The 55,380-nt window shown below is 65.9% G+C and carries 47 protein-coding genes and 2 pseudogenes; 29 read left to right on the top strand and 20 right to left on the bottom strand.

Annotation, left to right across the window (positions count from 1 at the left end):
- Window positions 1-416: citrate/2-methylcitrate synthase (locus AC1RWI_RS24040; protein WP_492869224.1), on the bottom strand; the 416-nt coding region annotated here is incomplete at its 3' end.
- A gap of 73 nt (window positions 417-489) precedes the next feature.
- The gene (prpB, locus tag AC1RWI_RS24035) at window positions 490-1,398 is read right to left on the bottom strand and encodes a methylisocitrate lyase (protein ID WP_043351920.1); all 909 of its coding nucleotides are present in this window, start codon (window positions 1,396-1,398) and stop codon (window positions 490-492) included.
- A gap of 287 nt (window positions 1,399-1,685) precedes the next feature.
- Between prpB and prpR the strand changes: the two genes are divergently transcribed.
- Window positions 1,686-3,719, top strand: coding sequence for a propionate catabolism operon regulatory protein PrpR (gene prpR / locus AC1RWI_RS24030; RefSeq protein ID WP_492869222.1), 2,034 nt, complete (start codon window positions 1,686-1,688; stop codon window positions 3,717-3,719).
- A gap of 5 nt (window positions 3,720-3,724) precedes the next feature.
- On the opposite strand, the gene AC1RWI_RS24025 is transcribed toward prpR, so the two are convergent.
- The 10 genes from AC1RWI_RS24025 to AC1RWI_RS23980 form a co-directional block, all read right to left on the bottom strand.
- On the bottom strand, window positions 3,725-4,735 hold the full coding sequence (locus AC1RWI_RS24025; protein WP_043346704.1) for a cysteine synthase A: 1,011 nt from the start codon (window positions 4,733-4,735) through the stop codon (window positions 3,725-3,727).
- Window positions 4,736-4,905: 170 nt separating this feature from the next.
- Complete coding sequence (locus AC1RWI_RS24020; RefSeq protein ID WP_492869219.1) at window positions 4,906-5,229, bottom strand: putative quinol monooxygenase; 324 nt, start codon at window positions 5,227-5,229, stop codon at window positions 4,906-4,908.
- Between the two features lie 140 nt (window positions 5,230-5,369).
- Window positions 5,370-6,833 (bottom strand): N-acyl-D-amino-acid deacylase family protein, encoded by a 1,464-nt coding sequence (locus AC1RWI_RS24015; RefSeq protein ID WP_492869217.1) that lies wholly within the window; start codon window positions 6,831-6,833, stop codon window positions 5,370-5,372.
- Window positions 6,834-6,889: 56 nt separating this feature from the next.
- Window positions 6,890-7,882: an ABC transporter ATP-binding protein gene (locus AC1RWI_RS24010; RefSeq protein WP_043346697.1), complete on the bottom strand. Its 993-nt coding sequence runs from the start codon at window positions 7,880-7,882 to the stop codon at window positions 6,890-6,892.
- Entirely contained in the window at window positions 7,879-8,922 is a 1,044-nt protein-coding gene (locus AC1RWI_RS24005) for an ABC transporter ATP-binding protein (RefSeq protein WP_043346694.1), read from the bottom strand. Before AC1RWI_RS24005 ends, AC1RWI_RS24010 begins: the two co-directional genes overlap by 4 nt.
- 14 nt (window positions 8,923-8,936) lie before the next feature.
- Complete coding sequence (locus AC1RWI_RS24000; protein WP_043346691.1) at window positions 8,937-9,839, bottom strand: ABC transporter permease; 903 nt, start codon at window positions 9,837-9,839, stop codon at window positions 8,937-8,939.
- A gap of 41 nt (window positions 9,840-9,880) precedes the next feature.
- Complete coding sequence (locus AC1RWI_RS23995) at window positions 9,881-10,816, bottom strand: ABC transporter permease (protein WP_043346689.1); 936 nt, start codon at window positions 10,814-10,816, stop codon at window positions 9,881-9,883.
- 54 nt (window positions 10,817-10,870) lie between these two features.
- Entirely contained in the window at window positions 10,871-12,454 is a 1,584-nt protein-coding gene (locus AC1RWI_RS23990; protein WP_492869214.1) for an ABC transporter substrate-binding protein, read from the bottom strand.
- Window positions 12,455-12,521: 67 nt separating this feature from the next.
- Complete coding sequence (locus tag AC1RWI_RS23985; protein WP_492869212.1) at window positions 12,522-13,976, bottom strand: M81 family metallopeptidase; 1,455 nt, start codon at window positions 13,974-13,976, stop codon at window positions 12,522-12,524.
- An 83-nt stretch (window positions 13,977-14,059) separates the two neighbouring features.
- Window positions 14,060-15,226, bottom strand: coding sequence for an NAD(P)/FAD-dependent oxidoreductase (locus tag AC1RWI_RS23980; protein ID WP_492869210.1), 1,167 nt, complete (start codon window positions 15,224-15,226; stop codon window positions 14,060-14,062).
- Window positions 15,227-15,408: 182 nt separating this feature from the next.
- Between AC1RWI_RS23980 and AC1RWI_RS23975 the strand changes: the two genes are divergently transcribed.
- Window positions 15,409-16,110 (top strand): helix-turn-helix domain-containing protein, encoded by a 702-nt coding sequence (locus AC1RWI_RS23975; protein ID WP_492869208.1) that lies wholly within the window; start codon window positions 15,409-15,411, stop codon window positions 16,108-16,110.
- A gap of 150 nt (window positions 16,111-16,260) precedes the next feature.
- On the top strand, window positions 16,261-17,472 hold the full coding sequence (locus tag AC1RWI_RS23970) for a cyclic di-GMP phosphodiesterase (RefSeq protein WP_492869206.1): 1,212 nt from the start codon (window positions 16,261-16,263) through the stop codon (window positions 17,470-17,472).
- Window positions 17,473-17,505: 33 nt separating this feature from the next.
- Here AC1RWI_RS23970 and AC1RWI_RS23965 read toward each other — a convergent pair whose 3' ends face one another.
- Window positions 17,506-19,164 carry an acyl-CoA dehydrogenase family protein gene (locus AC1RWI_RS23965; RefSeq protein WP_052494600.1) on the bottom strand — a complete coding sequence of 553 codons (1,659 nt, stop codon included), beginning with the start codon at window positions 19,162-19,164 and terminating at the stop codon, window positions 17,506-17,508.
- Window positions 19,165-19,272: 108 nt separating this feature from the next.
- Here AC1RWI_RS23965 and AC1RWI_RS23960 point away from each other — a divergent pair, with 108 nt between their 5' ends.
- A complete protein-coding gene (locus AC1RWI_RS23960; protein WP_043346680.1) occupies window positions 19,273-19,920 on the top strand; it encodes a TetR/AcrR family transcriptional regulator in 648 nt (215 codons plus the stop codon).
- A 62-nt stretch (window positions 19,921-19,982) separates the two neighbouring features.
- On the opposite strand, the gene AC1RWI_RS23955 is transcribed toward AC1RWI_RS23960, so the two are convergent.
- From AC1RWI_RS23955 to AC1RWI_RS23935, 5 genes and pseudogenes are all read right to left on the bottom strand, one after another.
- Window positions 19,983-20,777 (bottom strand): peptidylprolyl isomerase, encoded by a 795-nt coding sequence (locus tag AC1RWI_RS23955; RefSeq protein WP_043346678.1) that lies wholly within the window; start codon window positions 20,775-20,777, stop codon window positions 19,983-19,985.
- A gap of 4 nt (window positions 20,778-20,781) precedes the next feature.
- Window positions 20,782-20,988, bottom strand: a pseudogene (locus tag AC1RWI_RS23950) (BolA family protein); the annotation flags it as partial.
- Window positions 20,989-21,037: 49 nt separating this feature from the next.
- Window positions 21,038-21,577 (bottom strand): septation protein A, encoded by a 540-nt coding sequence (locus AC1RWI_RS23945; RefSeq protein WP_043346674.1) that lies wholly within the window; start codon window positions 21,575-21,577, stop codon window positions 21,038-21,040.
- A 70-nt stretch (window positions 21,578-21,647) separates the two neighbouring features.
- A complete protein-coding gene (msrB, locus tag AC1RWI_RS23940; RefSeq protein ID WP_043346672.1) occupies window positions 21,648-22,094 on the bottom strand; it encodes a peptide-methionine (R)-S-oxide reductase MsrB in 447 nt (148 codons plus the stop codon).
- A gap of 137 nt (window positions 22,095-22,231) precedes the next feature.
- Window positions 22,232-23,872, bottom strand: coding sequence for a protein adenylyltransferase SelO (locus AC1RWI_RS23935; protein WP_492869227.1), 1,641 nt, complete (start codon window positions 23,870-23,872; stop codon window positions 22,232-22,234).
- A 316-nt stretch (window positions 23,873-24,188) separates the two neighbouring features.
- On the opposite strand from AC1RWI_RS23935, the gene AC1RWI_RS23930 reads away from it, so the two are divergent.
- The 6 genes from AC1RWI_RS23930 to AC1RWI_RS23905 all read left to right on the top strand — a co-directional run bounded on the left by AC1RWI_RS23930 (window position 24,189) and on the right by AC1RWI_RS23905 (window position 31,137).
- Entirely contained in the window at window positions 24,189-25,814 is a 1,626-nt protein-coding gene (locus AC1RWI_RS23930; RefSeq protein ID WP_492869202.1) for a 3-(methylthio)propionyl-CoA ligase, read from the top strand.
- A 148-nt stretch (window positions 25,815-25,962) separates the two neighbouring features.
- Window positions 25,963-27,201 (top strand): branched-chain amino acid ABC transporter substrate-binding protein, encoded by a 1,239-nt coding sequence (locus tag AC1RWI_RS23925; RefSeq protein ID WP_492869200.1) that lies wholly within the window; start codon window positions 25,963-25,965, stop codon window positions 27,199-27,201.
- A gap of 181 nt (window positions 27,202-27,382) precedes the next feature.
- Window positions 27,383-28,330, top strand: a complete 948-nt coding sequence (locus AC1RWI_RS23920) for a branched-chain amino acid ABC transporter permease (RefSeq protein WP_043346663.1) — start codon at window positions 27,383-27,385, stop codon at window positions 28,328-28,330.
- Between the two features lie 10 nt (window positions 28,331-28,340).
- Window positions 28,341-29,654, top strand: coding sequence for a branched-chain amino acid ABC transporter permease (locus tag AC1RWI_RS23915; RefSeq protein ID WP_043351905.1), 1,314 nt, complete (start codon window positions 28,341-28,343; stop codon window positions 29,652-29,654).
- Complete coding sequence (locus AC1RWI_RS23910) at window positions 29,651-30,424, top strand: ABC transporter ATP-binding protein (RefSeq protein ID WP_043346660.1); 774 nt, start codon at window positions 29,651-29,653, stop codon at window positions 30,422-30,424. Before AC1RWI_RS23915 ends, AC1RWI_RS23910 begins: the two co-directional genes overlap by 4 nt.
- Window positions 30,424-31,137, top strand: a complete 714-nt coding sequence (locus tag AC1RWI_RS23905) for an ABC transporter ATP-binding protein (protein ID WP_043346656.1) — start codon at window positions 30,424-30,426, stop codon at window positions 31,135-31,137. Before AC1RWI_RS23910 ends, AC1RWI_RS23905 begins: the two co-directional genes overlap by 1 nt.
- Before the next feature lie 74 nt (window positions 31,138-31,211).
- Here AC1RWI_RS23905 and AC1RWI_RS23900 read toward each other — a convergent pair whose 3' ends face one another.
- Window positions 31,212-32,585: an esterase-like activity of phytase family protein gene (locus tag AC1RWI_RS23900; protein ID WP_043346653.1), complete on the bottom strand. Its 1,374-nt coding sequence runs from the start codon at window positions 32,583-32,585 to the stop codon at window positions 31,212-31,214.
- A 231-nt stretch (window positions 32,586-32,816) separates the two neighbouring features.
- Between AC1RWI_RS23900 and AC1RWI_RS23895 the strand changes: the two genes are divergently transcribed.
- From AC1RWI_RS23895 to AC1RWI_RS23880, 4 genes are all read left to right on the top strand, one after another.
- The gene (locus AC1RWI_RS23895; protein WP_492869197.1) at window positions 32,817-33,458 is read left to right on the top strand and encodes a helix-turn-helix transcriptional regulator; all 642 of its coding nucleotides are present in this window, start codon (window positions 32,817-32,819) and stop codon (window positions 33,456-33,458) included.
- Entirely contained in the window at window positions 33,448-34,419 is a 972-nt protein-coding gene (locus AC1RWI_RS23890) for an ornithine cyclodeaminase family protein (RefSeq protein WP_492869195.1), read from the top strand. Before AC1RWI_RS23895 ends, AC1RWI_RS23890 begins: the two co-directional genes overlap by 11 nt.
- Before the next feature lie 28 nt (window positions 34,420-34,447).
- Window positions 34,448-35,410 carry a threo-3-hydroxy-L-aspartate ammonia-lyase gene (locus tag AC1RWI_RS23885; RefSeq protein ID WP_043346642.1) on the top strand — a complete coding sequence of 321 codons (963 nt, stop codon included), beginning with the start codon at window positions 34,448-34,450 and terminating at the stop codon, window positions 35,408-35,410.
- Window positions 35,411-35,808: 398 nt separating this feature from the next.
- Window positions 35,809-37,134: a dicarboxylate/amino acid:cation symporter gene (locus AC1RWI_RS23880; RefSeq protein WP_144409891.1), complete on the top strand. Its 1,326-nt coding sequence runs from the start codon at window positions 35,809-35,811 to the stop codon at window positions 37,132-37,134.
- Between the two features lie 178 nt (window positions 37,135-37,312).
- Here the strand turns inward: AC1RWI_RS23880 and AC1RWI_RS23875 are convergent, their stop codons facing one another.
- On the bottom strand, window positions 37,313-38,848 hold the full coding sequence (locus AC1RWI_RS23875; RefSeq protein WP_492869193.1) for an amino acid permease: 1,536 nt from the start codon (window positions 38,846-38,848) through the stop codon (window positions 37,313-37,315).
- A gap of 493 nt (window positions 38,849-39,341) precedes the next feature.
- Here AC1RWI_RS23875 and AC1RWI_RS23870 point away from each other — a divergent pair, with 493 nt between their 5' ends.
- The 15 genes and pseudogenes from AC1RWI_RS23870 to AC1RWI_RS23800 form a co-directional block, all read left to right on the top strand.
- On the top strand, window positions 39,342-41,423 hold the full coding sequence (locus AC1RWI_RS23870; protein ID WP_043346634.1) for a 3-hydroxyacyl-CoA dehydrogenase NAD-binding domain-containing protein: 2,082 nt from the start codon (window positions 39,342-39,344) through the stop codon (window positions 41,421-41,423).
- A 91-nt stretch (window positions 41,424-41,514) separates the two neighbouring features.
- Complete coding sequence (gene pncA, locus AC1RWI_RS23865) at window positions 41,515-42,150, top strand: bifunctional nicotinamidase/pyrazinamidase (protein WP_043346630.1); 636 nt, start codon at window positions 41,515-41,517, stop codon at window positions 42,148-42,150.
- A gap of 128 nt (window positions 42,151-42,278) precedes the next feature.
- Window positions 42,279-43,457 carry an acetyl-CoA C-acyltransferase gene (locus tag AC1RWI_RS23860; RefSeq protein ID WP_043346629.1) on the top strand — a complete coding sequence of 393 codons (1,179 nt, stop codon included), beginning with the start codon at window positions 42,279-42,281 and terminating at the stop codon, window positions 43,455-43,457.
- A 35-nt stretch (window positions 43,458-43,492) separates the two neighbouring features.
- Window positions 43,493-43,633, top strand: a pseudogene (locus AC1RWI_RS23855) (phenylacetic acid degradation protein); the annotation flags it as partial.
- 218 nt (window positions 43,634-43,851) lie between these two features.
- On the top strand, window positions 43,852-45,702 hold the full coding sequence (locus AC1RWI_RS23850) for an acyl-CoA dehydrogenase (RefSeq protein WP_043346627.1): 1,851 nt from the start codon (window positions 43,852-43,854) through the stop codon (window positions 45,700-45,702).
- Window positions 45,703-45,772: 70 nt separating this feature from the next.
- Window positions 45,773-46,555 carry an SDR family oxidoreductase gene (locus AC1RWI_RS23845; protein WP_043346625.1) on the top strand — a complete coding sequence of 261 codons (783 nt, stop codon included), beginning with the start codon at window positions 45,773-45,775 and terminating at the stop codon, window positions 46,553-46,555.
- 91 nt (window positions 46,556-46,646) lie between these two features.
- Window positions 46,647-47,090: a PaaI family thioesterase gene (locus AC1RWI_RS23840; protein ID WP_043346623.1), complete on the top strand. Its 444-nt coding sequence runs from the start codon at window positions 46,647-46,649 to the stop codon at window positions 47,088-47,090.
- A 96-nt stretch (window positions 47,091-47,186) separates the two neighbouring features.
- Window positions 47,187-48,563, top strand: coding sequence for a serine hydrolase domain-containing protein (locus tag AC1RWI_RS23835; RefSeq protein ID WP_492869189.1), 1,377 nt, complete (start codon window positions 47,187-47,189; stop codon window positions 48,561-48,563).
- Window positions 48,564-48,670: 107 nt separating this feature from the next.
- The gene (locus AC1RWI_RS23830) at window positions 48,671-49,681 is read left to right on the top strand and encodes an NADP-dependent oxidoreductase (RefSeq protein ID WP_043346621.1); all 1,011 of its coding nucleotides are present in this window, start codon (window positions 48,671-48,673) and stop codon (window positions 49,679-49,681) included.
- 65 nt (window positions 49,682-49,746) lie between these two features.
- Entirely contained in the window at window positions 49,747-50,601 is an 855-nt protein-coding gene (locus AC1RWI_RS23825) for a class II aldolase/adducin family protein (RefSeq protein ID WP_492869187.1), read from the top strand.
- A 4-nt stretch (window positions 50,602-50,605) separates the two neighbouring features.
- Complete coding sequence (locus AC1RWI_RS23820; protein ID WP_492869185.1) at window positions 50,606-51,427, top strand: SDR family oxidoreductase; 822 nt, start codon at window positions 50,606-50,608, stop codon at window positions 51,425-51,427.
- A 206-nt stretch (window positions 51,428-51,633) separates the two neighbouring features.
- Complete coding sequence (locus AC1RWI_RS23815) at window positions 51,634-52,569, top strand: glutathione S-transferase family protein (RefSeq protein ID WP_043346612.1); 936 nt, start codon at window positions 51,634-51,636, stop codon at window positions 52,567-52,569.
- A 54-nt stretch (window positions 52,570-52,623) separates the two neighbouring features.
- A complete protein-coding gene (locus tag AC1RWI_RS23810) occupies window positions 52,624-53,526 on the top strand; it encodes an SDR family oxidoreductase (protein WP_043346611.1) in 903 nt (300 codons plus the stop codon).
- Between the two features lie 92 nt (window positions 53,527-53,618).
- Window positions 53,619-54,539 carry an alpha/beta fold hydrolase gene (locus AC1RWI_RS23805; protein ID WP_492869183.1) on the top strand — a complete coding sequence of 307 codons (921 nt, stop codon included), beginning with the start codon at window positions 53,619-53,621 and terminating at the stop codon, window positions 54,537-54,539.
- A 141-nt stretch (window positions 54,540-54,680) separates the two neighbouring features.
- On the top strand, window positions 54,681-55,380 hold a 700-nt coding region (locus AC1RWI_RS23800), incomplete at its 3' end, for an aspartate/glutamate racemase family protein (RefSeq protein WP_492869181.1).

Raw genomic sequence — 55,380 nt, 5'->3', positions numbered from 1 at the left:
AGGCTGGCCATCAGGCGGTCGGCGATGTCGCGCGCACCTGGGGTGTTGTGGTCGTCCTTTTCCGGCAGCACGGTGCCGAGCACGGACACGCCGGTGCGCATCACGTCCATCGGGTGGGCGCTGGCGGGCACCCATTCGAGGGCGGCCTTGACGTTGGCGGGCAGGCCGCGCAGGGCCTTGAGCTTGGCCTTGTAGGCAGCCAGTTCGGCGCGGGTGGGGAGCTTGCCGTGCACCAGCAGGTGGGCGATTTCCTCGAATTCGCAGGTCTCGGCGATGTCGAGGATGTCGTAGCCGCGGTAGTGCAGGTCGTTGCCGGTACGGCCGACCGTGCACAGCGCGGTGTTGCCGGCGGTCACGCCCGACAGGGCGACGGATTTCTTCGGCTTCGGGGCGACTAGCGGTTGCGCTTCGGACATGGGGGAGTCTCCTTGGGGTTGCTGTGCTCGTGTGCTCGTGTGCACGTGTGCTGTTCGGGTGCTGCTGGTGGGCTTACTTGGCCTTGCCCTGGGCAAACAGGGCGTCCAGTTTTTGCTCATAGGCGTGATAGCCGATGCTTTCGTACAGCTCGGCGCGCGTCTGCATGGTATCGACCACGTTCTGCTGCGTGCCGTCGCGGCGGATTGCAGCGTACACGTTTTCGGCGGCCTTGTTCATGGCACGGAAGGCCGACAGCGGGTAGAGGACCATCGACACGCCGGCACCGCCCAGTTCCTCGGTGGTGAACAGCGGCGTAGCGCCAAATTCGGTGATGTTCGCCAGCACCGGCACCTTCACGGCGTCAACGAACTTGCGGTACATGGCCAGGTCGGTCATGGCCTCCGGGAAGATGGCGTCGGCGCCGGCTTCCACGCAGGCCACGGCCCGCTCGATGGCCTTGTCCAGGCCTTCCACGGCCAGTGCGTCGGTGCGGGCCATGATGACGAAGTTCTCGTCGGTACGGGCATCGACGGCCGCCTTGATGCGGTCGGCCATTTCTCCCTGCGAGACGATTTCCTTGCCCGGGCGGTGGCCGCAGCGCTTGGCGCCGACCTGGTCTTCGATATGCATTGCGCCCGCGCCGAACTTGATCAGCGACCTGGTGGTGCGCGCCACGTTGAAGGCGGAGGCGCCAAAGCCGGTGTCCACGTCGACCAGCAGCGGCACATCACACACGTCGGTGATGCGGCGCACGTCGGTCAGCACGTCGTCCAGGTTGGAGATGCCCAGGTCCGGCAGGCCGAGTGAGCCCGCGGCCACGCCGCCGCCAGACAGGTAGATGGCGCGGTAGCCCGCACGCTTGGCCAGCAGGGCATGGTTGGCATTGATCGTGCCGACGACCTGCAGGGGATGCTCATCGGCCAGGGCCTGGCGGAAACGGGCGCCGGCGGAGCGGGCGAGGTCGGAAGTGGAGAAGGTCATGATCATCGCTTTAGGAGTGGACGGCTGATAAGCGCAAGGGGTGTGCCAGCCTGTTTTTGGCTGCGCATCGCGCCTCACGCAGGAGCGCGGGCGTAGGGCGGCACCCTTGCCAGGCCTGGGCTGGCGGCGATTCCCGAGGCTTCGCGGCCGGCCCCTGCGTTGCGTCGCTGACGCGTGATGAATTTCAAAATTGAAAGAATTGCTTTTCAATATTGAAATGCAATCCGTGGGGGCGCACAATCTCAAGATTAGCGCCATCCGGCGTATCTGCAGCGTTTTCCATCTCCATGCAATCCGGCATCCTCTCGCCCATTCCCCCCACCGGCGGCACCACGCCGGCCCGCCCGCGGATCTGGGCGATCGGCATTAGCCGCCTGTCCCGGGCCTTTGCCGACCTGATCCCGGCCTACGCCGCGCAGGCCGAGTTCCGCATCTTGGGCAAAGGCTACGCGGCGGCTGCCAGCGCCGTCGCCCGCGAAGCGCGCGAGGGCAGGCTCGATGCCGTGGTGGCGGGCGGCTCCAATGGCGCCTACCTGCGCCAGCACGTCGATGTGCCAGTGGTGCTGGTCAAGGTGACCGGCTTCGATGTGATGAGCGCGCTGGCGACGGCGCGGCGCATCTCGCCGAAGGTGGCGCTGGTGACGCACGCCGCCACCTATCCGGAGGTGGATGAGTTCGTGCGGTCTTTTTCGCTGTCCATCCCAGCTTACACGTACCTGACCGAGGACGATGCCGCGGCCCGCGTGAAGGCCCTCAAGCAGGAGGGCGTCAAAGTGGTGGTGGGGCCGGGCATGGTGACCGACCTGGCGGACAAGATCGGCCTGATCGGCGTGTTCCTGTACTCAGGCAATTCGGTGCGGGGTGCGCTGGAGGATGTGATTGAAGCGGCTCGCTTGCGCCGCATCGAGTCCGGCCGGCGCGACTACGTCAACACCATCCTGGCTCACCTGAATGAAGGCGTGGCCGCAGTCGACGCGGACGGGCGCATCCAGACTTACAACCCGGCCATGGAGCGTTTTCTCGGCACGGCGCCGGCCGCTGCGCTGGGCCGCAAGCTGCAAGCGCTGGCCCCCGCGCTCTCGCTCGATGGCGTGATGCAAAGCGGCAGCAAGGAGCTCGAAGCCATCCACAAGCTTGGCGACAAGATGGTGGTGGTCAACCGCATCCCCATCGTCACCGAGAGCGGCGCCACCGGCGCGGTGCTGACGCTGCAGGATGCCAATGCCATCCATCGGGTCGACCGCAACCTGCGCTCGCGCAGCCGCGCGAGGCCGGCTGGCGTGCGCTACAGCCTGGACGACCTCGCTGGTGCTTCCCCGGCCATGCATCACCTGCGCGAACTGGCGCGGCGCTATGCGGCGGTGGATTCCACCGTGCTGGTGGGCGGCGAAAGCGGCACCGGCAAGGAGGTGCTGGCCCAGGGCATGCACGACGCCAGCCCGCGCCGCGTATTCCCGTTCGTGGCGGTCAATTGCGCGGCGTTCCCCGAGACTCTGCTGGAAAGCGAGCTGTTCGGCTACGAAGAGGGCGCCTTTACCGGCGCACGCCGCGGCGGCAAGGCGGGCTTGTTCGAGTCCGCCCACAATGGCACGCTGTTCCTGGACGAGGTGGGCGATATGCCGCCCGCGCTGCAGACCCGCTTGCTGCGTGTGCTGCAGGAAAAACAGGTGCTGCCGATCGGCGGCCTGGATGCCGTGCCGGTCAATGTGCGGGTGATTGCCGCCACGCACCGCAACCTGGGCGAACTGGTCCGGCAGGGCAGCTTCCGCCAGGATCTCTACTACCGCCTCAATATCCTGCGCATCGAGATGCCGCCGCTGCGCGAGCGCGCCGGCGACCTGCCCGAGCTGGCGGAACTGCTGTACCGCCGTGCCCAGGAACGCCTGGGGCAGCCGGCGCCACAGCCGCTGCCGCAAGCGGTGCGGGCGAGGCTGGCGGGCTATGCCTGGCCGGGCAATATCCGCGAGCTGGAAAACGTGACCGAACGCATTGCCGTGCTGGTGGCGGGGCGCAAGCTGGCGCCCCGGGATTTGCTCGATGAATTGCAGGCGGCGGCGCCGGAGTTGTTTGACCCGGAGCCGCAAGGTGATCCTGCGCCGCTGGCTGGCGGCTTGCGCGGCGCGGTGGCCAAGGGTAGTGCGGGTGGTACGGGAGGTGACGATCCGACTGAGGCGGGCTCGCTCGCAGGCGTGGCACGCACCAGTCAGGCCGAGCATATCCGGCGCGTGCTGGCGCAATGCGGGGGCAACCGTGCCGCAGCCTGTCATCAGTTGGGCATCAGCGCCACGACCCTGTGGCGGCGCCTGAAAGAGGCGCCGTAGCCATGTCACGGCTGCGCCACGTGCCGTGACACGACGGGCTGCGGTGTCAGCCCCTTGGCCGCCAGCCAGTCCGCATTGAACAGGCGCCCGGCATACAGGTCGCCGCGGTCGCACAGCAGGGTGACGATGGTGTGGCCCGGCCCCATCTCACGGGCCAGCCAGGCCGCCGCCGCCACATTGATGCCGGACGAGCCGCCCACCCATAAGCCTTCCTCGCGCAGCAGCCGGTAAACCATGTCGACGCAAGCCTGGTCGTCGATCCGGACCGCATCGTCGATCGGGGTGTCCGCCAGGTTGGCGGTGACGCGGCTGGAGCCGATCCCCTCGGTGATGGAGTTGCCCTTGGCCTTGACCTCGTGGTGCTTGACGAAGTGATACAGCCCGCTGCCGTGCGGATCGGCCAGCACGATGCGCACGGGCGGGTTGCGCTCCTTCTCCTTCAGGAAACGCGCGACGCCGGCCAGCGTGCCACCGGTGCCGGTGGCACAGACAAAGGCATCGATCTTGCCGGCGGTGTCGTGCCAGATTTCCGGACCGGTGGTTTCGTAATGCGCCTGCCGATTGGCCAGGTTGTCGAACTGGTTCGCCCAGATGGCGTTTTCCGTCTCCTGGGCCAGGCGCCCGGCCACCTTCTGGTAGTTGTTGGGGTCGGCGTAGGGCGCCGCTGGCACCGGGCGCACCTCGGCGCCGAGCAGCCGCAGGCGGTCCATCTTTTCCGGGGACTGGGTGTCGGGGATCACCACGATGCAGCGGTAGCCGCGCGCGGCGCACAGATGCGCCAGGCCGATGCCGGTATTGCCGGCGGTGCCTTCCACCACGGTCCCGCCGGGCTTGAGCGCGCCGCGCCGCTCGGCGTCGCGGATGATGTAGAGCGCCGCCCGATCCTTGACCGAGCCGCCCGGATTCAGGAACTCAGCCTTGCCGAGGATTTCGCAACCGGTCTCCTCGCTCAGGCCTGCCAGCCGGATCAGCGGTGTATGGCCGATGGTGCCGACGAAACCATCCTTGACGTCCATGATGCACTCCGCGCGTTGCGCTCCGGATGGATCGGAGCGTCACTCAGAGTGATAGATCGGCGTTGGGGGAATGACAAGGCGTGCCGGGAAACCCGCATGGCGCACGGGTTCGGCTTGGGCTGGAAAAGCGGGTTTTGCGCGACGTTGGGATAGCGGCACCAGGGTGGCCGTCAGGCAGCGTTCAGCCACCGGAAATTGATGTCGCCCTCAAGAAATTCCTGCCGGGTGGCGTGAAAGTCACGCACATACTCGCTGTTGAGGTGCGATTCCAGCGCATGCCTGGAATTCCACTCCATATAGAGCACAAACACCTCGGCATCCTCGGCGTCTTCTCCCACGTGGTAGCGCAGGCAGCCGGGTTCCAAGGCGCCGCGCAGGCGCAGCGCGGTCAGCTTGGCAACCAGGACCTCACGGCGGTGAGCCTTGGCGCGCGCAATTCCGACAAGCGTGTACGTTGTGGACATGGTGTGAACGGCAAGCGTGTGGCGCGCCATTGTAGCCGTGCGGCGGGGCCCTGGGCTGAATGTCCGAGGGCATTGGCCGGATAATTTAGACGGGTTGACAAGTCCCCGCCCGGGCGATAGCGGTGCGGCCAGCGGTCCCGGCAGGGGCCGGCTGGCAATCCATCGCCCCGCTAGTCCTGCCGTGCCTGCCGTGTGATGACCTGCCCGTTGCGCGCCCCGCTATGCGCGCCGTGCTGCCAGGTAATGGCGCCGTTGACGATCACGGCGCCGATGCCTTCGGCCGGGCGGGTGGGGGTTTCGTAGCTGGCGGCGTCGCGCACGTTCTCGGCATTGAAGACGACGATATCGGCATGGTGGCCCACCTCCAGCGTGCCGCGCTGATGCAGGCCGAAGTTGCGTGCCGTCAGCCCGGTCATCTTCCAGACCGCCGTTTCGAGCGGGAACAGCCCGATCTCGCGGCAGTAGTGGCCGAGTACGCGTGGGAAGGTGCCCCACAGGCGCGGATGCGGGCTTGCGCCAACGGGAATGCCGTCGGAGCCGATCATGGTGTCGTCGAAGGCGAGGATGCGCTGGACGTCGTTTTCGTCCATCAGGAAGTAGACCGCGCTGCCGGGCTGCAGGCGGCGCGCCGCCTCGTCCTTGGCCACGCCCCATTCCCTGGCGATGTCGTCGAGGTCGCGGCCCGCGCATTCGGGGTGCGGCTGGCTGGCGGAGATCAGCACCCGGCCTTCGAGCATGCCGCGGTCGGTGCGGATCATGGTGGAGCCGGCGGTGTATGGGTAGCAGTCGAGCGAGACGCACTGGTGCTTCATGGTTTCACGGATGAAGGGCAGCGTGACCCGGCTCCTGCCGAAGTTCGCCGTGTTCTGCACCTTGTGGTGCGACACCACCACCGGCACGCCGAGCTCGCGGCCAATGCGGAAGGTTTCTTCCAGCGACTGCATGACATGGTCGGACTCGTCGCGCATATGCGTCACGTACAGCGCCTTGCGCGCGCTGAGCGGCCGGCAGACCTCGATGATTTCCTCGGTCGTCGCCTTGGCGGCGGGCGGGTAGAAGGTGCCGGTCGACAGGCCGATCGCGCCGGCTTGCATGGCTTGCTCGACCAGTGCCCGCATGGCGGTAATCTCTTCGGCATTGGCGGGCCGGTCGAGCGCCGGCATGGTGACCGCGCGCAAGGTCGAATGCCCGACCATCGCCGCCACGTTGACCGAGCTTGGCGTGGCGCGCAGCGCATCGAGGTAAGCCGCGAAGGTGGTGAAGCGGCCCTCGGCCGGCGAGTCGATCAGGCTTAGCGGCATGGGCAGGTCCATGTCCGCGCGCAACGGGGCGGCGCTGATGCCGCAGTTGCCGGCGATCACGGTCGTGACGCCCTGCGAGATCTTGAAGGGCATGGTGGCCTGCGACAGCACGGCCTGGTCGTCATGCGTGTGCGCGTCGATGAAGCCGGGAGCGACGATCTGGCCCGACGCGTCCAGCGTCCGGTCAGCCGTGTGCCCGGTTAGGTTGCCGATCGCCGCGATGCGGCCCCCGCGCACGCCGATATCGGCGCTGAAGCGGGGGGCCTTGCTGCCGTCGATCACGGTGCCGCCAGCGATCAGCAGGTCGTAGTGCGTGGAATCAGGATTGGACATCGGGTTCCTTTTTTGGGTCTGCAGCGAGTCGGTCAGCGGGTCAGCGAGTCGGCGGGTCAGCGGAAGTGGCAGGCGACCTGATGCCCGCCGCCGGCGGAGGGCCGTTCGGTGAGGGCGGGCGCCTGTTCCTTGCATATGGCTTGCGCCAGCGGGCAGCGTGTGTGAAAGCGGCAGCCCGGCGGCGGGTTGGCCGGGCTCGGCGGGTCGCCTTGCAGCAGCAGGCGCCGGGCCGGCGTGCGCGGATTGGGCACTGGCACCGCGGACAGCAGGATCTCCGTGTACGGGTGGCGCGGCGCGCTGAACAGCGTGTCGCGGTCGGCCAGCTCCACGATCTGGCCGAGGTACATCACAGCGACCCGGTGGCTGATATGGCGCACCACCGCCAGGTCGTGCGCAACGAACAGGTAGGCGATGCCGAGTTCGGCCTGCAGGTCCATCAGCAGGTTGACCACCTGCGCCTGCACCGAGACGTCGAGCGCCGACACCGGCTCGTCGCAGACGATCAGCTTGGGGTTGAGCGCGAGCGCGCGCGCGATGCCCAGCCGCTGCCGCTGGCCGCCCGAGAATTCGTGCGGGAATTTCCTGGCCGCCTCCGGGCGCAGCCCGACCTTGGCAAACAGCCACTGCACGCGTTCGCTGCGCTCGGTGCGCGAGCGCATGCCGAAATTGCGCAGCGGCTCGCTGACGATCTCGCCCGCCGTCAGGCGCGGGCTTAGCGAAGCGTAGGGGTCCTGGAAGATGATCTGCAGATCCCGCCGGCGCAGGCGCATGGCGTTTGCCGACAGGCCCAGCAGCTCCTCGCCATCGAGTTGCACCGAGCCGGAGGTGGGCTCGACCAGGCGCAGCACCGACTTGGCGGTGGTGGTCTTGCCGCAGCCGGATTCGCCAACCAGCGAGAGCGTCTCGCCGCGCTCGACGGTGAAGGACACGCCGTCCACCGCCTGGATGGGCGGCTTGCGCGGCGCCAGCCAGCGCTGCGGCGCGATGTAGTGCTTCTTGAGCCGGTCGACCTTGAGCAGGGGAGAGGGCGGGACAGTGGGGGTGCTCATGCGATGGCTTCCTGGGCTGGCTGGTTGCATTCGATGCGGCCTTCCTCGACCGCGAAGCAGGCCACCGCATGGTCTGCGCCGTGGCGCGTGAGTTGCGGGATTTCGCGCGCGCAGCGCGTGTCGGCATGCGGGCAGCGCGCCGCGAACGCGCAGCCGCGGCGCGCTTGCTGCGGCGATGGCACTAGCCCGGGGATTTCGGCCAGGCGCTGGCTGCTGGTGTTCATCGAAGGCATCGAGGCCATCAGCGCGCGGGTGTAGGGGTGCAGCGGGCGGTCGAACAGATCGATGACGCTGGCTTCCTCGACCTTGCGCCCGGCGTACATCACGATCACGCGGTCGCAGCACTCCGCCACCACGCCGAGGTCGTGCGTGATCATCACTACCCCCATGCCTAGTTCTTTCTGCAAGCGGCGGATCAGGTCCAGGATCTGGGCCTGGATGGTGACGTCGAGCGCGGTGGTGGGCTCGTCGGCGATCAGCACCTCCGGGTTGCAGGCCAGCGCCAGTGCGATCATCACGCGCTGGCGCATGCCGCCGGAGAGCTGGTGCGGGTATTCGTTGACGCGGCGCTCGGGCTCGGGGATCTGCACCAGCCGCAGCATTTCCGCTGCGCGCTTCAGCGCATCGGCACGGCTTGCGCCTTGGTGCAGCTGCACCGTCTCGGCAATCTGGCGGCCGATCGTGAGCACCGGGTTCAGCGAGGTCATCGGCTCCTGGAAGATCATCGAGACACGGTTGCCGCGGATACGGCGCATCTCGCGCTCGCTGAGTTGCAGCAGGTCGATGCCGCGCAGCCGCACGGCGCCGCGCATGCGTGCCGGCGGCGTGGGCAGTAGCCGCATGATCGACAGCGCGGTCACGCTCTTGCCGCAGCCGGACTCGCCGACCACGCCAAGCGTCTGGCCGGCGCGCACGGTGTACGAGACGCCGTTGACCGAGCGGGCCGGGCCGGTGAGCGTGTCGAAATGGGTGTGCAGGTCGTCCACCTCGAGCAACGGCTCCCCGGTGGGCAGGGCAACGCGGGACATTGTCGTCGTCATTGGTGAGCCCCCTTTCAGAGTTGCCGCGCCAGGCGCGGATCGAGCGCGTCTCGCAAGCCGTCGCCCAGCAGGTTGATCGCCAGCACCGTCGCGGCCAGCAGGATGCCGGGGTAAAGGATGATATGGAACGCCACCGCCACGAAGTTGCGGCCCTCGGCCATCATGTTGCCCCAGCTCGGTGTCTGCCCGGGCACGCCGACGCCGAGGAAGGACAGGGCCGCTTCCGTCAGCACGGCGGCGGCGGCCACGAAGGTGGCCTGCACGATCAGCGGCGCCACCATGTTGGGCACCACATGGCGCGCCAGGATCACCGGCAGGCGGGTGCCCACCGCATGCGCGGCTTCGACGTAGAGTTGCTCGCGCAGCGTGAGCGCCAGCGAGCGCACCAGCCGCACCACGCGCGGGACCTCGGGGATGGTGATGGCGACGATCACGGCCGTGAGGCTGGCCTGCGTGACCGCCATCAGCGCGATTGCCAGCAAGATGCCCGGGATGGCCATCAAGCCGTCCATCACGCGCATCACGAAGGAATCGGCCCAGCGCACGAAGCCCGCGGCGAGGCCAAGCAGCACGCCGAAACCGGTTGCCAGCAGGCCGACCGAGCCGCCGACGACCATCGAGACGCGCCCGCCCCAGACCGCGCGGCTGAACACATCGCGGCCCAGCGCGTCGGTGCCGAACCAGTGCTCGGCCGAGGGCGGCTGCATGCGCGCCAGCGGATCGATATCCTGGGGATCGAAGGTGGCGATCCAGGGCGCGCCGATGGAGAGCGCGGCAATCGCGACCAGCAACAGCGCGCCGACGATCAGCGTGGGGTGCTTGCGCGCCCAGTGCCAGCGCGGCAGCACGAACGGGGTGTCCTGAGGCACCGCCGCGCTGGGGGCAGCGCCATCGGTCACAGGCAGGGAGGTGGACATGGTGACAGGTCTCGCGGCAAGGATGGGGTTGGTACCGGATGTCAGTACTTGATGCGCGGATCAAACAGGCGGTAGCTCAGGTCGATCATCAGGTTGATCAGCACGTAGACGCCGGCCGAGATCAACAGCACGCTCTGGATCACCGGGTAATCGTGGCGCTGCACCGAGTCGACCACCAGGCGGCCGACGCCGGGAATCGCGAACACGGTCTCGGTGACGACCACGCCGCCGATCAGCAGCGCGATGCCCATGCCGATGGTGGTGGCGATCGGGATTGCCGCGTTGCGCAGCGCATGGCCCAGCACCGGCAGCACGCCCAGGCCTTTGGCGCGCGCGGTGCGGATGTAGTCCTCGTGCAGCACCTCAAGCACGGTGGCGCGCGTCATGCGCGTCACCAGCGCGATATAGACCAGCGCCAGGTTGACGCAGGGCAGGACCAGGCTGCGCAGCCATTCGCCGATGCCGTCGGCCAGGCGCGCATAGCCCTGCACCGGAAACCACGGCAGCTGGATGGCGAAGGCATAGACCAGCAGGTAGCCCACCAGGAACACCGGCAGGGAAAACGCCAGCACCGCGAACAACATCACCAGCCGGTCGATCCAGCTGCCGGCGCGGTAGGCCGCAAGCGTGCCCAGCGGCACCGCGACCAGCAAGGTCAGCAGCATGGTCAGCGCGGCAATGCAGGCCGTGGGTTCCAGCCGCTGCGCCAGCAACCGGGCCACCGGCACCTGGGTGAAGATCGAGGTGCCGAGGTCGCCGGTGGCGAGCCGGCCGAGCCACAGCACGAACTGCCGCCACAGCGGCAGGTCCAGGCCCAGCGCGCCACGCAGTCTGGTGATGTCGTCGACCGTGGCAAGGTCGCCCGCGATCAGTGCGGCCGGGTCGCCCGGCGACAAGTGGATCAGCAGGAACACCACGATGGCGACCACCGCCATCACGGGTAGCGTCGCGGCCAGGCGTCGGAGCAGGTAGCCCATCGTCGTGTCTCCTCGGTGGGTCGTTCTTCGTTTTTTGTTCGTCGTTCGTCGTTTTTACTTGTCGAGCATCCAGACCGTGGGCATGCCAGCCCACAGCTTGTCGACGCCCTTGAGGCTGGCGCGTGCCGCGAAGGCCGCCGAGTACTGGCCGGCATTCACATAGGGCACGGCCTCATAGGCGCGCTTCTGGAAGGCATCGAGCAATTCCTTGCGCTTGGCCGGCACGGTCTCGCGGATCCAGGCGGTGCGTAGCGCATCGAGCGGCTTGTCGCAGGGCCAGCCGGGCAGGCTGTTGCCGCAGGCGGCGCTGAGGTAGGCGTTGGTGATCGGCGAATTCGAATCGAACTCGCCCGCCACGGTCACGTACATGCTCCAGCCACCGGCCTCGGGCGCATCGCGCTTGGCGCGGCGCGCACCGATGGATGCCCAGTCCATGTTCTGCATGTCCACGTTCATGCCCATGCTGCGCAAGGTCTGCGCCGCCATCAGGGCCTCGGCGTTGAGCTGGGGCACGTCGGTCGGCACCAGCACCACCACCTTCTCGCCCTTGTAGCCGGCCGCGCCGAGCAACTGCTTGGCGCGCGCCAGGTCGGCCTTGCGATACGGCTCGGCGCCGGCCGTCGTATCGTTGGGGCCGCCGCAGATGAAGTAGGTGGCGCAGTAGTTCATGCGCATGTCGAGTGGATACCCCATGGCCGCGGTGAAGCGCTCCTGGCTTACCGCCTGCAGGAAGGCCTGGCGGACCTTCGGGTTATTGAAGGGCGGATGGAGCTGGTTCATCACCAGCACGCCCTGGTAGGCGCCGCCCGAGCCGATCTTGACGCTGGTGTCGGCACGCAGCGGGGCGATGTAGTCCGGCGGCACCTGCTCGACCAGGTCGACCTCGCCGCGCTTGAGCGCCGCGATGGCGCTGTTGGCATCCGGCAGGTAGAGCCATTCCACGCGGTCGAACTGGCTCTTCTTGCTGCCGGCGAGGCCGCTCGCCGGTTCGCTGCGCGCCACGTAGTTCGGGTTGCGCACGAAGACCGCCTTGTTGCCCGGTACCCATTCGTCGCGCTTGAAGACGAAGGGGCCGGAGCCCATCACCTCGGGCAGCGGCGCGGTGGCGGGCATCCTGGCCAGGCGCTCCGGCAGGATCACCGGCGGGAAGCCCGATGGCTTGGCCAACGCATCGAGCACCATGCCAAAGGGCTCCTTGAGCGTGAGCGTGAAACTGCGCGCGTCGAGCGCCTTCCATTCGGCGCCGGCGTCGCCCATGGCGCGGCCCAGGCTGTCGCGCGCGCCCCAGCGCTGCAGCGATGCGACGGCGTCGGCCGCGGTGACCGCGCTGCCATCCGAGAACTTGAGGCCGGGGCGCAGGGTGAAGCTCCACTGCTTGCCGTCCTTGGCACTGCTGTACTTTTCCACCATCTGCGGTTGCGGCTTGCCGCTCGCGTCCTGCGCGAACAGCGTGTCGTAGACCATGTAGCCGAAGTTGCGCGTGATGTAGGCGGTGGTGAAAGTCGGGTCGAGGATCTTCAGGTCGGCATGGGCTACGACCTTGAGCGTCTTGGTCTGCGCCAGCACGGGAAGGCTGGCGCTGGCCAGGGCGAGCGCGCTCGCCGCGAGGGCGGTGCGCAGGGTGGGATTCGGTTTCATGGGCGTGTCTCCTTTCTTGTTGTTGTCGTTGTTATCGTTGTTGCCGTTGCGAACCGGCGCGCGGTGCTCAGGCCGCCGCTGCGTCAAGCGGCCACTTGGGCCGGCGCACCTTGCGGTAGGGCAGGGTCGTGAGGTCGAGCGTCACGGCGCCGGGGGCGCCTACGTAGATCACGTGCCTGGCCACCGTCGAGAACGAGGCGTAAAAATGTTGCGAGGACTTGACCACGATGATCTTCTTGCGCGCGAGGTCGCAGCCCAGTTGCGTGAACAGATCCGTGCCCATCGCCTGGTTGCGCAGGGTAATCAGCACGATGTCGATGCCGTTGGCTTCCACCAGCGCGCAATCGCCCATCTGCATCGGCGTGTTCGACAGGCCCGTCATCACCATGTTGGGCAGCAAGGCCTTGATCGTGCAGTCCAGGTCCAGCGGATCACCCGAGAGCGGGCTGATCTTGCCGCCGATGCGCATCGCCAGGCGCGCGCCCACACCCGCATCAAAGGCGATGCGCACCGCGATCGGGTCCCACAGCGGGCCGACGGCGGCGTTGGCGATACCGCGCTCGATCATGCGGCGCAGGATAAAGGTGGAGTCGCTTGCCGCGCCGCCCCCGGGATTGTCGGCGCCGTCTGCCAGCACCACCGGGCCGCCGTCGAAGGCCAGGGCCTCGTCGAGCGCGGTGTCGATGTCGGGATAGCGCACCGTGAGCGCCTCGCGCATGCCGATCAGCTCGTCGGCCAGCTGGCGGGCCAGCGCATCGGCCTGGGCCTGGTTGCCATCGGTGTAGACCAGCACCTTGGTGCCCATGCCGGGCACGTCGCCCCACGAGAAGCCGTGCGCGATCGAGACCGACAGCACGCCGTCGCGGCCTTCCAGCGACTGGATGCGGTCCACGAAGCCGCGCGCTGGCTCGCGCGAGGTATGAACGGTAACGATCATCTCGCAGTCGACCACGGCAGCCACGGGGCGGACCTTGCCTTGCACCTTGGCCGCGCACAGGTCGACCAGTTCCAGGGCGCGCTCCAGCACGTCGGTGTGCGGGTATTCCTTGAAGGCGATCAGCACGTCGGCATGCTCGACCATCTCCGGCGTCAGGTGGCTGTGCGGATCGAGTTCCGCGCCGATCACCACCTGCGGCCCGACGATGGCGCGCACGCGCTGCAGCAGGTCGCCTTCGCAGTCGTCGTAGCCATCGGCCACCATCGCGCCGTGCAGGCCTAGCAGCACCATGTCCACGGGCAGCGCCGCGCGCAGGTCGGCCAGCAGTTCCTCGCGCAGGGTTTCGTAGGCATGGCGCGTGGTGGTGCCGCTGGGCTGCGCGCCGGCTACCATGCCTTCGGACAACTGCCAGCCGCGCTCCTTGCCGCGCAGCCGGGCGGCCCACAGCGGGCCGGAGAAGAACGTCATCTGCTCTGGGTGCTGGCCGGCCGGGAAGTAGCCGCGGTCCCTGAAGGAGGCGAGGCCGGTCGGCATCGGCCCGAAGGTGTTGGTTTCGGTGGCGAGGGAGGCACTGAAGACACGCACGGTGGTGAACTCCTGGTCAATTTGGCGATTGGCGATTGGCGATTGGCGATTGGCGATTGGCGATTTGGGGGGGCAAACGCGATTCAGGTCGGGCCAGCCAGGCGGCGCAGCCGCGCGGGCCCCAGCATCTCGGCGGTCAGGCCGAACGATGCGGGATGCGCGGGCACGGGCAGGCCGCGCGCAAGCGCGGCGCAGGTTTCGCCCATGGCGGCCGAAGTCTGGATGCCGTAGCCGCCCTGGCCAGCCACCCAGAAGAAGCCGGGTGCCGCGTCGTCAAAGCCGCCGACCAGGTCGCCGTCGGCGACGAAGGAGCGCAGCCCGGCCCAGGTGCGGGTGGGGCGGCGGATTGCCAGCGAGGTGGCTTGCTCGATGCGGTGGATGGCGAGCGCGATATCCATTTCCTCGGGCTGGATGTCCTGTGGCTCGACCGGATCGGCATTGGCCGGCGAGCCCAGCAACATGCCGGCATCGGGCTTGAAGTACCAGTCCTCGCCGGCGCCGAAGACCATGGGCCAGCGGTCCGTGTCCATGTCCGCGGGCGGCGCGAAGATGAACGCGGAGCGGCGGCGGGGCTCGATTCCCAGCGGCTGCACGCCGGCCAGCCGCGCAATGGCGTCGACCCAGGCGCCGGCGGCGTTGAGCAGCACGGGCGCTTCATAGACCGCCCCGCCCGCCTCCACGCGCCAGTGGCCCTGCACGCGCGCAATGGCGCTGACTTCGGCATCGCACACCAGCTTGCCGCCGGCCTGGCGCATGCCGCGCAGATAGCCTTGGTGGATGGCATGCACATCCATGTCCGCCGCGTTGGGCTCATACACGGCGCCCAGCACCTGTTCTGGGCGCAGCGCCGGCACACGCTCGCGTGCTTGCTCGGCGCTCAGGCGGCGCGCATCGGGGTCCATGGCGCGCAGCATCTCCCAGTGCGCTTCGAGCAGCGGCAATTGTCCGGGGCCGGCGATCATGAGCGCGCCGCGCGGGGTGAGCAGCGGATGCGAGGCAAAGCCCGGCGGCGGGTCCTGCAGGAAAGCGCGGCTTGCCATGGTCAGCGCGCGTACCTGCTGCGTGCCATAGCTCTCCATGAAGAGCGCCGCCGAGCGGCCGGTCGAGTGGTAGCCAGGCTGGGCCTCGCGCTCGAGCACGATGACGCGGCCATGCGGCGCGAGCCAGTGCGCGACGGACGCGCCGGCAATGCCACCCCCGATGACGAGGTAGTCGGCTGATATCGGCGAAGCGGCGTGAGTTGTGCGCATGATGGTGGTGGGACTGAGCGCGCTCGTGGGCGCTGGTGCTTTGGAATGCGACTGAGTGTATTCAAGAATTTGCGAATATGCAAATTGCGAATACGCAAATTTTGCACTAAAGTGAGCAGCATGGGATGTACCCGGCTGTGCCGTCTGATAGCATCCGCTCCAACGGAAAAAAGGACGCAGGCTTGAAAACACACATCGCCCCGGGGCGCGGCAGCGACGATAGCGACGAGTCGCGCACGCTCAACCGCGAGACCTTTGGCAAGCGCCTGCGCAGTGCGCGCAAGGCCTTTGGCTGGACGCTGGCACATCTGGCCGAGCTGTCGGGCGTGTCGATCACCACCATCTCGCGCGCGGAGCGCGGGCAGCTGGCATTGGGCTACGAGAATTTTGCCGCGCTGGGCAAGGCGCTGCGGATGGACATGGGCTCGATGTTCGCGGGCGCCGGCGCCAAGCCAGCGCCATTCCAGGGGCCCGTCGTGACGCGGGCCGGCGAGGGCGTGACCTATCGGGGCGTGTCGTTTTCCTATGAGTTCCTCGGTACCGAGGCGGTGGGAAAGCAGATGATTCCGGTGGTCAGCACCGTGCACGCGCGCCGTATCGCGGGACCCGAGGATTTCGCGCGCCATCCCGGGGAGGAGTTCGTGTACGTACTCTCCGGCGAGATCGAGGTGCATTTCGACGGCGGCGAGCGGGTGCGCCTGGCGCGCGGCGATTCGCTGTACTTCGATGCCCGCATGGGCCACGCCTACATCAGCCTCAGCCGCCAGCTCGCGCGGATCGTCGGCGTGATGACCAGCGAAAGCAGCTTCATGAAGTCCGCCCAGGCCGGGGAGACGGAAGCCGCGCCGAAACCTGCCGCCAGGAGGCGGCAGGGTAAGGGTTGAAGCGTTGAAGGGCTGAAGTGCCATTTGCCTGCCCCATCCGTGCATGCGGGTGCCTGCCCGGGCCAAGGGAATGCCCGTCAGCCCTAAAGTATTTCGTCTCCTTGCCGTTAAGTGGCCACGCCTTATTCAATCTGTACGCGAGGAGCTGGCATGCTGAAACGGATCAAGACCCAACAGCTTCAAGTCGGAATGTTCGTGGCCAGGGTGGGGGGGGCATGGCTGGAGCATCCCTTCTGGCGCTCCCGCTTCCTGGTGAACAACCAGGAACAGATCGACCAGATGATCGCCTCCAAGGTCGAGGAGGTCTGGATCGATCTGCTCAAGGGCAAGGGTGTGCCGCCGCCCGTGCAACTGGCGGCGTCGGGGTCCTTGAGCGTGAAGCCCGTCGCGGACGAGCCGGCCGGTGCCGTGCCGCAGTCGGGGGTGCCGCTGGAGGTGGAGTTCGGGCTGGCCCGGGAGGTGATGAAGAACGGCAAGGCGGTGGTCGGGTCGATGTTCACGAATGCCCGCATGGGCCGGGCGCTGGAGGTGGAGGGCGCCCTGATGCTGGTCGATTCCGTATCGAATTCGCTGACCCGCCATTCGCAGGCGCTGATCGCGCTGGCGCGGCTCAAGGTGCGGGACGACTACACCTATCTGCATTCCTTCGCGGTCTGCGCGCTGATGATCGCGCTTGGCCGCACCCTTGGCCTGGACAATGCTGTGGTGCAGCAGCTCGGGCTGGCGGGCCTGGTGCACGATATCGGCAAGATTTCCGTGCCCACGCACGTGCTGCACAAGCAGGGCGAAATGACCGCCGCCGAGGTAGCGATGGTGCAGCGTCATCCTTCGGTGGGTTACCGCGTCCTCAACGAGGCCAAGCTCTACAGCAATATTCCCCTCGATGTCTGCATGCACCACCACGAGCGCATCGACGGGCGCGGCTATCCGTTTGGCCTGCATGGCAACGAGATCAGCGTGCACGCCAAGATTGCCGCGGTGTGCGACGCCTATGACTCCCTGACCTCCAACCGGCCCGGGCACCAGGCGTGGACGCCCGCGCGGGCGCTGGAGTATATGGCGGTGCGGGTGGATACACTGTTCGATCGTACCGTGTTCCAGGCCTTCACCCGGTCCATTGGCATCTATCCGCTGGGCACGGTGCTGCGCTTGCGTTCCGGACGGCTGGCGGTGGTCTTCGCGCAGAACGACAACGAGCCGCTGCGCCCGCAGGTCAAGGTGTTCTACTCGGTGAGCGAGGCCGCCCGCCTCGGCCCCGAGACGCTCGATCTGCGCGAGACGGAGGATACCGTGGCGGGGTTCGAGGATCCGGCGCAATGGGGCTTTCGCGACGAGCAATTGCTGGAGCTCTGCGCGGCCTGAACCCTGCCACGGTGCGGTAAGGTTGTGCTGGCGTCAGGCGGCCCAGGCCATCTCCAGGATGCGCGCGGCATGGCTCTGGCCCGCGCTGATACCCATGACGGCGCCCCATTCGGGGTCGAAGCGGCTGGCAAGGAAGGCGTCGGCGGTGGCCGTATCGGCGTGCTGGAGCATCAGGCAGGCCTGGGCGGTCAGCACCAGCCGCGTGGTGGTGCGGCGTGCCTCGGCCTGCTGCTCTTCCTCGGGCAGGCGCAGCGCCGCGCGCAATGCCGCGACGCTGGCCTGGATGCGTGGCTCGTCCGCGCCGACCACGCTCATGTGTTCCAGCACCCGCAGGTAGTCGTGCGGGTTGCGGCCGATGGCGCGTAGCACGTCCAGGCACATCACGTTGCCGGAGCCCTCCCAGATCGAGTTGACCGGGGCTTCGCGGAACAGCCGGCCCATGGGCCCATCTTCCACATAGCCGTTGCCACCGAAGACTTCCATGGCCTCGCCGGTCATCTCTACCGCGCGCTTGCAGATCCAGAATTTGGAAGCCGGCGTGAGGATGCGGCGCCATGCCAGGCGGGCGGGGTCGTCGGTGGCTTCGAAGGCAGTGGCCAGGTCCATGGCCAGCAGCATGGCAGCCTCCGCCTCCAGCGCCATGTCGGCCAGCAGCCTGACCATCAGCGGCTGGCGGATCAGCGGCTTGCCGAAGGCACTGCGGTGGCGCGCGTAGTGCAGGGCCTGCACCAGCGCCTGGCGCAGGAAGCCGGCACTGGATAGCGAGCAGTTAAGCCGGCTATACGTGGCCATCTCCAGGATGGTGGGAATGCCGCGGCCTTCCTCGCCGACCATGATGCCCCAGGCATCGCGGAACTCGACCTCGCTGCTGGAGTTGGAGCGGTTGCCTACCTTGTCCTTCAGGCGCTGGATCTCGATGGGGTTCTTGCTGCCGTCGGGGCGCCAGCGCGGCACGAAGAAGCAGGAGGAGCCGGCCTCGGTGTTTGCCAGCACCAGGTGGGCATCCGACATCGGCGCGGAGAAGAACCACTTGTGGCCGGTGATCAGGTACTCGGCTCCACGCCCCTCGCCGCGGCCGGGTACGGCGCGCGTGGTGTTGGCACGCACGTCGGAGCCGCCTTGTTTCTCGGTCATGCCCATGCCCACGTTGATCGAGCGCTTGTGCGCGATGGGAAGGTCGCGCGGGTCGTAGGCCTGCGTCAGCAGTTTGTCGCCGAACTGCGCGAACAATCCCGGCTCCTTGCGCAGCACGGGGATGCAGGCCTGGGTCATATTGGTGGGGCACAGCGAGCCGGACTCGATCTGGCTATGCATATAGAGCGAGGCTGCGTAGGAAGCCCAGGCCGAGGGGCGCGTATCGGCGAAGGGCAGGTTGGCCAGCCCGCTGTGGCGCGCCATGGCCATCAGCTCATGCCAGGCTGGGTGAAAACGCACCTGGTCGATGCGCTCGCCGATGCGCGAATGTGTGTGCAGCTCGGGATGATGACGATTGGCGTCTTCGGCATGCTGGATCGTTTGCTCGGCGCCGAGCACCGCGCCCTGGCGTTCGAGTTCCCCCTCGTTCCATCCCGCGCCGGCGCGTGCAACCGCGCGCCGGATGCCAGGGTCGCTGGTGTAGAGGTTGTAGTCCTTGAGCTCGGGGACCTGGTTGGTGATGACGTGGGTGGTGTGGGTGGCGTGCGTGGCGTTCATGGCGGGCTGTCTCCTTGGGCCGGGCGGCCGGGCTTGCCGCCACCCGTTAGATTCGAAAGGTCATTCTAGATAGAATGGCCAGCCTGCATGTTCGGCTTTCGGAGCACCATGAACCCACAGCAAAAAGGCCCGGCAAAGCCGCGCCGCAGGCCGGTGCAGTCGCGCTCATGGCAGACCTCCCTGGCCATCCAGGAGGCCTTTGTTCGGCTTTTGGCCGGGCAGGACTATGGGCAGGTGACGATCCGCGCCATCGTGGACCTGGCCGGCGTGGGGCTGGGGACGTTCTACGAGTACTTCGGCAGCAAGGAAGAACTGGCGCAGGTATGCCTGCACCTGCGCGCCAAGCGGATCGTGCTGGCGATGGACGCCGGACTGGCGCGGTGCCGGGGCGAATCGATGGCGGCCATCGTGGACGCGCTGATCGCCGTCAACGTAGAGCACCACCGGGAGACGCCGGAGCGTTGGGGGCCGATCTACCTGCTGGAGCGGCATTACTCGGGGCGCGCGGCCTACCAGAAGATGTACGCGCGGTTTGTGAACGGGTGGAGCAGGGCGCTGCTAAGCGCGGCCGACGCGCCGCAGGCAGGGGTGGTCGAGGAGGCCTCGGTGACGCTGCAGGCCATCGTCTATGGCCTGATCTCGCATGCTTGCATCGATGAAGGGGAGGGGATCGATTTCCCGCGGCTGATGCGACAACTGCGGGGCGCGGCGCATGGATACCTGCGAACGCTTGGCGGGCAGGAGGGAACAGTCTGAGGCGCAAATGAAAACCGGCGCCATCGGCGCCGGTTTTCCCGTCACGGCAAGCCCGAGTCCACTTACTGGATCTTGGCCTTGTCCTTGAGCGACTTCATCATTGCCTGGAACTGCTCGCGCTGCCAGTTCTGGTCGCCCATCAGCATCTGCACCAGCTGCGGCTTGACTTCCTCGAACGTCGGGATCTTGGCGTCGCGGGTGTCGTCGAGCTGGATGATGTGCCAGCCGAACTGGGTCTTGACCGGGGTTTCGGTCATCTGGCCCTTCTTCAGCGCGGTCATGGCGGCCGAGAATTCCGGCACGTAGCTGCTGCTGTTGGCCCAGTCGAGGTCGCCGCCGTTGGCTGCGGAGCCCGGGTCCTTGGACGAGGCCTTGGCCATGTCTTCGAACTTGGCGCCGGCCTTGATCTTGGCGATGATGGCGCGCGCGTCGGCTTCCTTCTCGACCAGGATGTGGCGGGCGTGGTATTCCTTGCCGCTGCCGAACTGGGTCTTGATCTTGTCGTACTGCTTGCGCAGTTCGTCGTCGCTGGCGCCGTGGGTCTTGACGTAGTCCTCGAACACGGCACCGGCCAGCACGTTCAGCTTGGCTTGTTCCAGCTGTTCCTGCAGGTCGTCGCGCTGGGTCAGGCCGCGCTTGTTGGCTTCCTGCAGCAGCAGCTCACGGTCGATCAGCATGGTGCGGGCACGGTCGCGCAGTTCTGCGCTGGGAGGCTGTCCGGTGCCGGCTACGAGCTTGTCCAGCTTGGCCGAGGGGATCGCCTTGCCATTCACGACGGCGGCGTTCTGGGCGAGGGCGGGCAAGCTGCCAGCGGCAAGCACAGCCGCCAGGCTGAACGAGAGGACTGTGGTCTTCATGGAATCAGGTCTGAGAGTTGCTCGAGGAATCGCGGGAGGTTTCGCGGGATTCAAGTTCTTGGTCAGTCAGCGCGGTCACCGCCAGCGCGTGGATTTGCGCGGGGAATAGATCGCGCAGCGCATCATACACCATGCGATGGCGTGCCACCCGGGTGCTGCCGGCAAATTGCGCGCTGACGATGGTGACGTGGTAATGCCCGCCGCCGGAGGCGGGGGGGGGGGGGGGGGGGGGGCGGGGGGGGCCGGCCCCCCCGCCACGCTTACTCGGGGGTGTTTTCCTGCATGTGGCGGGACAGCCAGACGCTTTGTGCCAGGATGAACACCAGCATCAGGCCCATGCTGCCGAACAGCTTGAAGTTGACCCAGGCGTCGGTGGAGAACTGGTAGGCCACATAGAGGTTGACCACGCCCATCACGGCGAAGAAAGCGGCCCAGGCGGCGTTGAGCCTGCCCCAGGCGGCTTCCGGCATGGTGACCTGCTTGCCCAGCATGGCGCGGATCAGGTTCTTGCGCCAGATCAGCGCCGACAGGGTCAGCGTGGCGGCGAACAGCCAGTACAGCACGGTGGGTTTCCACTTGATGAAGGTCTCGTTATGCAGCAGCAGCGTGGCGCCGCCGAACACCGAGATGATCGCCAGGCTGACCCACTGCATCGGCTCGACCTTGCGGTGGCGCAGCCAGACCCAGCCGATCTGCACCACGGTGGCGGCGATCGCCACGCCGGTGGCGGCGTAGATGCCGGCGAACTTGAAGGCGACGAAGAACAGGATGACCGGAAACAGGTCGAACAGGAATTTCATGCGAACAGGATTGAGCGACGCAGGGTCGAAGGCTTGGTTGGCGGCGAACCGCCGCGCGGGCGGTTCGGGCTTAGCGCGGCGTGTCGGGCGATGTCGGCGCGGCGTCACCCGCGTTGAGGTCGGCAGGGTCGCGCTGGTCGAATTTTAGCGCAGCCGAGTTGATGCAGTAGCGCAAACCGGTGGGCGCGGGGCCATCTTCGAAAACGTGGCCAAGGTGGCTGCCGCATTCCTTGCAGCGAACTTCCACCCGGACCATGCCGTGCGTGTGGTCGGTGTGCTCGTCGATCACCTCGCCGTTGATCGGGCGGAAGTAGCTCGGCCAGCCGCAACCGGCGTCGAACTTGGTGCTGGCTTCGAACAGCGGCGTGCCGCAGCCGACGCAACGGTAGGTGCCGCGCTCCCAGTGATCCCAGTAGCGGCCGGTGAAGGGCCGCTCCGTGGCGGCTTCGCGGGCAACGCGGTACTCGATGTCGGAGAGTTGCTCGCGCCACTCGGCTTCGGTCTTGTGCGTGGTCATAATCGGCTTTCCTTTCTCGTTGGCCGGGCGACTTGGCCGGCGCACAGCTTGTTGCGCCGCCCGCTTTTCGTCACCCAAGGCCAGTTGGTCGTTTCTTGCCTGTCAAACCTTACGGTGCTTGCAGTGGCGCCGCGCCTTCACGACGAGCAGCTCACTTCCAGCCCGGCTGCCCAGTCCGGCGGCAGCGCGGCGTAGCCTTCGGCCTCCGGCTGCTCGTCGAACGGGCGCGACAGCACGGCCAGCAGGCGATCCACCTCGCTGAAATCGTTCTCGCGCGCGCGCTGGATGGCGGTTTCGGCCAGGTGGTTGCGCAGCACGTACTTCGGGTTGACCGCCAGCATGGCCACGGCGCGCACGGCGTCAACGGAGTTCTCGGCACGCAGGCGGGCGCGGTAGGCCTCGGCCCAGGCATCCCACGCCGCGCGGTCCAGGAACAGGTCGCGCACCGGGGCATCCTGGCTGCCATCGGCACAGGAGATGCGGGCGAGGTTGCGCCAAAACAAGGTGTAGTCCACACGCTGGGCGTGCATCAGCTGGAACAGGTCAGTCAGCAGCGGCTCGTCGTCGGCATCGGGGCCGCCCGTCGGGCGCAGGCCAAGCTTGTCCCGGTATTGCTGGAAGAAGGCGGCGCCGTAGCGTTCGCGGAACGGATCCAGCGCGGCGCGCGCGGCTTCCACCGCGGCGTCGGTGGCCGCCTTGCCGGTTTCGGCGTCGGCCTTGCCATCGCCCTCTCGCCACAGCGGCATCAGGGCCTGGGCCAGGCAGTGCAGGTTCCAGAACGCAACCTGCGGCTGCTGGCTGTAGGCATAGCGGCCTTGCGAATCGGAATGGTTGCAGATGTGGTTGGCGTCGAACGCATCGAGGAAGCCAAAGGGGCCGTAGTCGATGGTCAGTCCGAGGATCGACATATTGTCGGTGTTCATCACGCCGTGGCAGAAGCCCACGGCCTGCCACCTGGCCATCAGGTCGGCGGTGCGCAGGGCGACTTCACGCAGCAGCGCCTGGTAGGGCTGCTTGTCGTCACGGCACTCGGGCATGAAGCGGTCGATCACGAAATCCGCCAGCTGGCGCAGCGAGCCGAGGTCCTCGCGGGCCGCGAAATGCTCGAAATGGCCAAAGCGGATAAAGGACGGCGCCAGGCGCGTCACCACGGAGGCGGTCTCGATGGTCTCGCGGCGCACCGGGGCGTCCGATCCGATGATGCACAGGGCGCGCGTGGTGGGCACCCCCAGTGCCTGCATCGCCTCGGAGCACAGGTATTCCCGGATCGAGGAGCGCAGCACGGCACGGCCATCGGCCATGCGCGAGTAGGGCGTCATGCCGGCGCCCTTGAGCTGGATTTCCCAGGGGCCGGAGGCGGTGCGCGCCTCGGCCAGGCGTATCGCCCGGCCGTCGCCCAACTGTCCCGCCCAGACCCCGAACTGATGGCCGGAGTACACGCTGGCGAGGGGATCGGCCCACTCGGGCACGTGATTTCCTGCAAAAGTTTCGATGAAGCTACGCTGCGTTGCGGCATCCGCATCCCAGCCCAGCAACCCGGCTGCGCTGGCCGACACGCTGACCAGCCTGGGCGAGGGGAGCGGCGTCGGCGCGAGCCGTGTAAAGAAGCGCGGGCCGAGCTGCGCAAAGCCAGGCACGGCAGAAAACGGCGGCCGCGGCTCGGCAGCATTCAATGGGGCGGGGCCGGCGGCGTCTGGCAAGGCTTGGGGGGCGTCGGTTGGCTCGGGAGAGTTCACTGGGGCATCACTATGGGTGGCTGGGCGGTGCAGCGCCGGCATGTCGGATTTCGCGCAAGTGCGCTTGCAGGCTAGGGAAAACGACATGTTGAGGTGCAACATGGCAGGCGTTATTGTACTTCCACGCCGTCATTCGCATCTCTGACCGTCGTTGTCACCACAATGTTTCCGGATATCCCTTGAATCCCGCCTCCGGCGCACCGCCATGGGGCCGGAGTGCAGCCCGCCGGCCTCCCGGATATGGCGCTGCACAACGGATTCCCGTTGACGTTTCATCAATGAATGGCAACAATCGGCCAAAAAATAGAACGGTTGTTCGTTTTTTTGACGGATTTCGAAATTTACAGGAGACTATTCCATGGCATTGATGGGTCAAATGATGAGCGAACCCCTGCTCATTTCCTCCATCATCAAGCACGCCGCACGCCACTATGGCGGCACGGAAATCGTCTCGCGACGGACCGAAGGCGATCTGCACCGTTATACCTACCGCGATTGCGAGCTGCGCTCGCGCAAGCTGGCCCAGGCCATCGCCGCGCTGGGCGTGCAGTCGGGCGACCGTGTTGGCACGCTGGCCTGGAATGGCTATCGTCACCTGGAGATCTACTACGGCGTATCGGGCTCGGGAGCGGTATGCCATACCGTCAACCCGCGCCTGTTCCCCGAGCAGGTCGCCTACATCATCAACCATGCCGAAGACCAGTACGTGTTCTTCGATGCCACCTTCCTGCCGCTGGTCGAAGGCGTGGCGGCGCACTGCCCGGGCGTGAAGGGCTGGGTGATGATGAGCGACCGCTCGCACATGCCGGCGCAAGCCAAGGTGCCGCTGCTGTGCTACGAGGACCTGATCGACGCGCAGGACGGCAACTACACGTGGCCGCAGTTCGATGAGAACACGGCCTCCAGCCTGTGCTACACCTCCGGCACCACCGGCAACCCCAAGGGCGCGCTGTATTCGCATCGCTCCACCGTGCTGCACTCCTACGCATCGGCGCTGCCGGACGCGCTGGGCTGCTCGGCGCGTGACGTGATCCTGCCCGTGGTGCCGATGTTCCACGTCAACGCCTGGGGCCTGCCGTATTCGGTGCCGCTGGTGGGCGCCAAGCTGGTGCTGCCGGGCGCCAAGCTGGACGGCGCCTCGGTCTATGAGCTGTTCGAGAAGGAGAAGGTGACCTTCTCGGCCGGCGTGCCCACGGTATGGCTGGGCCTGCTGCAGCATGTACAGGCCAACAATCTCAAGTTCTCCACCTTCAACCGCACCGTGATCGGCGGCTCGGCGGCGCCGCCAGCCATGATCCGCGCGCTCAAGGCGCTCGGCGTGGAGACCATTCACGCCTGGGGCATGACGGAGATGTCCCCGCTGGGCACGTCCTGCAGGCTGCTGGCGCGCCACGAAGAGCTGCCGGAAGACGAACAGCAGAAGATCCAGGAAAAGCAGGGCCGCGTGATCTACGGCGTGGACATGAAGATCGTCGACGGCGACGGCAACGAGCTGCCCTGGGATGGCAAGGCGTTCGGCGACCTGCACGTGCGCGGCCCCTGGGTGATCGAGCACTACTACCGCAACGACGCGTCGCCGCTGGTGGATGGCTGGTTCCCCACGGGCGACGTGGCCACCATCGACCCCGACGGCTACATGCAGATCACCGACCGCAGCAAGGACGTGATCAAGTCCGGCGGCGAGTGGATCTCCTCGATCGATATCGAGAACGTGGCGGCCGCCCACCCGGCGGTGCATATGGCGGCCTGCATTTCCTGCTATCACCCCAAGTGGGACGAGCGCCCGCTGCTGGTGGTGATGAAGAAGCCCGGCGCCGAGGTGACGCGCGAGGAATTGCTGAAGTACTTCGAAGGCAAGGTCGCCAAATGGTGGATCCCCGACGATGTCGCCTTTGTCACCGAGATTCCGCTCACCGCTACCGGCAAGATGCAGAAGCTCAAGCTGCGCGAGCAGTTCAAGGACTACCGCCTGCCGGCGGCCTGACCCCAAGGCGGCCATAGAGCCGCCAATGCTTGCCGGGCGTTGATGCCGGCGATTGCAGGACAGGTTTGCGGCGCGCGCGGTCTTGGGAGAGAGCGCCACCGCGAATCGGGATCATCCACAGCCAACAATAAGACAGAAGGAGACAAGCATGATCAGATTGCGTCCGCTCGTGGCCGCCACGGCCATTTTCGCGGCAATGGGTTCCGGGGTTGCGGCTGCCGATACGGTGAAGATCGCCTTTATCGACCCGCTGTCCGGCCTGATGGCGCCGGTGGGGCAGAACCAGCTGAAGAGCTGGCAGTTCGTCGCGGACATCGCCAACCAGAAGAACTGGGGCGGCGGGAACAAGTTCGAAGTGGTCGGCTTTGACAACAAGCTCTCGCCACAGGAAAGCCTGACCATCCTCAAGCAGGCGGTGGACCAGGGCATCCGCTATATCGTGCAGGGCAACGGCTCCTCCGTGGGCCTGGCGCTGGAAGACGCGGTGGCCAAGCACAATGAGCGCAATCCGGGCAAGGAGATCATCTACCTGAACTACGCCGCGGTGGACCCGGACATGACCAACGGCAAGTGCAACTACTGGCACTTCCGCCTGGACGCGAACTCCGACATGAAGATGGAGGCGCTGACCACTTACCTGGCCAAGGATCCCGGCGTCAAGAAGGTCTACCTGATCAACCAGAACTACTCCTTCGGCCACCAGGTGGCGCGCGCCGCCAAGGAATACCTGAAACGCAAGCGCCCGGACATCCAGATCGTCGGCGAAGACCTGCACCCGCTGGCACAGGTCAAGGACTTTGCCCCGTACGCGGCCAAGATCAAGGCCTCCGGGGCCGACACGGTGATCACCGGCAACTGGGGCAGCGACCTGGCGCTGCTGATCAAGGCCGGCAAGGACGCGGGCCTGGCCACCAACTACTACACCTACTACGCCGGCACCACCGGCGTGCCGACCGCCATGGGTGCGTCGGAAGCCGGGCATGTCAAGTACGTCGGCTACTACAACCCCAACAACAAGGGCTTCAAGGGCGGCGATATCATCGAAGGCTTCAAGAAGAAGTACAACGATGACTTCTACGTGATGGCCGCGTATACCGGCATCGCCATGCTGGGCAAGGCGTTTACGGACATCAAGTCGACGGATCCGGTCAAGGTGGCCAAGGCGCTCGAAGGCATCAAGGCCGAGAGCCTGAACGGCACGGTGGAGATGCGCGGCTCGGACCACCAGGCCCAGCAATCGCTGGTGGTGGCTACCTGGACCAAGGTTGACGGCAAGGAGGTCAAGTTCGATCAGGAAAACACCGGCTTTGGCTGGAAGACCGATGCGCTGATGGACCAGTACGTGGCAGCGCAGCCGACTTCCTGCCAGATGAAGCGCCCGGGCTAAGCCTGCGCGCGGCGGGTGGCGCGGCCAGTTCCGGCGCGCCCCCCGATCCTGCATACTTCGGCCGGCCCGGCGCGTTGCATGCCGCGTTCGGGTGGGCGGCGCTCACCCGTGCGCGCCCGTTCTCCGGCCGGCCGATCGGTGGCCGCCAACTGGCCACGAGCGTCAGAATGAAGGATAAGTTGTGGAATTCTTCGTCATTTCCCTGTTGAACGGCGTCAGCTACGGGCTGTTGCTGTTCATGCTCTCTTCCGGGCTTACGCTGATCTTCAGCATGATGGGCGTGCTGAACTTCGCGCACGCCAGCTTCTATATGCTGGGCGCGTACTTTGCCTACACCATTGCCAGCAAGATCGGCTTCTGGCCCGCGCTGATCTTCGCGCCGCTGCTGGTGGCCGGCGCCGGCGCGCTGGTGGAGCGCTTCGGGCTGCGCACCGTGCACAAGTACGGGCACGTGGCAGAACTGCTGTTTACCTTCGGCCTGGCTTACCTGATCGAGGAAGGCGTGAAGCTGGTATGGGGCCTTGCCGCCGTACCCTACCGTATCCCGGCAGAGCTGGACGGGCCGCTGTTTACCGTATTCACCTCGTCGTTCCCCAAGTACCGCGCCTTCATGATGCTGGTGTCGCTGGCCATGCTGGTGGCGATCTACCTGGTGCTCACCCGCACCCGCATCGGGCTGGTGATCCAGGCCGCGCTGACGCATCCGGAAATGGTCGAGGCGCTTGGCCATAATGTGCCGCGCGTGTTCATGATGGTGTTCGGAGGTGGCGCCGCGCTGGCGGGACTGGCCGGCGTGATCGGCGGCAATGCCTTTATCACCGAGCCGTCGATGGCGGCGGCGGTGGGGTCGATCATCTTCGTGGTGGCGGTGGTGGGCGGCATGGGGTCTCTAGTGGGGGCGTTCATTGCCTCGCTGCTGATTGGCGTGCTGCAAACCTTTGCCGTCACGCTTGACGCCTCGCTGGCTGGCCTGCTGGGCTCGATCGGCCTGCAGGTTACCGACAGCACGCCGCTGTCCTCGCTATGGAAGCTCACGGTGGCGCAGGTTGCCCCGGTACTGCCGTATCTGTTGCTGGTGGTGATGCTGATCTTCCGCCCGCGTGGTTTGATGGGCACCAGGGAGGGTTGATAGCATGAGCATGGAGACGACAATGCAACAACGCCGCGAGACGGTTGTGACCGGCAGCACCATGCGCTACCGCCCGATGAACCTGGCACGCTGGGCGATCTGGGGCCTGACCGCGGCCCTGATGCTGGTGATGCCGCTGTTCTTCACCGGCGGGTTCGCCATCACGCTGATGTCCCAGATGGGCATCATGATAATTTTCGCGCTGTCCTACAACATGCTGCTCGGGCAGACCGGGATGCTGTCGTTTGGCCATGCGGTGTACGCGGGCCTGGGCGCGTTCATCGCCATCCACGTGCTCAATATGGTGGGGGCGGGCAAGGTGTGGCTGCCGGTTTCGCTGCTGCCGGTGGTTGGCGGCCTGGCCGGCGCCTTCTTCGGCGTGCTGTTCGGCTATGTCACCACCAAGAAGTCCGGCACCACCTTTGCGATGATCACCATGGGCATCGGGGAAATGGTATTTGCCAGCTCGCTGATGTTTCCGGATTTCTTTGGCGGCGAGGGCGGTATCTCCACCAACCGCATGGTGGGCGATCCCGTGTTCGGCATCACCTACGGCCCCGGGCGTCAGGTGTATTACCTGATCGCCGTGTGGTGCCTGCTGTCGATGGTGGCCATGTACGCCTGGACCCAGACGCCGCTCGGCCGCATTGCCAACGCGGTGCGCGACAACCCGGAGCGGGTGGAATTCATCGGCTACAACACGCAGCGCGTGCGCTACCTGGTGCTGATCCTGTCGGCATTCTTCGCCGGCATCTCGGGGGCGCTGTCGGCGATCAACTTCGAGATCGTGTCGGCCGAGAACGTCAGCGCGGTGCGCTCCGGCGGGGTGCTGCTGGCCGCCTTCATTGGCGGTGCGGGCGTGTTCTTCGGGCCGGTGATCGGCGCGGTGGTGTTCATCCTGTTCGCGGTGGCGCTGTCGGACCTGACCAAGGCCTGGCTGCTGTACCTTGGCCTGTTTTTCGTGCTGATGGTCATGTTCGTGCCGGGCGGCATCGCCAGCTTGCTGATGATGCAGGTGCCGCTGCTCGCGCGCGGCAAGCTGCGCGCCATGTTGCCCGACTACGGCCGCGCCGCGGCTGCCGGGCTGGTGCTGCTCGCCGCGGTGATCCTCACCGTGGAGCTGGTCTACAAGGTGCAGGTGGACAGCGCCAACGGGACCGAGATGTCGCTGTTGCGCATCGGCTTTGACGCCGCGACGGTGAAGCCGTGGCTGGTGGCCGCAGCGTTGTGGGTGGCCGGCCTGCTGGCTTGCCGCGCCGCGCGCGCGCGGGTGCGCGCCACATGGGACAAGGTACAGGCCGAGATGGCGGGAGGCACGGCATGAGCGCCGCACTGGAACTGAACGACGTACGCAAGAAATTCGGCCAGACCGAGATCATCCGGGGCGTCAACCTGAGCATCCCCAAGGGGGAGCGGCATGCGTTGATCGGCCCCAACGGCGCGGGTAAATCGACCACCTTCAACCTGATCTCGGGGCGCTTCGCGCCGAGTTCGGGCACGGTCAGGCTGAACGGCCAGGAGATCGGCGGGCTGCAGCCATTCGTGATCAATCGCATGGGGCTGTCGCGCAGCTTCCAGATCACCAATATCTTTCACCGCTTGTCGGTGTTCGAAAACCTGCGCTGCGCGGTGCTCTGGTCATTGGGCTACAAGTACTCGTTCTGGCATCGCCTGTCCGAGCTGCGCGACGCGCGCGAGCGGGCGGACGAAGTGCTGGAGCTGATCGGCCTGCAGCACCGCCATAGCACCCAGGCCAGCCTGCTGACCTATGCGGAACAGCGCGCGCTGGAGATCGGCATCACCATCGCCGGTGGCGCCGAGGTGATCCTGCTGGACGAGCCCACGGCCGGCATGAGCCGCTCGGAGTCCGACCATGCGGTGGAACTGATCCGCCGCGTCACCGTGGGCAAGACCCTGGTGATGGTGGAGCACGACATGAGCGTGGTGTTCGGGCTGGCCGACCGGATCTCGGTGCTGGTCTACGGCGAGGTCATCGCCACCGACACGCCCGAGGCCATCCGCGCCAACCGCAAGGTCAAGGAAGCCTACCTGGGCACGACCCTGGACGAACCTGCTACTGAGGGAGCGCACTGATGGGCAAGCGCATGCTGGACGTGCAGGGCCTGCACGCCTACTACGGAAAAAGCCATATCCTCCACGGCGTCGACGCGCATATCGACGAAGGCGAGATCGTTGCGCTGCTGGGCCGCAACGGCGTGGGGCGCTCGACCATGGCCAAGGCTATCCTCGGCATGGTCAAGGCGGAGGGCTCGGTGCGCTTTCGCGACGAAGAGATCCTCGGGCGGCGCACCTTCGAGATCGCCCACCTGGGCGTGGGCTACGTGCCGGAGAACCGCGATATCTTTCCCACGCTGACGGTACGCCAGAACCTGCAACTCGGGGAGAAGCGCAATCCGCGCCAGTCCAAGCCTCGCTGGACGGTGCAGGACATGTACAACATGTTCCCGCGCCTGAAGGAGCGCGAGAATACGTCAGCCGGCGTGCTCTCCGGCGGCGAGCAGCAGATGCTCACGCTGTGCCGCACCCTGATGGGCGACCCCGACCTGGTGCTGATCGACGAGCCTACCGAAGGGCTGGCCCCGATGATCGTCGCGCTGGTGGGCGATTACCTGAAGGTCCTGAAGGAGCGTGGCGTGTCGGTGCTGCTGATCGAGCAGAAGCTGGCTATCGCGCTCGATATTTCGCAGCGGGTCTATGTGATGGGGCACGGGCACATTGTGTTCGAGGGCACGCCAGGAGACCTGAAGGCCAATGCCGCCATTCGCAAGGAATGGCTGGAAGTGTAGGCCGGATGGGTGTCCTCGCTAGCCCGGGACACCCATCCATGCCGGCTCGTGCGCCGGCACTGCCCTGAGGCCAATTACTTCGCCCTCAGGAACTCACCGACCTCAAGCAGCACCAGTTCATTGTCGTCGGCCTTGTTAGGCTCGCGGCTGCTGGAGAAGGGCAGGTTGTTGTCGTTGCCGACCACGATATGGGTCGGGTCGACCACATCCACGTTCTCGATGGTGAAGAACGGGAACTTGAGCACGCCTTCGTTGAGCGGCTTGCGGGCCAGCTTGTCGGGGTCGGCGATATTGAGCAGGTCGATGTAGCCGATCTTGCGCACCGCGCCGCCCGCGTTGGCGTCGCTCAGTTCGATCTTGTAGATGCGCTTGAATTTGGCGATATCCGCGAAGCAGTCGTTGCGCTTCTGGCCTTCGGGGCAGGCTTTGTCGGCCGTGCCTTCGCCGTTGTCGCGCTCGATGATGAGGCCGGTGCTGGCGTCGATCATGTTGAAGTCGCCGATGGCGTTGCCATTGGCTTCCAGCGGGTACTTCCAAGAGCGGCCCGTCCACTTGCCGGCCTGGGTGTCGAACTCCAGCACCCGCAGGGCTTCCTTGCCGCCGATACGCTCAAAATCCTTGGCTTCGGCGTTCCACACGGGGCCTTCCAGCAGCGCGTAGAGCTTGCTGCCGTCCGGCGACGAGGCCATGCCTTCGAAGCCCTTGGAGCGCTTGACCTGGAAGTCCACAGCGCCGCCCGGCACGCCCGGCGTGGTCACGGCGGGATGGTCCGGCGAGCGGACAACCTTTGCGTCGACCAGCGTGTCGTACACGGCCAGCACCTTGCCTTGCAGGTCGGCCTTGATCAGGAAGGGCCCGAACTCGTCGCCGATCCACAGCGCGCCGCCGGCGAACTGGAAGCTTTCCGTGTCGAAGTCCGCACCGGTCAGGTAGCGTTGCCTGGTGCCTTCGTGGACGACGCGGAAGGGCACCTTCTTGTCCGGATCGTGCAGGAACACAGTGCCCAGGCGATGGAGCTTGCCGCTCTTGAAGTCCACCTTGTAGTGATTCAGGTAGAGCATGAAGTCCGGCGAGTTCGCCTTGCTGCCGGCGCCATTGTCGGTCAGCACCCAGAAGCTGCCGTCCGCCATGTGCTTGATGCCGGAATGGCCTTGCAGCGGCTGGCCCTTGAAGGGCAGCGACACACCCGTCGGCCGGTTGTTCGACTGGCCTTCCACCGCGCCGATCTTTTCCACGCGCGCGCCGGTGGTGAACTTGCCGCTCTCCTGCAGGTCCTGCGGCGCGTCCTTGGGCGCGGCGATATAGCTCTGCGCGGGCAGGATGGCGTGGCCGGCGAGGGTGGCGGGGTACGCGGCAGGGGCTGTGGCCTGGGCCGCGGCGGGCAGAGCCCAGGCCGCAGCGGTGACGGCGATAACGGCAACGACGGTCGCGGACGGGAGGATGCGCATGTAGGAGAAGAATGGTGTAGAAAGACCGCTACGATGCATGGGCCACGTGACGGTGGCGTGATGAAGGTGTGACGCTCGCGTGACAGTCAAGTGTCTCGGTCTGACAATGGCCGCACGCGCTGATCATGGTTTTCTCTTGGTACGACATGGTTTTTCCCAGTCAGTGCTGTGATCAAACCTGGTATCAAACCTGGTGTTGACGAATTGTCTACATTTGGATAACCTGTCCATATGAAAAAACGCGCACCAGAACGCACGCCCGAGCAGCAAGCGCTGCTCGAGCAACTCAAGCAGGTGGCTCAAGGTTTGAGCGAGACCTTCGCGCCCTTTTGCGAGGTGGTTGTTCACGATCTGCTGGACCCCAAGCACGCCATTCTCGCCATCCATAACAACCTGTCGGGCCGCCAGGTGGGAGACCCCGCAACCGAGCTGGGGCTTGCCCGGATCGCCGACCCCGAGTATCCGCAGGTGATTGCCAATTATGCGAATCAGTTCGCCGACGGGCGGCAGGCCAAGAGCACGTCGATCGGCATCAAGGATTCGACCGGGGGCTATGTGGCAGCCCTGTGCATGAACGTCGACCTGACGCTGTTCCGCAGCTTGCAGAACGTGTTGGGCCAGTTCGGCAGCGTGGACGCCGGCGCGGCGATGAAGGAGTCGCTCGACCCGGCCGGCGCGGATGCCATCCGGGCCCGCATCGACCAGTTTGCCGCGCGGCTGGCCACCACGCCGCGATCCCTCAAGGCCGAAGACAGGCGTGCGTTGCTGCGCGAGCTCAAGGAGGCGGGGTTCATGGAGGTGCGCCGCGCCATGGAAATCGTGGCGCTGCATCTCGGCGTGTCGCGGGCTACGGTGTATAGCTATGCGAAGTGAAGCGCGTTTGCTCCTGCTCGACAAGAACCAGGTCGAGTCACTGCTGCAGCCGGCGGATGCCATGGAGGCGGTGAGCGAAGCCTTTGCCCTGCATAGCGAGGGAGAGGGCCGTGTCTTTCCGCTGGTTCGGGAGCCGCTGGCGACCGGTGGCGTGTTCGGCATCAAGTCCGGCGACGTCCAGTCGCAAGGCTTGCTGGGTTTCAAGGCGGCCGGATTCTGGCCGGCCAACCGCGAGGTGGGCGGCGAGCCGCATCAGGCCACGATCATGCTGATCGATCCGGCAACCGGGCGGCCAGTGTGCATGATCGATGGCAACGCCGTCACCACGATGCGCACCGGTGCCGCCGGCGGCCTGGGGCTTCAGTGGCTGGCACGCCAGGACAGCGAGCGCCTGTGCCTGTTCGGCACGGGCGTGCAGGCGCGGATTCAGTTGACGTTTGCCCTGGCGCTGCTGCCCTCACTCAAGCAGGTTCAATACGTTACGGTGACGGGCCAGCATGACGCGGCGTTCGAGCGCGCCTTTGCCGAGCGCTGTGAGATCTCCCATGCCCCCGATCGCAATGCGGCGGTGGCGGGCAGCGACGTAGTGATCACGGCTACGCCTGGCGGCGGTGCGCTGTTCGACCTGCAAGCCGTGCAGCCAGGCACGCACCTGAACTGCGTGGGCGCGGACACGCGCGGCAAGCGCGAGTTGCCCGACGGCCTGCTGGCGCGCACGCGGCTGTTCGTCGACGATCGGGTCCAGGCCCGCCAGATTGGCGAGACGCAGTGGGCGCCGGACACGCCTTGCACGGAAATCGGCGACGTGCTGGGCGGCAAGGTGCAAGTTGAGCGCCACGACACCGACATCACCGTCTTCGATATGACAGGCCTGGCGTTGCAGGACCTGACGGTGGCGCGCCTGCTCCAGCGGCGAGCCGCCACCGCGCAAGCTGGCACCAGCATCCACTGGCCCTGGTAGCCTTTTTACTCAAACGAGACTTACGACCATGCTGAATCTACCGACCTTTGATGATGTGTCAGCCGCCGCTGCGCGGATTGAGGGATACGCGCACCGCACCCCCGTCATGCGCTCGCGCACCGCGGACAAGGACGTGGGCGCGGAGCTCTTCTTCAAGTGCGAGAACCTGCAGCGCATGGGCGCCTTCAAGTTTCGTGGCGCCTTCAATGCGGTCTCGAAGTTCGACGAGCGCCAGAGGCGGGCGGGGGTGGTGGCTTACTCGTCGGGCAATCACGCGCAAGGTATTGCGCTGGCGGCGTCGATTCTCGGCATCCCTGCAACGATCGTAATGCCCCATGATGCGCCGGCCGCCAAGGTGGCCGCGACCCGGGGCTACGGCGCCAAGGTGGTCATCTATGACCGCTATACGGAAGATCGCGAGGCCATCGGCCGGAAGCTGGCCGAGGAACATGGCCTGACCCTGATCCCGCCGTATGACCACCCGGATGTCATCGCCGGGCAGGGTACCGCGGCCAAGGAGTTGTTCGAGGAAACCGGCGAACTCGATGCCCTGTTCGTCTGCCTTGGCGGCGGCGGGCTGCTTTCCGGGTCCGCGTTGTCCGCGCGGGCGCTGTCTCCCCAATGCAAGATCTATGGCGTGGAGCCTGCCGCTGGCAACGACGGCCAGCAGTCGTTTCGCACTGGCTCGATCGTGCATATCGAGACCCCCAAGACCATCGCCGACGGCGCGCAGACGCAGCACCTTGGCAACTACACGTTCGAGATCATTCGCCGCGATGTCGATGACATCGTTACCGCGACCGACGACGAGCTGGTCGACTGCATGCGCTTTTTCGCGTCGCGCATGAAGCTGGTGGTGGAACCCACCGGCTGCCTCGGCTTTGCCGCTGTGCGTGCCATGAAGGCCGAACTGCAAGGCAAGCGCGTGGGTGTCCTCATCAGCGGCGGGAACATCGATATCGACCGGTTCGCGGCGTTGCTTGCTGGCTGATTGACCCGTTCCGCGCGCGGGCCGGGCGGTGCGCATGGCACCGCCCGGCCATGCCGCGTGGCGCCGTCGGCATGATGCCGGGGGCGCCATTCCTGCCGATCGCCATCCGCGTGCGCCTGTCCATCAGGCCGCGCGCGATGGCGTTTGCCTTCACCGGGAATCCCCCCCGGTATCGCCATTGCTTGCCTGGCCTCGCTCTGGCCATCCCCTCCATTGTTTCCGCTTTGCTGCCGTTGCCAGGAGGCATGCGCTTGCCACCGGCGCTGTGCGCTCGGCTTGCCGAAACACTCCGGGTTTTCATCGTGTTGACGTTTTGTCTAGTGTTGGATAATCTGTCTTATCGACATGGGCGGAATGCACTGCGCGTCGATATTGGAAACTGGCCAGGAGGCGAAGCTTTGAAAACCACTAACAGACTTACCCGCAGGATCATGCTCAGCATGGTCCTGGGTGTCATCGTCGGCTATGCCTGTCACCGCATGGCGGCAGACGCGGCAGCTGCCAAGACGATTGCCGGGAATTTCTCGATCATCACCGAGATTTTCCTGCGCATGATCAAGATGATCATCGCCCCGCTCGTGTTTGCGACCCTGGTCTCGGGCATCGCGAGCATGGACGACACCAAGACGATTGGCCGCATCGGCGCCAAGGCCTTGACATGGTTCATCCTCGCGTCACTCGTGTCGCTCAGCATCGGACTGCTGTTCGTGAACCTGGCGCAACCCGGTGTCAACCTGAACATGGTCCTGCCGGACGCTGGCGCAAGCACGAATCTCAAGACCAGCGCGCTCAACCTGAAAGAGTTCGTCACGCATATTTTCCCGAAGAGCCTCTTCGAGGCCATGGCGACCAACGAGATCATGCAGATCCTGATCTTTTCGCTTTTCTTCGGCATTGCGCTGGGCAAGACGACCGGCAGCTCGGGCCAATTCCTGAAGCGGTCCGTCGACGAACTGATGCACGTGATGCTGCGCGTCACGAATGCGGTGATGTTGTTCGCGCCGGCCGGCATCTTTGCGGCGCTTGCCGCGGCCATCACCGTGCAGGGCCTTGACGTACTGGTGACCTATGGCAAGTTCATTGGCGCGTTCTATCTCGCTTTGCTTACCCTGTGGGCCGTGCTCTTTATCGCGGGATATGTGGTTCTCAAGGGGCGCATGTTCGATCTGGCAAAGGGTATCCGCGAACCCATGATGATTGCCTTTTCCACCGCCAGCAGCGAGGCGGCTTACCCGAAGATGATCGAGCGGCTGCAGCGCTTCGGGGTGAACAAGCGCCTGGTCGGCTTTGTCCTGCCGCTGGGATACTCCTTCAACCTCGACGGTTCCATGGTGTATCAGGCGTTCGCGGCGGTCTTTATCGCGCAGGCCTTCGATATCCATATGTCGCTCGGGCACCAGATCACCATGCTGCTGATCCTGATGGTCAGCAGCAAGGGCATGGCCGCGGTCCCGCGCGGCTCGCTGGTGGTGGTGGCCGCCATCTTGCCGATGTTCGGCTTGCCGGAGGCCGGCCTGTTGCTGGTGATGGGAATCGATCAGTTCCTGGATATGGGCCGCACGGCGACCAATGTCCTGGGCAATAGCATTGCCACTGCCGTCGTTGCCAAATGGGAAGGGGAGCTGGGTACCGAGGAAGAGTTCGACCCGCTCTGCGTCGATGTGGCCGCCGGTCACGGCGAACCGGTCGCACCAGCGATACCTTCCCCGGCGCGCATGGCTTGATCGCACGGAAAAGCAATTTGCTTATGAGAATGCCGGGCATGCTCTTGCAAGCCCCCTCTCAAGGCGATCAAGCGACACATCTAGAGAGGGGTGGGTTTTAGTGCGTCTAGCCGCTGGCCCGCCTGGCACCGGCATTCGCACGCCGTTGCAATCCCAGCCCCCAACGCGGCGCGCGTGGCTAGCCCGCTGAGTGCCTGGGCAGTGAAGCTGCAGCCGGTCCTGCCTCCGCTGCCCGCTTGCAGTTGAACGGCATATCTTCATAGTCGATCAGCCGCGTCTTCTTGACCAGCCGATAGCCAAGCCAGAGAACCAGGAACAGCGGCACGCCGATATAGGTGCCGACAATCTCCAGCCAGCGCCCGCGCACGTCGGAGAAGGCCTGGTAGTTCTGGCCGAGCACGATCACCACGCACAGCACGATGGCAAAGAGGGGGCCAAACGGGTAGAGCGGCGAGCGGTAAGCCAGGTCGGACGGCTTGTAGCCCTGGTGCACCAGCCCCCGGCGAAAGCGGTAGTGGCTAATGGCGATACCCAGCCAGGCGATAAAGCCAGTCATGCCGGACGTGTTCAGCAGCCACAGGTAGACCGCCTTGTCGCCAAACAGCGAGCTGAGGAAGCACAGGGCGCCGACGGCGGTGGTGGCGAACAGCGCGACGTAGGGCACGCCGTTGGCCGAGAGCCGCGCCAGCGCGCGCGGCGCCCGCCCGCTGACCGCCAGCCCGTAAAGGATCCGGGTGGAGGCGTACATGCTGGAGGTGCCGGCGGAGAGCAGGGCGGTCAGCACTACGGCATTCATCAGGCCGGCGGCGAAGGCCAGGCCAGCGTGGCGGAACACCAGCGCGAAGGGGCTGACGCCGATGTCGGTGACGTCGTTGCGCAGCAGGCTGGGATCGGTGTAGGGGATCAGCACGCCAATGATCAGGATCGCCAGCACGTAGAACAGCAGGATGCGCCAGAAGGTCTGGCGGATGGCGCGCGGAATGGTGCGTGCCGGGTCGGCGGCTTCGCCGGCGGCCACACCGACCGTTTCCGTGCCCTGGAAGGAGAACCCGGCAATCATGGCCACGCCGAACATGGCGGGGATGCCGCCAACGAAGGGCGCATCGCCCAGCGTGAAGTTGTGCCAGCCGGACTGCGGGCCGCCCTGCATGATGCCGAAGATCATCATCAGGCCTGCCGCCAGGAAGATCAGGATCGTGGCCACCTTGATCAGCGCGAACCAGTACTCGGCCTCACCGAAGCCGCGTACCGAAAAGGCATTGAGGCCAAACATCAGCAGCAGGAATCCTGCGCTCCACACTACGCCGGAGACGTGCGGAAACCAGTACTGCATCACTAGTTGCGCCGCCGCCAGCTCCACGGCAATCGTGACTGCGAGGCTGAACCAGTAACTCCAGCCAAGCGCGAAGCCAAAGCCTTCTTCTACGTACAGCGCGCTGTAGGTGACGAAAGAGCCGGCCACTGGCATATGCACGGCGAGCTCGCCCAGGCTGGTCATCAGGCAGTACACCATCAGGCCGATCAGGCAGTACATCAGCAGTGCGCCACCGGGTCCCGCCTGGGAGATCGACGCGCCGGAGGCCACGAACAGCCCGGTGCCGACCGCGCCACCGATGGCGATCATGGTCAGGTGGCGGGCCTTGAGCTTGCGCTGCAGGTCGTCGTGCTCGACGACGGGGTGCTGGTGAGGATGGGGATGGGAATGGGAAGACATCAGGGTCACTGGGACTTCGGCGGGCGGGGCCGCGGCTTCGGCGCGGGCGACGCCTTGTGGGGCGCCCGTGCGGGCAAAGGGCGCGAGTTTACCGGGTTATGCGGGTAAATCCGAGGGTTGGGGCAGTTTATGTCAGGAAAGTCGCCTACTGTGACTAGAGGTAATCTTCAGGGGTGGGGTAATGTGCTGCATGGGCCATGAAACTCCGGGCTTACCCTAGTGTTTTGGTGGCCTTTGGCAACCTTTTGGCAGCCTGAATGCACGCCGGCGAGATCCGCCATGAACGAGGCGCATGGGAGTGCCAGCGAAGCCCCAAAATGAAATTGAACGACCGTGCTATTTTGTGTATGCTTGATCCGCTCGCGATAGGGTGGGCACCGGCCGAGGGTCCTTCCCCGGTGGCCGGGCGGTGGTTTGGGGCCCCGCGGAAAAACATAATTCGAGAATTCGAATCCCGAGACAACTTCTAGTTCTAGTTACCAAAGGAACCAGCATGACAGCGCAGTATCAGGTTCAGGACGGCGTTGCCGTCATCACGCTCGACAATCCCCCCGTCAATGGCCTGGGTCTGAGCACCCGGCTTGGCATCGTCGAAGGCATGACCCGTGCGCTGGACGATGCGGCCGTCAAGGCCATCGTCATTACCGGCGCTGGCAAAGCCTTCTCGGGCGGCGCCGACATCCGTGAATTCAATACGCCCAAGGCCACCCAGGAGCCGACGCTGCACTCGGTGATCAAGGTCGTGGAAGGTTCGAGCAAGCCCGTTGTGGCGGCGATCCATTCCGTCGCCATGGGCGGTGGCCTGGAACTGGCGCTGGGTTGTAACTACCGCGTGGCTTCGAAGGGCGCGCAGATCGCCCTGCCGGAAGTGAAGCTGGGCCTGCTGCCCGGCGCCGGCGGCACGCAGCGCCTGCCGCGCGTGATCGGCCTGGAAGCCGCCCTGAACATGATCGTGTCGGGCAACGCCATCCCCAGCGAGAAATTCGCCGGCACCAAGCTGTTCGACGAGATCGTCGACGGTGACGTGCTGCCCGCGGCCGTGGCTTTTGCCAAGACGGCGGCGGCCAACCCCGGCCCGTATCCCAAGGTCCGCGACCTGAAGGTCAAGCACGAGAACGCGGAAGGCTTTATCGCTTTCTCGCGCAATACCGTGGCAGCCGTTGCCAAGAACTTCCCGGCGCCGCTGAAGTGCGTGGATGCCGTGGCCGCCTCGCTCAAGCCGTTCGAAGCTGGCCTGAAGGCCGAGCGCGAAGGCTTCATGTACCTGATCACCACGCCGGAATCGCGCGCGCTGCGCCACGCCTTCTTTGGCGAACGCGCTGCCAGCAAGATTCCTGACGTGCCGGAAGGCACGGCAACCCGCAAGATCGAGCGGGTCGCCGTGATTGGCGCCGGCACCATGGGCGGCGGCATCACCATGAACTTCCTGAACGCCGGCGTGCCGGTGATCATGCTGGAAACCAAGCAGGAAGCGCTGGACCGCGGCGTGGCCACGATCCGCAAGAATTACGAAAACAGCGCCAAGAAGGGCAAGCTCACGCAAGAGAAGGTCGAGCAGCGCATGGGCCTGCTGACCACCACGCTGTCCTATGACGAGATCAAGGACGCGGACATGGTCATCGAGGCCGTGTTCGAGGAAATGGGCGTCAAGGAAATCGTCTTCAAGAAGCTGGATGAAGTGATGAAGCAGGGCGCGATCCTGGCTTCGAACACCTCCACGCTGGACGTCAACAAGATCGCCTCCTTCACCAAACGTCCGCAAGACGTGGTCGGCATGCACTTCTTCAGCCCGGCCAACGTGATGAAGCTGCTGGAAGTGGTGCGCGGCGAAAAGACCGGCAAGGACGTGCTGGCAACCGTCATGCAGCTCGCCAAGAAGATCAAGAAGACCGCCGTGGTATCGGGCGTGTGCGACGGCTTTATCGGCAACCGCATGATCGAGCAGTACAGCCGCCAGGCTGGCTACCTGCTGGACGAAGGCGCGCTGCCGGAGCAGGTGGACAAGGCCATCGAGAAGTTCGGCTTTGCCATGGGCCCGTTCCGCATGGGCGACCTGGCCGGCAACGACATCGGCTGGGCGATCCGCAAGCGCCGCGCGATCGACAAGCCGGAAATCCAGTACTCCAAGACCGCCGACCTGCTGTGCGAACTGGGCCGCTATGGCCAGAAGACCGGCGCGGGCTGGTACGACTACAAGGCGGGCGACCGCAAGCCGTACCCGAACCAGCAGGTCAACGACATGATCGTGCAGCATTCCAAGGACCTGGGCATCACCCGCCGCAAGATCTCCGATGAGGAAATCGTCGAGCGCCTGGTGTTCGCGCTGGTCAACGAAGGCGCCAAGATCCTGGAGGAAGGCATTGCCTCCAAGGCCTCGGATATCGACATGGTCTACCTGACCGGCTACGGTTTCCCGCTGTTCCGCGGTGGCCCGATGCTGTACGCGGACCAGGTTGGCCTGTTCAATGTGGCGCAGTCGATGGCGCGTTATGCCAAGGGCTACCACGGCGAAGCCTGGCAAGCAGCCCCGCTGCTGGTCAAGCTGGCGGCCGAGGGCAAGGGCTTCAACGGCTAAGCACAGCCAAGGCGATTTCGCGCGGCGCAGTCAGGCCGCGCGGGGTTCTCATCACGGATCGCAAACCGGTCACCAAGCGAGGAGTAGCGGCATGGCCAAGCAATACGGCCCCGAAGATTGCCTGCTGGTCATCGACGTGCAGAACGACTTCATGCCGGGCGGCGCGCTTGCCGTGGCGCATGGCGATGAAGTCGTCCCTGTGATCAACCGTCTCGCGACGGCGTTTGCACGAGTGGTGCTGACCCAGGACTGGCATCCCGCCGATCACGTTTCGTTTGCCGCCAACCATGCCGGCACGCAGCCGTTCCAGACCGTGGCGTTGCCCTATGGCCAGCAAGTCCTGTGGCCCACGCATTGCGTGCAGGGCACCCACGGCGCGGCGTTGCATGCCGGGCTGGAAGTGCAGCATGCGCAGATGGTGATCCGCAAGGGCCATCACCGCGAGGTGGATAGCTACTCGGCCTTCATGGAGGCCGACCGCGCTACCCCGACGGGGCTCGCGGGCTATCTGCGCGAGCGTGGCGTGCGCCGGGTGTTTTGCGTGGGACTGGCAACGGATTACTGCGTTGCCTGGAGCGCGCTGGATGCCCGCGCGGCGGGGTTCGAGGCCGTCGTGGTCGAGGATGCCTGCCGCGCCATCGACCTCGACGGGTCACTGGCGCGTGCGCGGCAAGACCTGGAAGCCGCGGGCGTGCGACGCATGCAATCGGCCGCGCTGTTGTCCTGAACCCGAAGAATCGCCAAGCCAAGCCAAGCTGACACGGCTGAACCCAGCCAACGACATATTGCATGACACTGCCGGACGTGAACGCACGCCGCAGGTCACCAGATACCAGAGATACCGAGGAGCAAGACATGAAAGAGGCAGTCATCGTTTCCACCGCACGTACCGGCCTGGCCAAGAGCTGGAAGGGTGCTTTCAACATGACCCACGGCGCGACCCTGGGCGGCCATGCGGTCCAGCACGCCATTGCGCGCGCCAAGATCGACGCCGGCGAAGTGGAAGACGTGCTGATGGGCTGTGCCAACCCGGAAGGCGCCACCGGCGCCAATATCGCGCGCCAGATCGCGCTGCGCGCGGGCTGCCCGGTTACCGTGCCCGGCGCCACCGTGAACCGTTTCTGCTCGTCCGGCCTGCAAACCATCGCCATGGCCGCGCAACGCGTGATCGCCGATGAAGGCGACATCTTCGTGGCCGGCGGCGTGGAGAGCATCTCCTGCGTGCAGCAGGAAATGAACCGCCACATGATCCAGGAAAACTGGCTGACCAAGAACAAGCCGGAAATCTACTGGAACATGCTGCAAACCGCCGAGAACGTGGCCAAGCGCTACAACATCTCGCGCGAGCGCCAGGACGAATACGGCGTGCGCAGCCAGCAGCGCGCCTTCGCCGCCCTGGAAGCCGGCAAGTTCAACGATGAAATCGTGCCGATCACGGTGCTCGCCGGCGTGGCCGACAAGGCGACCGGCCAGCTGATGACCAAGGAAGTCACGGTCTCGGCCGACGAAGGCATCCGCGGCGATACCACGCTGGAAGCCGTGTCGAAGATCCGCACCGCCATGCCCGGCGGCGTGGTCTCGGCAGGCAATGCATCGCAGTTCTCCGACGGTGCTTCGGCGGTCGTGGTCATGGATTCGAAGGTGGCCGAGGCCCGCGGCCTGCAGCCGCTGGGCGCGTTCCGCGGCTTTGCCGTGGCCGGCTGCGAGCCTGACGAAATGGGCATCGGCCCGGTGTTCGCGGTGCCCAAGCTGCTGAAGAAGGCTGGCCTGACGGTGGCCGACATCGGCCTGTGGGAGCTGAACGAAGCCTTCGCCGTGCAGGTGCTGTACTGCGCCGACACCCTGGGCATCCCCATGGACCGCCTGAACGTCAATGGCGGCGCCATCGCGGTGGGCCATCCCTATGGCGTGTCGGGTGCCCGCCTGGTCGGCCATGCGCTGATCGAAGGCAAGCGCCGTGGCGCGAAGTACGTGGTGGTGACCATGTGCATCGGCGGCGGCCAGGGTGCTGCCGGACTGTTCGAAGTCTTCTGAGGCGGCCCGGTACCGTGAGCGATTCCGCCGACCCGATGCTGGCCCATGGCCGGGAGGTGCTGGCCAGCCAGCCCTTCTCGGTGATGGTCGGCGCCGATCTGGCCGCGCCGGTGGCGACCTCCGAGTACAAGATCAACTACCTGCGTCCGGCGATCGGCGACACGCTGATCGCCCGCCTGGGCGAAGGTAGCTGAGCACGGCAGGAAAGAGACGGGCGCGCGAGCGCCTTTTTCTTTCCCCGCGCCATTTAGAGATACAGAATTCGCGGTGCGCCACGAGAGCGTGCCGTTGTGGAGACAGCGACGATCCCCGCCGCGAGGCTTGCAGTTGATGCAGCCGCCGCCGGGTCGCGCATCTTTGAATTTCCCTTTCAGTCTGGGAGCCGTTTCCTGCCATGTCGCTGATCCTTTCCCGCCGTGACCTGAACTTCGTGCTGTACGAATGGCTCAAGGTCGAGGGGCTGACCCGCATTCCGCGCTACGCCGACCATTCCCGCGAGACCTTCGACGCCGCGCTCGATACCTGCGAGAAGATCGCCGCCGACCTGTTCGCGCCGCATAACAAGAAGAACGACCAGCAAGAGCCGCATTTCGACGGCGAGACCGTCAGCATCATCCCCGAGGTCAAGACTGCGCTGAAGGCCTTCTGCGAGGCTGGCCTGATGGCCGCCGGGCAGGACTACGACATCGGCGGCATGCAACTGCCCGTGGTGGTGGAGAAGGCCGGCTTTGCCTACTTCAAGGGCGCCAACGTCGGCACCAGTTCCTACCCCTTCCTGACCATCGGCAACGCCAACCTGCTGCTCACGCACGGCACGCCGGCGCAGGTGGAGACCTTCGTCAAGCCGGAAATGGAAGGCCGCTTTTTCGGCACCATGTGCCTGTCCGAGCCGCAGGCCGGCTCGTCGCTGTCGGACATCACCACGCGCGCCGACTATGAGGGCGAATCGCCGCTCGGCCAGCAATACCGCCTGCGCGGCAACAAGATGTGGATTTCGGCCGGCGAGCATGAGCTCTCCGACAATATCGTCCACCTCGTGCTGGCCAAGATCCCCGGCCCGGACGGCAAGCTGATCCCGGGCGTGAAGGGCATCTCGCTGTTTATCGTGCCGAAGTACCTGGTCAACGCAGACGGCAGCCTGGGGGAGCACAACGACGTGGTGCTGGCCGGTCTGAACCACAAGATGGGCTATCGCGGCACCACCAACTGCCTGCTGAACTTCGGCGAAGGCATGAAGTACAAACCGGGCGGCAAGGCGGGTGCCATTGGTTACCTGGTGGGCGAGGCGCACAAGGGCCTGGCCTGCATGTTCCATATGATGAACGAGGCCCGCATCGGCGTTGGCCTGGGCGCAGTCATGCTGGGCTATACCGGCTACCTGCACTCGGTCGACTACGCGCGCAACCGCCCGCAAGGCCGCCCGATCGGCCCTGGGGGCAAGGATCCGGCCAGCCCGCAGGTGCGGCTGGTCGAGCATGCGGACATCCGCCGCATGCTGCTGGCGCAGAAGAGCTATGTGGAAGGCGGCCTGGCGCTCAACCTGTATTGCGCGCAACTGGTGGACCAGGAGCGTGCGGCGGAGGGTGCGGAGCATGAACGCCTGGCACTGCTGCTCGATATCCTCACGCCCATCGCCAAGAGCTGGCCGTCGCAGTGGTGCCTGGAAGCCAACAACCTGGCCATCCAGGTGCATGGCGGCTACGGCTACACCCGCGAATACAACGTCGAGCAGTTCTACCGCGACAACCGCCTCAACCCGATCCATGAAGGCACGCACGGCATCCAGGGCCTGGACCTGCTGGGCCGCAAGGTGGTGATGAAGGACGGCGCGGCCTTCAACGTGCTGGGCGAAGAGATCCAGGCCACCATCGGCCGCGCCCTGGCCAGCGGCGATGCCGAGCTGGGTAGCCACGCCAAGGCGCTGGGCGCCGCCGTCAAGCGCGTGGCGCAAGTCACGCAGGCGTTGTGGGCGGCGGGCGACGCCACGGTGACGCTGGCCAACGCCTCGGTCTACCTGGAGGCCTTCGGTCATGTCGTGCTGTCGTGGACGTGGCTGGAGCAGGAACTGGTGGCGCAGGCCGCGCTTGCTGGCGCCAGGAGCCAGGAGGACCAGGACTTCTATCGCGGCAAGCTGGCGGCAGCGGCGTATTTCTTCCGCTGGGAGTTGCCCAAGGTGGGCCCGCAGCTCGACCTGCTGGCGTCGCTGGACCGCACCACGCTGGATATGCAGGACGCCTGGTTCTGACCGGCGCCCGGCACAAGATCATCGAGCGCGCGCACCTTGCTGCGCGCGTCAAAACCAATCGGGAGACACCATGAACACCATCCAGCAATTGTTCGACCTGACGGGCAAGACGGCACTGATCACCGGCGGCTCGCGCGGGCTTGGCCTGCAGATCGCCGAAGCGCTTGGCGAGCAGGGCGCGCGCATCGTGCTGTCGGCGCGCAAGGCCGATGAGCTGCAAGCGGCGCAAGCCCACCTCAAGGCGCTGGGCATCGATGCCGAGTGGATCGCCGCCGACGGCGCGCGCGATGCGGATATCGTGCGTCTGGCCGACGAGGCCCTGGCCAAGCTGGGCCATATCGACATCCTGGTCAACAATGCCGGCGCCACGTGGGGCGCGCCTGCCGAAGATCACCCGGTAGAAGCGTGGGACAAGGTGATGAACCTGAATATCCGCGGCGTGTTCCTGCTGTCGCAGCGCATCGGCAAGCTGTCGATGATTCCGCGCCGCTATGGCCGCATCATCAACGTGGCCTCCATCGCCGGCCTGGCGGGCAACCCGCCGGGATCGATGGAAACCATTGCCTACAACACCTCCAAGGGCGCGGTGGTGAACTTCACCCGCACGCTGGCGGCCGAGTGGGGCGAGCACAATATCACGGTGAACGCGCTGGCGCCGGGCTTCTTCCCCTCCAAGATGACGCAGGGCTCGCTGGACCGCCTTGGGGTGGAGGCCATGTGCGCATCGGTACCGCTGCACCGGCTGGGTGACGACGAAGACCTGAAGGGCGCGGCGCTGCTGTTTGCCAGCGCCGCCGGCAAGCACATCACCGGCCAGGTGCTGGCGGTGGATGGCGGCGTGAGCGCGGTATAAAGTCCATGCTCCAATGCGGTTGGCTCATGCGGGGCGGGGCGTTCCGCCGCGCCGGCCGGCCAGCCGTATCGTCTTCGCCACACTAGCAATCATGACCAAAACCAACGGATTTCCCCTCAAGATTCCTTTCCTTGCCGATCTCGGCGTGCAATGCACCCGCATGGACAAGGAGGGCAGCGAGATCGAACTGGCGCTGGAAACGCGTCACCAGAACAGCTGGGACATGGCCCATGGCGGCGTGCTGATGACGCTGCTCGACGTGGCCATGGCCATCGCCGGTCGCGGCGCCGATCCCGATGGCCGCGGGGTGGTGACCATCGAGATGAAGACCAGTTTCATGGCGCCCGGCCGCGGCAAGCTCATCGCCCGCGGCCTGTGCGTGCACCGTACCAGCACCATGGCTTTTTGCGAGGCGGAGATCGTCGACGCCGATGGCAAGACCGTGTCGCGCGGGTCGGGCACGTTCAAGTTCGTCAAGCGCGTGCCGCCGCAGCGGGCGGCAAGCGGCGCTTCGGATACCGGCGCGGACGGCTGAGGCCGCGGGACGGAGAAGGGATATCAGCCATAAGACCGGCAGGGCCGCCAGAGCCGGCGGCGCGCAGCAGCTGTAAAACAAAAAAAAGGAGACAAGATGCTGTTTGAACGGATTGTCGCCACGCGGCGATTGAAACTGACCGTGCTCGCCGCCTTCGGCGCAGGAGCCCTTGCCATGTATCAGCCGGGCCAAGCCCAGAATGCACCTGTTCCTTCGGCCGGCGCGCCGGTTGCGGCGCCTGCCGCGCCGGTGTTCCCGGACGCGGCCGCCACCGATCCCGTTGCGGCGGGCTGGATGCAGGGCTTTCCTCCCGCAGCCGCCAAGGTCATCAGCTTCACCCCTGCCAGCAACGGCTTTCCGCGCACGCGCTGGAGCTTTTCGCATATCCGCGAACTGGTCCCGACGGCCTCGGTCTGGCACGGGCGCGGCCCGGTTTCGGCACTGCCGCGTGCCGAGCGCGATATCGGTGGCGTGCCGTTTACCGATGCCGACGGCACCCGCCGCACGTTCAGCGACATGCTCGGCCTGACCTATACCGACGGCATCCTGGTGATGCACAAGGGCCGGATCGTCTATGAGAAGTACTTCGGCGCGCTGGACGACCATACGCCGCACATCGCCATGTCGGTCACCAAGTCCTTCGTCGGCACGCTGGCCGCCATGCTGGTGGCGGACGGCAAGCTGGACCCCGCCGCGCCCGTTACGCGCTACCTGCCGGAGATGGCGGGCACCGCCTACGGCGATGCGACCGTGCGCGAAGTCATGGACATGACGGTGGGCGTCAAGTACTCGGAGAATTACGCCGATCCCAAGGCCGAGATCTGGGACTACAGCCGCGCCGGCGGCATGATGCCGCTCGAGCCCGGCTATGCCGGACCCAGGACGTTCTACGAATTCCTGGCCACCTTGAAGAAGGACGGCGAGCATGACCAGGTCTTCGCCTACAAGACGGTCAATGCCGAAGTCCTGGCCTGGATCGTCAAGCGCGTGTCCGGGCAGTCGCTGGCCAGGCTGCTCTCCGAGCGCGTCTGGCAAAAAATGGGCGCGGAGAACGATGCCTACTTCATGGTGGACAGCATCGGCAGCGAGTCCGGTGGCGGCGGCCTGAACACTACGCTGCGCGACCTGGCCCGCTTTGGCGAGACCATGCGCAACGGCGGCCGCTTCAATGGCCAGCAGGTCATCCCGGCCGCAGTGGTGGCGGACATCCGCCGCGGCGGCGATCCCGGCAAGTTTGCCAAGGCTGGCTATGCCACCTTGCCCGGCTGGAGCTACCGCTCGATGTGGTGGGTCTCGAACGACGACCACGGCGTGTTCGAGGCGCGCGGCATCCACGGCCAGCGTATCTACGTCGATCCCAAGGCGGAGCTCACCATCGTGCGCTACGCCTCGCATCCCATCGCCGCCAACGGCGCCAACGACCCCGTCACGCATCGCGCGTATCGGGCACTGGCGCTGTCATTGATGAAATAACCAAACAAGCCGGCAAGCTGACCAGCTAGCTGGCAACTACCCACAACGAACGACAACGAGCGACAAAGGGCGAGTGTCCTTGTCCATTTCACTGTAAGGAAGCCATCATGTCGAACACCTACAAGCGCATCGTCCTGGCATCGCGTCCCACTGGCGCCGTGACCCCTGACAACTTCCGCCTGGAAGAGGTGCCTGTGCCCGAGATCGGCGAAGGCGAGGTGCTGGTCCGCAATCATTTCCTGTCGCTCGATCCGTATATGCGCGGCCGCATGAACGAAGGCAAGTCGTACGCTACCCCGCAGCCGCTGGGCGACGTGATGATCGGCGGCACGGTTGGCGAGATCGTGGCGACGAAGAATCCCAAGTACGCAGTCGGCGACAAGGTGGTCGGCATGTTCGGCTGGCAGGAAATGGGCGTCACCAATGGCATCGGCATCCAGAAGGTCGATACCACCCATATTCCGCTGTCGGCCTACCTCGGCTCGGTCGGCATGCCCGGCGTCACGGCCTGGTATGGCCTGAACAAGATCATCCAGCCGAAGGCCGGCAAGACCATCGTGGTGAGCGCGGCCTCCGGCGCGGTCGGCAGCGTGGTGGGCCAGCTGGCCAAGCTCCAGGGCTGCCGCGTGGTCGGCTTTGCCGGCGGCAAGGACAAGTGCGACTACGTGGTCAATGAACTCGGCTTCGATGCCTGTGTTGACTACAAGGCGGCCAAGGACAGCAAGGCGCTGTACACGATGTTCAAGGAAGCCACCCCGGACGGCGTGGATGGCTACTTCGAGAACGTCGGCGGCGAGATCCTCGACACCGTGCTGGCCCGCATGAACGCCTTTGGGCGCATCGCCATCTGCGGCATGATCGCCGGCTACGATGGCCAGCCGATGCCGCTGAAGAACCCGCAGCTGATCCTGGTGTCGCGCCTGACCGTGGAAGGCTTTATCGTGTCCGAGCACATGGACGTGTGGCCGCAAGCGCTGCAAGAGCTGGGCACCGCGGTGGCGCAAGGCAAGCTCAAGTTCCGCGAGAGCGTCGCGCAAGGCCTGGCGAGCGCGCCGGAAGCCTTCATGGGCCTGCTCAAGGGCAAGAATTTCGGCAAGCAACTGGTCAAGCTGGTTTAAGTCCGTAGTTGCCGCGCGCCGCCTCGATGCCTGCGCGCGGCAGCGGTCAAACAAGGAGATTCCCCATGAATGCCCCTGCACAAAGCACCAGGCCCCAGGCCGACCAGGACGAAATGGCCGCCGGCCTGTCCGAAGCGGTCAAGGCCAAGTACCGCGTACTGCCGCGCCCGCCGAAGTTCGATACACCGGCAGAGGAGCGCCTGCACCGCAAGCAGCGGCTGGCCGCGGCCTTCCGGCTGTTTTCCAAGTTCGGCTTTGACGAGGGCGTGGCCGGCCACATCACCGCGCGCGATCCCGAGTTCCCGGATACGTTCTGGGTCAACCCGTTCGGCGTGCATTTCAGCCAGGTCAAGGTGTCCAACCTGATCCGCTGCGATCACCATGGCGACGTGGTGGAGGGCGATTACCCGGTCAACGCCGCGGCCTTCGCCATCCATTCGCGCGTGCACCAGACCCGTGAAGACGCGGTCGCCGCCGCGCACTCGCATAGCACCTATGGCCGTGCCTGGTCCACGCTGGGCCGCACGCTCGACCCGCTGACGCAGGACGTGTGCGCCTTCTACAACGACCATGCCCTCTATGACGATTTCGGCGGCGTGGTGGTGGAGTTGGACGAAGGCCAGCGCATCGCCAACGCGCTGGGCAGCAACAAGGCCGCGATCCTGCAGAACCATGGCCTGCTGACGGTGGGCAAGACGGTGGACGAAGCCGCCTGGTGGTTCATCACCATGGAGCGCTCATGCCAGGTGCAGTTGCTGGCCGAGGCCGCCGCCGCGCGCACCAATGCGCCGCTGAAGGTGATCTCCGACGCCGCAGCGCGCCAGGCGTACTCGATCGTTGGCACTGCGCAGGCGGGCTGGTTCCAGTTCCAGCCGCTGTATGCCCGCATCGTCAAGGAACAGCCCGACCTGCTGGATTGAAGTCATGGCCGCCTTTGCTCCATTCACTGGCAAGGTCGTGCTGATCACCGGCGCGTCCGACGGCATTGGCGCCGAACTGGCCCTGCTGCTGGCGCGCCAGGGTGCACGGCTTGCGCTGGCGGCGCGCCGTGTGGACCTGCTGCAGGCGCTGGCGGAGCGCATCCGCCGCCAGCACCCGGCCGCCGACGTCGGCGTGTGGCGCGTCGACGTGTCCGACGAGTTTGACTGCCGGCGGCTGGTGGCCACGGTGGTGGCGCAGTATGGCGGGCTCGACGTGCTGGTCAACAATGCCGGCGTGTCCGCCCACGGCTACTTCGAACAGGTATCGGACTACAGCTACTACGAGCAGGTCATGCGCGTGAACTACTTCGGCGCCATGTGGTGCACGCGCGAGGCGCTGCCGCACCTGCGGGAGCGCGGCGGCCTGATGGTGGCGGTGTCCAGCCTGGCTGGCAAGATCGGCGTGCCGGGCCGTACCGCCTACTCGGCCAGCAAGTTCGCGCTGGCGGGATTCTGCGAGGCGCTGCGGGCCGAGCTGCGCGGCTCCGGCGTGGATGTGTGCGTGGTGTTCCCCGGCGTGGTGGCGACCGATACGCGCATCAATGGCTTCGGCCCCGACGGCCGCCCACTGGGCGAGAGCCGGCTGCGCGAGGAGGGGGCCATGAGCGCGCAGGAATGCGCGCGCCAGATGCTGGCAGCCATGGCCGCGCGCAAGCGCGAACTGGTGATGACCGGCAAGGGCCGGCTTGGGCTGTGGCTTAAGCTGCTGGCGCCGCGCCTGGTCGAGAACATGGCGCTCAAGGCGCTGAAGCAAACGGGGCGGTAGTGCGGTTGAGAGCGTGAGAGCGTGGCAGCACGACGGCGTGACAGAAGAGATCGAGCAATAACAGGCACGCGCCTTGCTGATAGCCGTGGCGGCATCCGCCCGACGCACCGGCAGCAGGCATAAGAGAAATTTCAGCCTGAGTTCAATCTGGTTATAGATTGGCGATAGATTGGCTTCAGACTGGCAACACAAGCGATTCCGACACCATGGCAGACCTTATCCTTCACCAGTACGCAACGTCGCCGTTCTCCGAGAAGATCCGCCTGCTGATGGGCGCGAAGGGCCTAGCGTGGCAAGCGGTGGAAATCCCGCCCATCATGCCCAAGCCAGACGTGGTGGCGCTGACCGGCGGCTACCGCCGCACCCCGATCCTGCAGGTGGGGGCCGACATCTATTGCGACACCGCGTTGATCTGCGAGGTGATCGACAGCGCGGCGCCCGCGTGCCCGCTCTATCCTGCCGCGCAAGCCGCCACCACGCGCCTGGTCGCTGGCTGGATCGATACCGCGCTGTTTACCGCCGCCGTCACCTACCTGTTCCAGCCGGCCGGCGCGCAAAGCATGCTGGGCCACCTCACGCCGGCGCAAATGCAGGCTTTCTCGGCAGATCGCAAGGCCATGCGTGGCGATACCAATGCGCTGCGCATGCCGCTGCCCGAGGCCATCGCCATGCTGCAGGAAACCTTCGGGCGGCTCGAGCAGCAATTTAATGCAGGCGTGGCGCATGTGGCCGGGGCCGAGCTGTCGGTGGCGGATTTTTCGCTGTACCACAATGTCTGGTTCATCCAGCGCGCCAGCGAGCTGGCCAGGCTGCTGGATGCGTATCCGGCGGTGCAAGCCTGGTATGCGCGCATGAAGGCCTTTGGCCATGGCACGGTGCGGGTGGTCAGCGCGGCGTCGGCGCTGGAGGTGGCACGGTACGCCGATCCGGCAGCGTTGCCTGGCGGGGTGGCTGCCGGCAGCGGCTTCGAAGCGGGCGATGCGGTCACCGTGACGCCAACGGACTACGCGCGCGATCCCGTGGCCGGCGTGCTGGTGGCGCTGGACGCCCACCGTGCCACCTTGCGCCGCCAGGACCCGCGTGCAGGCGCGGTCAACGTGCATTTCCCGCGCCAAGGCTATCAAGTGCAGCACGCGGGCTAAGACCCGCGCGGCAAGGCAATCCCATCACAACGAAAGCAACGAGAGGCAGACAACATGAAGCAATTCCAAGGCAAGGTGGCTGTGATCACCGGCGGTGCATCGGGCTTCGGCAAGGAATTCGCCAAGCTGGGTGCGGGACTCGGCATGAAGCTGGTGCTGGCCGACGTGCAGGAGGACGCGCTGGATGCCACCGTGGCGGAGTTCAAGGCGCAAGGCGTGCCGGTGATCGGCGTGCGCGTGGATGTGTCCAAGGCCGAGCAGGTGCAGGCGCTGGCCGATGCCGCCATCGCCACCTTTGGCCAGGTCAACCTGCTGTTCAACAACGCCGGCGTGGGCGCGGGCGGCCTGATGTGGGAAAACACCGAGCGCGACTGGGAGTGGGTGCTGGGCGTCAACCTCTTTGGCGTGATCCACGGTGTGCGCATCTTTACCCCGCTGATGCTCGCGGCCGCGGCCAAGGACCCGTCGTTCGAAGGCCATATCGTCAATACGGCCTCCATGGCCGGCTTGCTCAGCCCGCCCGCGATGGGCGTCTACAACGTCTCCAAGCACGCCGTGGTTTCCCTGTCCGAATCGCTGTACCAGGATCTCAGCCTGGTCAGCGAGCAGGTGCGCTGCTCGGTGCTGTGCCCGTATTTCGTGCCGACCGGCATCACGCAATCGGGCCGCAACCGGCCGGCCGGGCTGGCCAATGACGCTCCGCCCACGCGCTCGCAACTGGTGTCGCAAGCCATGTCGGACAAAGCGGTCAGTTCGGGCAAGGTCACGGCCGCCGAAGTGGCACAACTTACTTTCGACGCCATCCGCGACAACGGCTTCTATATTTACTCGCATCCGCAGCAACTGGATCCCGTGCGGCAGCGCTTCGAAGATATCATTGGCCAACGCAACCCAAGCGACCCGTTCGCCGACAAGCCGGAAGTGCGCGCCGGGCTCATCGCCGCCTTGCGCGGATAACCGAGGGGGAGCCGCCAGGTGCGGCCAGCAGCAAGTCCACCAGAGACAGCCACAGACAGCCAGAGACAGCCATTGCGGCAAGGGAGGAATTCATGACCAAACCTGCAGTCATTCGCCATCTGCAGTACGCCACCTTGCCCAATGGCACGCGCCTGCACTACGCCAGCGCCGGCGAGCGCGGCAAGCCGCTGGTGTTGTTCGTGCATGGCTTTCCCGAGTTCTGGTACGAGTGGGAAGCCCAGCTGGCCGAGTTCGGCAAGACCCACTTCGCCGTGGCGCCGGACCTGCGCGGCTTCAACCTCTCCAGCAAGCCCGCGCAAGTCGAGGCCTACCGTCCCCGCCACATCGTCGAGGACCTGGTCCAGTTCATCAACGCGCTGGGCTACTCGCGTTGCGTGGTGGTGGCGCACGACTGGGGCGGGGCAATCTGCTGGAACCTCGCCATCCAGTTTCCGCAGATGGTGGAGCGGCTGGTCATCATCAATTCGCCGCATCCCTATGTGTTTGCCAAGGCGCTGACCAGCGATCCCCAGCAGCAAGCCGCGTCGGCCTACATGAACTGGCTGCGCGAGCCGGGATCGGAACAAGCGCTGGCGGCGGACGGCTTCGCCAAGCTCGAGGGCTTCCTGAATGGGCAGGGCAAGCAGCCCGCGCCCTGGTTTACCGGCGAGACCCGCGAGAAATACCACGCGGCCTGGTCGCAGCCCGGCGCCGGCGGCTCTCACCCGCTGACTGGCGGTGTGAACTATTACCGCGCGTCGCCCATGCATCCGCCGGGCCCTGGCGAGACGCCTCCCGATATCTCCAGGCTCGATCCCGCCGCCTTCACCGTGCGCGTGCCAACGCTGGTGGTCTGGGGCGAGCGCGACACCGCGCTGCCCAAGAGCCTGCTGGATGGCCTGGACAAGTTCATCCCGGACATGCGGCTGGAACGCATTCCGGATGGCACCCACTGGGTCATCCACGAGCAGCCGGAGCGCATCAACCTGTTGATCCGGAGCGCTTTGCCCTGATTTGTCGTGCATGCCAGGCCGCGTCAGGCATGCGCGCCTGCGCTGGCCCGGTCGGAACCCGCCGCAGTGTGCATGGGGCGGGGCGGCGCCTGCTGCTACATTGACCTGATTCGACGGCGCCGGTGCGCAAGGAAGGTCAAGATGAAGACGATCGGACTGATCGGCGGCATGAGCTGGGAATCCTCGGCCGAGTACTACCGCCTGATCAACCAGGACATGAAACAACGTCTCGGCGGCCACCACAACGCGCGCAGCGTCATGGTCACGGTCAGCTTCGAGCAGATCAAGGCACTGCAGCACGCGCAACGCTGGGACGAACTCGGCGAAGCCATGCGGCAAGCCGCCCTGCAGGTACAGGCCGCCGGCGCGGATTTCGTGCTGCTCTGCACCAACACCATGCACCGGGTGGCCCCCGTCCTGGAAGCCGCGCTCGACATTCCCTTTCTCCACATCGTCGATCCCACCGCGCAAGCATTGCGCGCCGCCGCCATCCCGCGCGTGGGCTTGCTTGGCACGGCCTTCACCATGGAGCAGGACTTCTATCGCGGCCGCATGCAGGACAAGCACGGCATCGAAGTCGTGGTCCCGGACGCCGCCGACCGCGCGCTGGTCCACGCGATCATTTACGACGAGCTATGCCACGGCATCGTGCGCGACGCCTCGCGCGATGTGTACCGGCGCATCATCGGCAGCTTGCAGGCGCAGGGCGTGGGCGGGGTGATTCTGGGCTGCACCGAGATCGCGCTGCTGATCGGGCAGGATGACGTGGCGCTGCCGGTGTTCGATACCACGGCTTTGCATGCGCAGGCTGCGGTGGGGCTGGCGTTGGAGGGGGTGGTGG

Source organism: Cupriavidus sp. MPR-AND1C (genome assembly GCF_058809705.1).
The sequence above is the reverse complement of the archived record's forward strand: the minus strand, read 5'-3'. Positions and strand labels throughout refer to the sequence as shown.

What these genes read in the sequence shown, in the direction of transcription:
- prpB (WP_043351920.1), bottom strand. Translation starts at nt 1,398, where the DNA reads ATGACCTTCTCCACTTCCGACCTCGCCCGCTCCGCCGGCGCCCGTTTC.
- prpR (WP_492869222.1), top strand. Translation starts at nt 1,686, where the DNA reads ATGCAATCCGGCATCCTCTCGCCCATTCCCCCCACCGGCGGCACCACG.
- AC1RWI_RS24025 (WP_043346704.1), bottom strand. Translation starts at nt 4,735, where the DNA reads ATGGACGTCAAGGATGGTTTCGTCGGCACCATCGGCCATACACCGCTG.
- AC1RWI_RS24020 (WP_492869219.1), bottom strand. Translation starts at nt 5,229, where the DNA reads ATGGCGCGCCACACGCTTGCCGTTCACACCATGTCCACAACGTACACG.
- AC1RWI_RS24015 (WP_492869217.1), bottom strand. Translation starts at nt 6,833, where the DNA reads ATGTCCAATCCTGATTCCACGCACTACGACCTGCTGATCGCTGGCGGC.
- AC1RWI_RS24010 (WP_043346697.1), bottom strand. Translation starts at nt 7,882, where the DNA reads ATGAGCACCCCCACTGTCCCGCCCTCTCCCCTGCTCAAGGTCGACCGG.
- AC1RWI_RS24005 (WP_043346694.1), bottom strand. Translation starts at nt 8,922, where the DNA reads ATGACGACGACAATGTCCCGCGTTGCCCTGCCCACCGGGGAGCCGTTG.
- AC1RWI_RS24000 (WP_043346691.1), bottom strand. Translation starts at nt 9,839, where the DNA reads ATGTCCACCTCCCTGCCTGTGACCGATGGCGCTGCCCCCAGCGCGGCG.
- AC1RWI_RS23995 (WP_043346689.1), bottom strand. Translation starts at nt 10,816, where the DNA reads ATGGGCTACCTGCTCCGACGCCTGGCCGCGACGCTACCCGTGATGGCG.
- AC1RWI_RS23990 (WP_492869214.1), bottom strand. Translation starts at nt 12,454, where the DNA reads ATGAAACCGAATCCCACCCTGCGCACCGCCCTCGCGGCGAGCGCGCTC.
- AC1RWI_RS23980 (WP_492869210.1), bottom strand. Translation starts at nt 15,226, where the DNA reads ATGCGCACAACTCACGCCGCTTCGCCGATATCAGCCGACTACCTCGTC.
- AC1RWI_RS23970 (WP_492869206.1), top strand. Translation starts at nt 16,261, where the DNA reads ATGCTGAAACGGATCAAGACCCAACAGCTTCAAGTCGGAATGTTCGTG.
- AC1RWI_RS23965 (WP_052494600.1), bottom strand. Translation starts at nt 19,164, where the DNA reads ATGAACGCCACGCACGCCACCCACACCACCCACGTCATCACCAACCAG.
- AC1RWI_RS23960 (WP_043346680.1), top strand. Translation starts at nt 19,273, where the DNA reads ATGAACCCACAGCAAAAAGGCCCGGCAAAGCCGCGCCGCAGGCCGGTG.
- AC1RWI_RS23955 (WP_043346678.1), bottom strand. Translation starts at nt 20,777, where the DNA reads ATGAAGACCACAGTCCTCTCGTTCAGCCTGGCGGCTGTGCTTGCCGCT.
- AC1RWI_RS23945 (WP_043346674.1), bottom strand. Translation starts at nt 21,577, where the DNA reads ATGAAATTCCTGTTCGACCTGTTTCCGGTCATCCTGTTCTTCGTCGCC.
- msrB (WP_043346672.1), bottom strand. Translation starts at nt 22,094, where the DNA reads ATGACCACGCACAAGACCGAAGCCGAGTGGCGCGAGCAACTCTCCGAC.
- AC1RWI_RS23935 (WP_492869227.1), bottom strand. Translation starts at nt 23,872, where the DNA reads ATGCCGGCGCTGCACCGCCCAGCCACCCATAGTGATGCCCCAGTGAAC.
- AC1RWI_RS23930 (WP_492869202.1), top strand. Translation starts at nt 24,189, where the DNA reads ATGGCATTGATGGGTCAAATGATGAGCGAACCCCTGCTCATTTCCTCC.
- AC1RWI_RS23925 (WP_492869200.1), top strand. Translation starts at nt 25,963, where the DNA reads ATGATCAGATTGCGTCCGCTCGTGGCCGCCACGGCCATTTTCGCGGCA.
- AC1RWI_RS23915 (WP_043351905.1), top strand. Translation starts at nt 28,341, where the DNA reads ATGGAGACGACAATGCAACAACGCCGCGAGACGGTTGTGACCGGCAGC.
- AC1RWI_RS23910 (WP_043346660.1), top strand. Translation starts at nt 29,651, where the DNA reads ATGAGCGCCGCACTGGAACTGAACGACGTACGCAAGAAATTCGGCCAG.
- AC1RWI_RS23905 (WP_043346656.1), top strand. Translation starts at nt 30,424, where the DNA reads ATGGGCAAGCGCATGCTGGACGTGCAGGGCCTGCACGCCTACTACGGA.
- AC1RWI_RS23900 (WP_043346653.1), bottom strand. Translation starts at nt 32,585, where the DNA reads ATGCGCATCCTCCCGTCCGCGACCGTCGTTGCCGTTATCGCCGTCACC.
- AC1RWI_RS23895 (WP_492869197.1), top strand. Translation starts at nt 32,817, where the DNA reads ATGAAAAAACGCGCACCAGAACGCACGCCCGAGCAGCAAGCGCTGCTC.
- AC1RWI_RS23890 (WP_492869195.1), top strand. Translation starts at nt 33,448, where the DNA reads ATGCGAAGTGAAGCGCGTTTGCTCCTGCTCGACAAGAACCAGGTCGAG.
- AC1RWI_RS23885 (WP_043346642.1), top strand. Translation starts at nt 34,448, where the DNA reads ATGCTGAATCTACCGACCTTTGATGATGTGTCAGCCGCCGCTGCGCGG.
- AC1RWI_RS23875 (WP_492869193.1), bottom strand. Translation starts at nt 38,848, where the DNA reads ATGTCTTCCCATTCCCATCCCCATCCTCACCAGCACCCCGTCGTCGAG.
- AC1RWI_RS23870 (WP_043346634.1), top strand. Translation starts at nt 39,342, where the DNA reads ATGACAGCGCAGTATCAGGTTCAGGACGGCGTTGCCGTCATCACGCTC.
- pncA (WP_043346630.1), top strand. Translation starts at nt 41,515, where the DNA reads ATGGCCAAGCAATACGGCCCCGAAGATTGCCTGCTGGTCATCGACGTG.
- AC1RWI_RS23860 (WP_043346629.1), top strand. Translation starts at nt 42,279, where the DNA reads ATGAAAGAGGCAGTCATCGTTTCCACCGCACGTACCGGCCTGGCCAAG.
- AC1RWI_RS23850 (WP_043346627.1), top strand. Translation starts at nt 43,852, where the DNA reads ATGTCGCTGATCCTTTCCCGCCGTGACCTGAACTTCGTGCTGTACGAA.
- AC1RWI_RS23845 (WP_043346625.1), top strand. Translation starts at nt 45,773, where the DNA reads ATGAACACCATCCAGCAATTGTTCGACCTGACGGGCAAGACGGCACTG.
- AC1RWI_RS23840 (WP_043346623.1), top strand. Translation starts at nt 46,647, where the DNA reads ATGACCAAAACCAACGGATTTCCCCTCAAGATTCCTTTCCTTGCCGAT.
- AC1RWI_RS23835 (WP_492869189.1), top strand. Translation starts at nt 47,187, where the DNA reads ATGCTGTTTGAACGGATTGTCGCCACGCGGCGATTGAAACTGACCGTG.
- AC1RWI_RS23830 (WP_043346621.1), top strand. Translation starts at nt 48,671, where the DNA reads ATGTCGAACACCTACAAGCGCATCGTCCTGGCATCGCGTCCCACTGGC.
- AC1RWI_RS23825 (WP_492869187.1), top strand. Translation starts at nt 49,747, where the DNA reads ATGAATGCCCCTGCACAAAGCACCAGGCCCCAGGCCGACCAGGACGAA.
- AC1RWI_RS23820 (WP_492869185.1), top strand. Translation starts at nt 50,606, where the DNA reads ATGGCCGCCTTTGCTCCATTCACTGGCAAGGTCGTGCTGATCACCGGC.
- AC1RWI_RS23815 (WP_043346612.1), top strand. Translation starts at nt 51,634, where the DNA reads ATGGCAGACCTTATCCTTCACCAGTACGCAACGTCGCCGTTCTCCGAG.
- AC1RWI_RS23810 (WP_043346611.1), top strand. Translation starts at nt 52,624, where the DNA reads ATGAAGCAATTCCAAGGCAAGGTGGCTGTGATCACCGGCGGTGCATCG.
- AC1RWI_RS23805 (WP_492869183.1), top strand. Translation starts at nt 53,619, where the DNA reads ATGACCAAACCTGCAGTCATTCGCCATCTGCAGTACGCCACCTTGCCC.